Annotated in this window: 53 protein-coding genes and 1 pseudogene (2 of these 54 only partly in view); 24 read left to right on the forward strand and 30 right to left on the reverse strand. The window is 58.2% G+C overall.

The features are described from left to right. Both I9H09_RS09860 and I9H09_RS09865 read right to left on the reverse strand, forming a co-directional pair. Window positions 1–97, reverse strand: the beginning of a protein-coding gene (locus I9H09_RS09860) for an FUSC family protein (RefSeq protein WP_183142483.1). The gene continues 1991 nt to the left of window position 1, outside the view; 97 of the gene's 2088 nt are visible here — the first part of the coding sequence; the start codon lies at window positions 95–97; its stop codon lies off the left edge, out of view. Further along, on the reverse strand, window positions 94–546 hold the full coding sequence (locus I9H09_RS09865) for a MarR family winged helix-turn-helix transcriptional regulator (RefSeq protein ID WP_005890329.1): 453 nt from the start codon (window positions 544–546) through the stop codon (window positions 94–96). The genes I9H09_RS09860 and I9H09_RS09865 overlap by 4 nt, the downstream gene beginning before the upstream one ends. Before the next feature lie 541 nt (window positions 547–1087). On the opposite strand from I9H09_RS09865, the gene I9H09_RS09870 reads away from it, so the two are divergent. Further along, the gene (locus I9H09_RS09870; RefSeq protein WP_005890333.1) at window positions 1088–1756 is read left to right on the forward strand and encodes a polysaccharide lyase family 7 protein; all 669 of its coding nucleotides are present in this window, start codon (window positions 1088–1090) and stop codon (window positions 1754–1756) included. Between the two features lie 16 nt (window positions 1757–1772). Here I9H09_RS09870 and I9H09_RS09875 read toward each other — a convergent pair whose 3' ends face one another. Both I9H09_RS09875 and I9H09_RS09880 read right to left on the reverse strand, forming a co-directional pair. Further along, window positions 1773–3161 (reverse strand): heavy metal sensor histidine kinase, encoded by a 1389-nt coding sequence (locus I9H09_RS09875; protein ID WP_024689598.1) that lies wholly within the window; start codon window positions 3159–3161, stop codon window positions 1773–1775. Beyond that, window positions 3140–3829: a heavy metal response regulator transcription factor gene (locus I9H09_RS09880; RefSeq protein WP_122324704.1), complete on the reverse strand. Its 690-nt coding sequence runs from the start codon at window positions 3827–3829 to the stop codon at window positions 3140–3142. Before I9H09_RS09880 ends, I9H09_RS09875 begins: the two co-directional genes overlap by 22 nt. Before the next feature lie 170 nt (window positions 3830–3999). On the opposite strand from I9H09_RS09880, the gene I9H09_RS09885 reads away from it, so the two are divergent. The 3 genes from I9H09_RS09885 to I9H09_RS09895 all read left to right on the forward strand — a co-directional run bounded on the left by I9H09_RS09885 (window position 4000) and on the right by I9H09_RS09895 (window position 6077). Further along, on the forward strand, window positions 4000–4605 hold the full coding sequence (locus tag I9H09_RS09885) for a hypothetical protein (RefSeq protein WP_007251187.1): 606 nt from the start codon (window positions 4000–4002) through the stop codon (window positions 4603–4605). 84 nt (window positions 4606–4689) lie between these two features. After that, entirely contained in the window at window positions 4690–5310 is a 621-nt protein-coding gene (locus I9H09_RS09890; protein ID WP_024689596.1) for a cytochrome b/b6 domain-containing protein, read from the forward strand. Further along, entirely contained in the window at window positions 5307–6077 is a 771-nt protein-coding gene (locus tag I9H09_RS09895; protein WP_005890341.1) for a molybdopterin-dependent oxidoreductase, read from the forward strand. Before I9H09_RS09890 ends, I9H09_RS09895 begins: the two co-directional genes overlap by 4 nt. A gap of 131 nt (window positions 6078–6208) precedes the next feature. On the opposite strand, the gene efeO (I9H09_RS09900) is transcribed toward I9H09_RS09895, so the two are convergent. The 4 genes from efeO (I9H09_RS09900) to efeU are packed head-to-tail and all read right to left on the reverse strand — an operon-like array spanning window position 6209 to window position 10481. Continuing rightward, a complete protein-coding gene (efeO, locus tag I9H09_RS09900; protein WP_005890343.1) occupies window positions 6209–7033 on the reverse strand; it encodes an iron uptake system protein EfeO in 825 nt (274 codons plus the stop codon). 29 nt (window positions 7034–7062) lie between these two features. Next, window positions 7063–8385 (reverse strand): iron uptake transporter deferrochelatase/peroxidase subunit, encoded by a 1323-nt coding sequence (gene efeB, locus I9H09_RS09905; RefSeq protein WP_122325047.1) that lies wholly within the window; start codon window positions 8383–8385, stop codon window positions 7063–7065. Window positions 8386–8409: 24 nt separating this feature from the next. Beyond that, window positions 8410–9618 carry an iron uptake system protein EfeO gene (efeO, locus tag I9H09_RS09910; RefSeq protein WP_122325048.1) on the reverse strand — a complete coding sequence of 403 codons (1209 nt, stop codon included), beginning with the start codon at window positions 9616–9618 and terminating at the stop codon, window positions 8410–8412. Window positions 9619–9626: 8 nt separating this feature from the next. After that, window positions 9627–10481: an iron uptake transporter permease EfeU gene (gene efeU / locus I9H09_RS09915; protein WP_053479644.1), complete on the reverse strand. Its 855-nt coding sequence runs from the start codon at window positions 10479–10481 to the stop codon at window positions 9627–9629. Window positions 10482–10874: 393 nt separating this feature from the next. Here efeU and I9H09_RS09920 point away from each other — a divergent pair, with 393 nt between their 5' ends. After that, window positions 10875–11447 carry a DNA-3-methyladenine glycosylase family protein gene (locus I9H09_RS09920; protein WP_183142484.1) on the forward strand — a complete coding sequence of 191 codons (573 nt, stop codon included), beginning with the start codon at window positions 10875–10877 and terminating at the stop codon, window positions 11445–11447. Window positions 11448–11529: 82 nt separating this feature from the next. Beyond that, window positions 11530–12636 carry a bifunctional DNA-binding transcriptional regulator/O6-methylguanine-DNA methyltransferase Ada gene (ada, locus tag I9H09_RS09925; RefSeq protein ID WP_122325049.1) on the forward strand — a complete coding sequence of 369 codons (1107 nt, stop codon included), beginning with the start codon at window positions 11530–11532 and terminating at the stop codon, window positions 12634–12636. Here the strand turns inward: ada and ampC are convergent. Further along, window positions 12625–13782 carry a class C beta-lactamase gene (gene ampC, locus I9H09_RS09930; protein WP_122347515.1) on the reverse strand — a complete coding sequence of 386 codons (1158 nt, stop codon included), beginning with the start codon at window positions 13780–13782 and terminating at the stop codon, window positions 12625–12627. The genes ada and ampC overlap by 12 nt on opposite strands. Window positions 13783–13924: 142 nt before the next feature. On the opposite strand from ampC, the gene I9H09_RS09935 reads away from it, so the two are divergent. Further along, on the forward strand, window positions 13925–15370 hold the full coding sequence (locus I9H09_RS09935; RefSeq protein ID WP_122347516.1) for a SulP family inorganic anion transporter: 1446 nt from the start codon (window positions 13925–13927) through the stop codon (window positions 15368–15370). A 66-nt stretch (window positions 15371–15436) separates the two neighbouring features. Next, entirely contained in the window at window positions 15437–16552 is a 1116-nt protein-coding gene (gene zapE, locus I9H09_RS09940) for a cell division protein ZapE (RefSeq protein ID WP_024671081.1), read from the forward strand. A 3-nt stretch (window positions 16553–16555) separates the two neighbouring features. Here the strand turns inward: zapE and rarD are convergent, their stop codons facing one another. Beyond that, on the reverse strand, window positions 16556–17440 hold the full coding sequence (gene rarD, locus I9H09_RS09945) for an EamA family transporter RarD (protein WP_122347057.1): 885 nt from the start codon (window positions 17438–17440) through the stop codon (window positions 16556–16558). Between the two features lie 276 nt (window positions 17441–17716). Here rarD and I9H09_RS09950 point away from each other — a divergent pair, with 276 nt between their 5' ends. After that, window positions 17717–18868: an MFS transporter gene (locus tag I9H09_RS09950; protein WP_024689589.1), complete on the forward strand. Its 1152-nt coding sequence runs from the start codon at window positions 17717–17719 to the stop codon at window positions 18866–18868. A gap of 6 nt (window positions 18869–18874) precedes the next feature. Here the strand turns inward: I9H09_RS09950 and I9H09_RS09955 are convergent, their stop codons facing one another. Both I9H09_RS09955 and I9H09_RS09960 read right to left on the reverse strand, forming a co-directional pair. Beyond that, entirely contained in the window at window positions 18875–19708 is an 834-nt protein-coding gene (locus I9H09_RS09955) for a PhzF family phenazine biosynthesis protein (protein ID WP_122325052.1), read from the reverse strand. Between the two features lie 99 nt (window positions 19709–19807). After that, window positions 19808–20290: a multidrug/biocide efflux PACE transporter gene (locus tag I9H09_RS09960; RefSeq protein WP_122325053.1), complete on the reverse strand. Its 483-nt coding sequence runs from the start codon at window positions 20288–20290 to the stop codon at window positions 19808–19810. A 98-nt stretch (window positions 20291–20388) separates the two neighbouring features. Between I9H09_RS09960 and I9H09_RS09965 the strand changes: the two genes are divergently transcribed. The 3 genes and pseudogenes from I9H09_RS09965 to I9H09_RS09975 all read left to right on the forward strand — a co-directional run bounded on the left by I9H09_RS09965 (window position 20389) and on the right by I9H09_RS09975 (window position 22035). Beyond that, on the forward strand, window positions 20389–21273 hold the full coding sequence (locus I9H09_RS09965; protein WP_024671077.1) for a LysR family transcriptional regulator: 885 nt from the start codon (window positions 20389–20391) through the stop codon (window positions 21271–21273). 141 nt (window positions 21274–21414) lie between these two features. Continuing rightward, a pseudogene (locus I9H09_RS09970) lies at window positions 21415–21751 on the forward strand (PAAR domain-containing protein); the annotation flags it as partial. Between the two features lie 59 nt (window positions 21752–21810). Further along, entirely contained in the window at window positions 21811–22035 is a 225-nt protein-coding gene (locus tag I9H09_RS09975) for a DUF6434 domain-containing protein (protein ID WP_024689586.1), read from the forward strand. A 51-nt stretch (window positions 22036–22086) separates the two neighbouring features. Here I9H09_RS09975 and I9H09_RS09980 read toward each other — a convergent pair whose 3' ends face one another. Next, window positions 22087–22641 carry an ankyrin repeat domain-containing protein gene (locus I9H09_RS09980; RefSeq protein WP_005890369.1) on the reverse strand — a complete coding sequence of 185 codons (555 nt, stop codon included), beginning with the start codon at window positions 22639–22641 and terminating at the stop codon, window positions 22087–22089. A gap of 61 nt (window positions 22642–22702) precedes the next feature. Continuing rightward, complete coding sequence (gene katB, locus I9H09_RS09985) at window positions 22703–24235, reverse strand: catalase KatB (RefSeq protein ID WP_042932283.1); 1533 nt, start codon at window positions 24233–24235, stop codon at window positions 22703–22705. Window positions 24236–24777: 542 nt separating this feature from the next. On the opposite strand from katB, the gene I9H09_RS09990 reads away from it, so the two are divergent. The 3 genes from I9H09_RS09990 (at window position 24778) to I9H09_RS10000 (ending at window position 28345) form a co-directional block, all read left to right on the forward strand. Further along, window positions 24778–25488: a GNAT family N-acetyltransferase gene (locus I9H09_RS09990; RefSeq protein WP_122347058.1), complete on the forward strand. Its 711-nt coding sequence runs from the start codon at window positions 24778–24780 to the stop codon at window positions 25486–25488. Between the two features lie 192 nt (window positions 25489–25680). Further along, entirely contained in the window at window positions 25681–27321 is a 1641-nt protein-coding gene (locus tag I9H09_RS09995; RefSeq protein WP_024671072.1) for a methyl-accepting chemotaxis protein, read from the forward strand. 142 nt (window positions 27322–27463) lie between these two features. Further along, window positions 27464–28345, forward strand: a complete 882-nt coding sequence (locus I9H09_RS10000) for a CAP domain-containing protein (protein WP_122347059.1) — start codon at window positions 27464–27466, stop codon at window positions 28343–28345. Window positions 28346–28373: 28 nt separating this feature from the next. Here the strand turns inward: I9H09_RS10000 and I9H09_RS10005 are convergent, their stop codons facing one another. The 3 genes from I9H09_RS10005 to I9H09_RS10015 all read right to left on the reverse strand — a co-directional run bounded on the left by I9H09_RS10005 (window position 28374) and on the right by I9H09_RS10015 (window position 31414). Continuing rightward, a complete protein-coding gene (locus tag I9H09_RS10005) occupies window positions 28374–28802 on the reverse strand; it encodes a nuclear transport factor 2 family protein (RefSeq protein WP_032618687.1) in 429 nt (142 codons plus the stop codon). A 224-nt stretch (window positions 28803–29026) separates the two neighbouring features. Then, complete coding sequence (locus I9H09_RS10010; protein ID WP_054989316.1) at window positions 29027–30655, reverse strand: methyl-accepting chemotaxis protein; 1629 nt, start codon at window positions 30653–30655, stop codon at window positions 29027–29029. Window positions 30656–30790: 135 nt separating this feature from the next. Next, on the reverse strand, window positions 30791–31414 hold the full coding sequence (locus tag I9H09_RS10015; protein WP_005890378.1) for a TetR/AcrR family transcriptional regulator: 624 nt from the start codon (window positions 31412–31414) through the stop codon (window positions 30791–30793). A gap of 223 nt (window positions 31415–31637) precedes the next feature. Here I9H09_RS10015 and I9H09_RS10020 point away from each other — a divergent pair, with 223 nt between their 5' ends. After that, window positions 31638–32159: a DUF3237 domain-containing protein gene (locus I9H09_RS10020; RefSeq protein ID WP_122312331.1), complete on the forward strand. Its 522-nt coding sequence runs from the start codon at window positions 31638–31640 to the stop codon at window positions 32157–32159. Window positions 32160–32235: 76 nt separating this feature from the next. Here I9H09_RS10020 and I9H09_RS10025 read toward each other — a convergent pair whose 3' ends face one another. The 3 genes from I9H09_RS10025 to I9H09_RS10035 form a co-directional block, all read right to left on the reverse strand. Then, window positions 32236–34356, reverse strand: a complete 2121-nt coding sequence (locus tag I9H09_RS10025) for a TonB-dependent siderophore receptor (protein ID WP_122347060.1) — start codon at window positions 34354–34356, stop codon at window positions 32236–32238. 118 nt (window positions 34357–34474) lie between these two features. Continuing rightward, entirely contained in the window at window positions 34475–34915 is a 441-nt protein-coding gene (locus I9H09_RS10030; protein ID WP_236502278.1) for a GNAT family acetyltransferase, read from the reverse strand. A 53-nt stretch (window positions 34916–34968) separates the two neighbouring features. Further along, complete coding sequence (locus I9H09_RS10035; RefSeq protein ID WP_024671065.1) at window positions 34969–35913, reverse strand: alpha/beta hydrolase; 945 nt, start codon at window positions 35911–35913, stop codon at window positions 34969–34971. A gap of 370 nt (window positions 35914–36283) precedes the next feature. Between I9H09_RS10035 and I9H09_RS10040 the strand changes: the two genes are divergently transcribed. Continuing rightward, window positions 36284–36766: a GNAT family N-acetyltransferase gene (locus I9H09_RS10040; RefSeq protein WP_005890383.1), complete on the forward strand. Its 483-nt coding sequence runs from the start codon at window positions 36284–36286 to the stop codon at window positions 36764–36766. 482 nt (window positions 36767–37248) lie between these two features. Then, on the forward strand, window positions 37249–37518 hold the full coding sequence (locus I9H09_RS10045) for a DUF1652 domain-containing protein (protein WP_005890384.1): 270 nt from the start codon (window positions 37249–37251) through the stop codon (window positions 37516–37518). Window positions 37519–38140: 622 nt separating this feature from the next. Here the strand turns inward: I9H09_RS10045 and csrA are convergent. The 3 genes from csrA to I9H09_RS10060 form a co-directional block, all read right to left on the reverse strand. Beyond that, a complete protein-coding gene (gene csrA / locus I9H09_RS10050) occupies window positions 38141–38329 on the reverse strand; it encodes a carbon storage regulator CsrA (RefSeq protein ID WP_002554157.1) in 189 nt (62 codons plus the stop codon). 535 nt (window positions 38330–38864) lie between these two features. Beyond that, window positions 38865–40217 (reverse strand): GntP family permease, encoded by a 1353-nt coding sequence (locus I9H09_RS10055; RefSeq protein WP_248972605.1) that lies wholly within the window; start codon window positions 40215–40217, stop codon window positions 38865–38867. A gap of 98 nt (window positions 40218–40315) precedes the next feature. Further along, complete coding sequence (locus I9H09_RS10060) at window positions 40316–40804, reverse strand: gluconokinase (RefSeq protein WP_024671061.1); 489 nt, start codon at window positions 40802–40804, stop codon at window positions 40316–40318. 283 nt (window positions 40805–41087) lie between these two features. Here I9H09_RS10060 and gntR point away from each other — a divergent pair, with 283 nt between their 5' ends. Together gntR and I9H09_RS10070 are read left to right on the forward strand one after the other, a co-directional pair. Continuing rightward, window positions 41088–42104, forward strand: a complete 1017-nt coding sequence (gene gntR, locus I9H09_RS10065) for an HTH-type transcriptional regulator GntR (protein WP_005890389.1) — start codon at window positions 41088–41090, stop codon at window positions 42102–42104. A gap of 390 nt (window positions 42105–42494) precedes the next feature. After that, a complete protein-coding gene (locus I9H09_RS10070) occupies window positions 42495–43424 on the forward strand; it encodes a WD40 repeat domain-containing protein (protein WP_183142442.1) in 930 nt (309 codons plus the stop codon). Window positions 43425–43541: 117 nt separating this feature from the next. On the opposite strand, the gene I9H09_RS10075 is transcribed toward I9H09_RS10070, so the two are convergent. From I9H09_RS10075 to glcD, 5 genes are all read right to left on the reverse strand, one after another. Beyond that, on the reverse strand, window positions 43542–45719 hold the full coding sequence (locus tag I9H09_RS10075; protein WP_122347062.1) for a malate synthase G: 2178 nt from the start codon (window positions 45717–45719) through the stop codon (window positions 43542–43544). Between the two features lie 88 nt (window positions 45720–45807). Then, the gene (locus tag I9H09_RS10080; RefSeq protein WP_005890394.1) at window positions 45808–46215 is read right to left on the reverse strand and encodes a heme-binding protein; all 408 of its coding nucleotides are present in this window, start codon (window positions 46213–46215) and stop codon (window positions 45808–45810) included. A 35-nt stretch (window positions 46216–46250) separates the two neighbouring features. Next, the gene (glcF, locus tag I9H09_RS10085) at window positions 46251–47483 is read right to left on the reverse strand and encodes a glycolate oxidase subunit GlcF (RefSeq protein ID WP_054997011.1); all 1233 of its coding nucleotides are present in this window, start codon (window positions 47481–47483) and stop codon (window positions 46251–46253) included. 3 nt (window positions 47484–47486) lie between these two features. Beyond that, on the reverse strand, window positions 47487–48545 hold the full coding sequence (gene glcE / locus I9H09_RS10090) for a glycolate oxidase subunit GlcE (protein WP_054997012.1): 1059 nt from the start codon (window positions 48543–48545) through the stop codon (window positions 47487–47489). Next, window positions 48545–50044: a glycolate oxidase subunit GlcD gene (glcD, locus tag I9H09_RS10095; protein WP_122347063.1), complete on the reverse strand. Its 1500-nt coding sequence runs from the start codon at window positions 50042–50044 to the stop codon at window positions 48545–48547. Before glcD ends, glcE begins: the two co-directional genes overlap by 1 nt. 486 nt (window positions 50045–50530) lie before the next feature. On the opposite strand from glcD, the gene hppD reads away from it, so the two are divergent. Then, a complete protein-coding gene (gene hppD / locus I9H09_RS10100) occupies window positions 50531–51607 on the forward strand; it encodes a 4-hydroxyphenylpyruvate dioxygenase (RefSeq protein ID WP_054997014.1) in 1077 nt (358 codons plus the stop codon). 120 nt (window positions 51608–51727) lie between these two features. Here hppD and I9H09_RS10105 read toward each other — a convergent pair whose 3' ends face one another. Further along, window positions 51728–52522 carry an IclR family transcriptional regulator gene (locus I9H09_RS10105; RefSeq protein ID WP_054997015.1) on the reverse strand — a complete coding sequence of 265 codons (795 nt, stop codon included), beginning with the start codon at window positions 52520–52522 and terminating at the stop codon, window positions 51728–51730. Window positions 52523–52656: 134 nt separating this feature from the next. Between I9H09_RS10105 and hmgA the strand changes: the two genes are divergently transcribed. Together hmgA and fahA are read left to right on the forward strand one after the other, a co-directional pair. Beyond that, window positions 52657–53961, forward strand: a complete 1305-nt coding sequence (hmgA, locus tag I9H09_RS10110) for a homogentisate 1,2-dioxygenase (RefSeq protein WP_054997016.1) — start codon at window positions 52657–52659, stop codon at window positions 53959–53961. Further along, window positions 53961–55256, forward strand: coding sequence for a fumarylacetoacetase (gene fahA, locus I9H09_RS10115; protein WP_054997017.1), 1296 nt, complete (start codon window positions 53961–53963; stop codon window positions 55254–55256). Before hmgA ends, fahA begins: the two co-directional genes overlap by 1 nt. 19 nt (window positions 55257–55275) lie before the next feature. Here fahA and I9H09_RS10120 read toward each other — a convergent pair whose 3' ends face one another. Continuing rightward, window positions 55276–55890 carry a TetR/AcrR family transcriptional regulator gene (locus I9H09_RS10120; RefSeq protein ID WP_054989302.1) on the reverse strand — a complete coding sequence of 205 codons (615 nt, stop codon included), beginning with the start codon at window positions 55888–55890 and terminating at the stop codon, window positions 55276–55278. A gap of 195 nt (window positions 55891–56085) precedes the next feature. Here I9H09_RS10120 and I9H09_RS10125 point away from each other — a divergent pair, with 195 nt between their 5' ends. Then, window positions 56086–56208, forward strand: the start of a protein-coding gene (locus I9H09_RS10125; protein WP_054997018.1) for an MBL fold metallo-hydrolase. Its footprint extends 969 nt past the window's final position; the window shows 123 of its 1092 coding nt (coding positions 1–123); it begins with the start codon at window positions 56086–56088; its stop codon lies off the right edge, out of view.

The following is a 56208-nucleotide window of genomic DNA, read 5'->3' on the forward strand; positions in this document are numbered from 1 at the left end:
GCAGCGCGATGTACAGCGCAAGCATGGAAGCGCCGAACGTGCGCACACCGTAGAACCAGTCGCGAGCCGGTGGCACGCTGGAGAAAAAACCTTTCAAGCCTGGACTCCCTGTTCACGCTGCGCCGCTTCGGCAAATGCCTGCAACACACGCAACGTGGCCTCAAGGTCGGCAGGTTGCAGGCCCTCAAGCACCTCGGCACGTAGCCGTGTCAGCTCTTCTTCAATCGCCCCCGCCAGTGCGCGGCCCTTGTCGGTCAGGCTCAAAGCCTTGGCGCGACGGTCGTGAGGATCTTCGCTGCGGCAGACAATCCCTGCCTTGCACAGTTGATCAAGCAAGCGGACCAGCGTCGGGCTTTCCATTCCTGCGGCCTGCGCGACTTTGACCTGGTGCGCGCCGTCGCCCAGACGCGCGATGGCCAGCAACGGCCCTGCGCACGCTTCGGAAATGCCATAGGTGACCAGCGTGTTCTGGCAGATGCGTCGCCATTGGCGAGATGCGGCTACCAGGCCACTGCTGATTGCCCTGTGCAGGGGATCGACGGACATAAAGACACCGGGAATTTAGTTAGGAGCAATATTGTTAGTGAGGATATTAATAGGATGCTAACTAATATCCCGTAACAACTGCTTACAGTCAACCCGGAGGTGACCCAACGGAAATCTTTGTTGAATTGCTCTGGACGAGAGGACGTTTTGAACAAGCGCAGTGTTCAAAAAAGACGGCTTTGTCAGCTCCAGGCTCTGGAAGTTCATCTTGGTCGAAAATAATCGCTACCGTTCGTCGGTAATTGGCGCCGGCCCACGCATTTTTTGCGGCCATTCATTCAAAAAAATGACGCCACATTCAGTGACCTTTTCTCAGATTTATTAACGTCTGCAGCTGATAGGTGGCAAAGCGCTATAACTTTAATTTTGATATCGGAATATTGGCATTGGCGGTTTTTAGGCATTTTATTGGCGCCAAGACGTTGTCGCTCCTGTTTAAAAATTGAACGACAAGGCCGATAGTCTGTATGAACGCAACGGGCCAGCACGCCCGTTCCAGAGCCATCCTGCTAGTGCGCAACGCGTACCCTGCGAGCAATCCATGATCGACCTTGCCACCTGGAACCTTTCCGTCCCTACCGGAAGTCCTGCAACCATCATCGAAACCCCGAAATTGATGAAAGGCTATCGGGATGGTTACTTTCAGTCCGGAGATACTCTGTTTTTCTGGGCGCCGGTGACCGGTTCGACGACGGAAAACGCCAAGTTCCCGCGTTCTGAGCTGCGTGAGACTACGGCTGACGGCAGGGTCTTCAACTGGGCTTACTCCAGCGCCGACAACTTTCTGCGCGCCACGCTGGAAGTTGACCAGGTGCCTTCCAGTGGCAAGATCGTGATCGGTCAGATCCACTGCTATCAGAGCACCGAGCCGTTGCTGAAAGTGGAGTATCAGTACAAGGAGAAACTGAAGACCGGCAATATCGTCGCCAAGTTTCGACGTACGCCGGACGCGGAAATCGAGGTGGTCATCATTGCCCAGGGTGTGCCGCTCGATCAGCAGTTCAGCTACACCATCAACCTGACGCCAAGCGGTGACCTGACCGTCAATGCCTTCAACGCTGTCTGGTACGCCAAGCTCGATTCAGCCTGGGCCAGCAAGCTGTTCTACTTCAAAGCGGGGGTCTACACCCAAGACAATACGGGCTACACCACCGAGGGTGGCTCGGCCACTTTTTACAAGCTGGCGATTGCCCACGAGAAGAAGAACTGAGCTTTTCGGAGCGGATTCAGGCCGCCGGGAAGATCAGACTGAAGCAGATTCTGCCGGCGGCGGGTTGCGCGACTTCGACCCGGCCGCCGTGCAGTTGCATGATCGCCGTGACGATTGCCAACCCCAGACCATTGGAGTCCGAGCTCTCATGACGCGAGGCGTCGCCACGATAAAAGCGGTCGAACAGCCTGGCGAGCGTCGCGTCCGAGAGCACCGGCCCGTTGTTTTCTACCTCTATCCTCCAGCACCTGTCCACAGCGGCAACCCGCATCAGGATCTCGCTGTTTTCGTCGGCATAGCGAATCGCGTTGGCCACCAGATTGCTCATGGCCCGGCGCAACAGAATAGGGTCGGCCAGCAGTGTGCCGGTTCCGGACGTGATCAGTCGCAGGTTGCGCTCTTCTGCCAGTCCTTCGAAATAGCCCGCCACCCGTTGCAACTCATCGTGCAGGTCGAGTGACTGACGCTCCAGCGCGGCCTGAGCCTCATCGGCACGTGCTAGGAACAGAATGCTTTCCACCAGCCGGGAAATACGCTCGAGTTCTTCCAGGTTGGAAGCCAGCAGTGCCTGATATTCGTCCACGCTGCGGTTCTGGCGCAGGGCGACCTGACAGTGACCCATCAACGAGCCGACCGGTGTGCGTATTTCGTGGGCCAGGTCGGCAGAAAACTGCATCAGACGTCGATAACCGTCGTCCAGTCGGTCAAGCATGGCATTGAAGGCGTCACTCAATTGCTGCAACTCGACGGGCGTGTCCCGGCTGTCGAGGCGCTTGTGCAGGCTGGCCGGGGTTATTGCCGCCGCGTGAGTGGCCATCCGGCGCAACGGCCGCAGACCGCGTCGCAACAAGACATAACCAAGCGCGGCAGTGATCAGGAACGCCAGCGTGACGGCGATGTAAATGCTCTGGCGAAAGCTGGCAAGCATGGCCATTTCTTTGACCATCAAATGCGCGGCCTGCAGGCGCACTTCAACACCATTGGACATCACCTGCGCCGCCGCTGCGCGCAAAGGCACGCCTTGCAGGCTCATCCCGCTGCGCAGATCATCGACCCGCAGTGGCTGGTCCTGCGCAACAGTCGGCAAATCCGGCAAGGGCGCATGTTGCGGGTTGACTGAAATCACTGGTGACTTGCCTGGTTCGCCGATGATGAAAATATCTTCTTCGCTGTCGAGCATGTTTTCGAACAGTTGCGGGCTGCCTTTGAGGTTGTCCATGCTCAGGTCGTAGCGCAGCAGTTTGCGGAAATGGTCGAGTCGCGCCAGCACGGCGTGGTCGCTACGTTGCAACACTGTCTGTTCAATGGACTGATAGAGATAGAACCCCGCGCCGCTGACTGTAAGCATCGCCACCAGTGCGAACGCCAGGGTCGAACGCAGTGTCAGGGAAGGTTGGCGTCGCATGGCCGTACCTCGCACACATAACCGATGCCACGCACCGTATGGATGAGTTTGACCGGGTAGGGCAGGTCGATCTTGCTGCGCAGGCGTTTGATGGCAACGTCCACAACGTTGGTGTCGCTGTCGAAATTCATGTCCCAGACTTCCGAGGCAATCTGCGCGCGGGACATCACGTCACCTTCGCGGCGCAACAACAGGTGTAGCAGGGCGAATTCCTTGTTGGTCAGCACAATGACCTGCTGTTGACGCGTCACGCGGCGGCGCAGCAGATCAAGCTCAAGATCGGCCAGATGAAAATGATCGGCTTCGCGCACCACTCCGCGGCGCAGGATGGTGCGGATGCGCAGCAGCAGTTCGGTGAAAGAGAACGGTTTGACCAGATAGTCGTCGGCGCCCAGCTCAAGACCGCGAATGCGGTCCTGCAACTGATCGCGTGCGGTCAGGAACAGCACCGGCACGTCCTGCCTGGCGCGCAAGACCTCGATGATTTGCCAGCCGTCGATACCGGGCAGCATCACGTCAAGCACGATCAGGTCGTAACGGTTTTCCAGTGCCAGATGCAGGCCGTCGGCCCCGTGCTGGGTCCAGTCGATCCGGTAGCCGGACTCGCCGAGGCCCTTCTTCAGGTACTCGCCTGTTTTGGTATCGTCTTCAATAAGCAGGATATGCATCGTTTTGTCCGCTACGCTTTTGCAGGCGCCCTCGGTGCGCCGATGCCGGAGTCTAACCAGTTGCCGACAAGGTGTCCGGCGAATGACAAAAATGTCATTGCCCGGTCATTCTGCGGTGCCGGTAACGGTGCAAGGATGGCTCTCAGACCTCAACTGCCAAGGAAGTATTGATGAAGACTGCACTCTCCACCACGTTTGGCCTGCTGTTGCTCAGCGCCGCTGTCATGACTCAAGCCGCCGACATGCCGGTGGTCAAGCCGATGCGCGGGACCGTCGACAGCCTGCAGGCCGACACCTTGAATTTCACCACCCGTGCGGGCCAGCACCAAAGCATTCAGTTGACCGACAAGACCGGCATCCGCCTGGTGTCCAAGGCTGACCTGGAATCGATCAAGGCTGACAGTTTTGTCGGTTCGGCAGCCATTCCCCAGGCTGACGGCACATTGAAAGCGCTGGAAGTCACCGTTTTTGAACCAAGCCTGAAAGGCAGTGGTGAAGGCCATTACGGCTGGGAAAATGCCGACGGCACGACCGGCACCATGACCAACGGCACTGTTGGCACACTGTCCAAAGCCAATGGCCGCACCCTGACTGTTCAATACAAGGGGGGCGAGAAGCAGCTGGTTGTGCCGGAAGACGTGCCGATTGCTTATGTCGAGCCAGGTCAGCGCAGCGAGCTGAAAGCCGGTGCCAAGGTTGTGCTGTTCCCGGCTGACGACGGCAAGTCGGCACGCGGTGTCGCAGTTGGCAAGGACGGCTTTACTCCGCCTATGTAATTGCTGCCGACAGCGTCACGGCAGGCGGCTCTGGTCGCCTGCCCGCGCACAGTGCGGCTATGCCTGATTCAGAAGGATCTCGACATGAAAACCCGCCCCATTCATCCGTGGCCGGTACGTTTGACTCATTGGGTCAACGCAGTGGGCATGGTCTGCATGTTCATGAGCGGTTGGGCCATTTACAACGCATCGCCGCTGATGCCGTTCACATTTCCCAAGTTTCTGACTCTCGGCGGCTGGCTGGGCGGCTCCATTGCCTGGCACTTCGCGGTGATGTGGCTGTTGGTCATCAACGGCCTGGTTTATGTGCTGTATAGCGTGTTCAGTCGCCATTTCAAGCGTGATCTGCTGCCGGTCAGTCCTTCGCAGGTAAAGCGTGACATGAGTGATGCGCTGCACTTTCGCCTGGCTCACGTCAAAGGTCAGTACAACGCCGTGCAGCGCTTGATGTACTGGCTAGTGCTGATCATGGGTGTGCTGGTAGTGGTGTCCGGTCTGGCAATCTGGAAGCCGGTGCAATTTCAGGGGCTGGTTGCTCTGCTGGGCGGTTTCGATTTTGCTCGCTGGGTGCATTTTGGCGCCATGACAGCCATTGGCGCGTTCGTAATCGTGCATCTGCTGCTGGTTATGCTGGTGCCCAGCACCTTGTTACCGATGATTACCGGCGGCCGTCAGCCGAACGAAGATGGAGCTGCCAAGCCATGAACGAACCTCGCAAACGCGTCACACAGCGCATCCGTCTGGAACCTGCGCAGCAAAGCCAGCTGATTGATATTCAACGACGTTCTTTTCTGCGTGCCGGGCTGACCGTGGGCGCCATGTCGATGCTAACCGGCTGCAACCTGCAGGACGGTGACCAGGTGGACAAGGTGCTGTGGGCCATGTCGCGCTGGAATGACCGGGTTCAGGCCTGGCTGTTCAACGGTCAGAAACTGGCCCCAACCTACAGCAAGGCGCAATTGACCAATCCGTTTCCGTTCAATGCGTTTTACCCCGAGTACAACGTGCCCGAGCTGGAGCTTGCCGACTATCGGCTGGCGGTGTCCGGACTGGTCCGTGACAAACAACCGTGGACGCTGGATGCGCTGCGCAAACTGCCGCAACGCACCGACATTACCCGATTGATCTGTATCGAAGGCTGGAGCGCGATAGGTCAGTGGGGCGGCGTACCGCTGAAGACGTTCCTGGAATACATCGGCGCTGATACCACGGCACGTTTCGTCGGTTTCAAGTGCGCCGATCGCTATTACTCGAGCCTGGATATGCCCACCGCACTGCACCCGCAGACCTTGCTGGCGCTGGATTTCGGAGAAGTTGCCCTGCCTCCGGACTACGGCTATCCGCTGCGTGTGCGGGTGCCGACCAAACTGGGCTTCAAGAACCCCAAGCACATCGTCGAGATCTTCGTCAGCAACGAAAACCCCGGCGGGTACTGGGAGGATCAGGGCTATAACTGGTTCAGCGGGATCTAGCGGCGGGACGTGGAACTCATTGTTCCTCACCCTAGCGTGGGAATGCCTGCCGTAACGCTCTGCGTCACACTCAGTCGCAGTGACCACGCGCACCGCAAGAGCCGCACCTTGAACAGGCGCGGCGCTTCAGATCAATTCAAACCCAGCTTGCCGCGCAGGGTGGAGAGGTCTTCTGCCAAGGTATTGACCGGGCCGATCAGGGCTTTGCGGTCGTTTTCCTTGACCTTGTCGTAAGTCTCGAACCCACCGTCCTTGGTCTTGTACTTGGCCAGGATCTTGTCAACGGTTGCGAAGTTCTTGTCGACTTTGGCGGAGAAAGCCTTGTCCTGCTGCTCTATCTGCGGACGGAACAGGTCGACGATTTTCTTCGCGCCGTCGATGTTGCCCTGGAAGTCGTACAGGTCAGTGTGGCTGTAACGATCTTCTTCGCCGGAGATCTTGGTCGCTGCGACTTCTTCCAGCAAGGCTGCCGCGCCGCCGACGACTTTTTCAGGCGGGAAAGTCAGGTCGGTAACGCGCTTTTCCAGGTCCTTGACGTCGCTCAACAGCTTGTCGGCAATAGGGCCTTGGTCCTTGGTGGTGTTTTGCGAAAACAGAGCATATTCCAGCCGATGGAAACCGGTGAAATCTTCTGCCGTTACGCCTTTTTCGTGATCATCGACGCGCGAGTCAATGGAGGCGTCCAGGTCGCTGAACAGTTCGGCAATCGGCTCGACCGACTCGTAGTAGACGCGGGTAGGGGCGTAAAGCTTTTTAGCGGTCGCAATGTCGCCTTTCTTCACGGCGTCGGTGAATTTCTGGGTATGGCTGACCAGCTCTTCGATGTTCTCGGTCACGTAAATCTTGTAATCCGAAACCGGGCCTACCAGGTCCAGCGGGGCGGTGGCGGCGAAGGCGGCCAGTGGGGTCTGAAGCAGGCCAAGTGTCAGGAGCAAAGCCAGAGGCGTCTTTTTCATAAGTGTCTTCCGGGTCAGGAGTGAATAAGTCATGCGGTTTGGCTGGACGATGCAGCCGCCAGCAACGAGCGGCCGATGAAATCCTGTTCGCCGGTCACGCCCGGCAGGGTGAAGAAATAGCCGCCGCCGACGGGCTTGAGGTATTCCTCAAGCGGCTCGCCGTTCAGGCGGCTCTGTACCGTGATAAAGCCTTTTTCCAGATCGGCCTGGTAGCAAATGAACAGCAGGCCCATGTCCAGCTGCCCGTTCTTGTTCACCCCGTTGGAGTAATTGAACGGACGGCGCAGGATCAGGTTGCGCTGTGTCTCGGCAGTACGCGGGTTGGCCAGACGGATGTGCGAGTCCAGTCGGGTTTTCTTGCCCTCCGGGTCAGCCGCGTAATTCGGCACGTCGGTCTCGACCTTGCCGTCCATGGGCGCACCGGTATTTTTACTGCGGCCAAAGATCGATTCCTGTTCCTGCAGCGGCGTGCGGTCCCAGCGTTCGACGAAGTTGCGAATGATGCGCACCGCCTGATAACTGCCATTGGCTGCCCAGGCCGGTTCGCCGCTGCCGGGTTGCACCCAGACCAGCTCGTCCATGGTCTTCTGGTTATTGGAGTCCGGGTTCGCCGAGCCGTCCCGGAAGCCCAGAAAGTTGCGCGCGCTTTCAGGAGGCTGGCCAGGTTTTTTCGGTGCCTGAGGCGGCACGGTGCCTTCCTGTTTCCAGCGAACCAGCAGCAGGTCGGGCAGGTTCTTGACGATGTCGCGCAGGGCGTGGATGTTGCTGTCGGCGGTGTTGGCGCAGAACTGAATGCTCAGATCTCCGTGGCAATTGGCCGGGTCCAGCGCATCGTTGGGGAAACCGGTCATGCGGCTCAGGCGCGCGGGTTTGACTGACGCGAGGCCGAAGCGCTCATCGAACAGTGATTCCCCCACCGATACCGTGATGGTCAGGTTATCCGGCGTCACCACCGGGCCTAGTATTCCCGAGTCCAGTGGCGGCAGTTTCGGATCGACTTCCGCTACCGGTCCGCCGGTCATCAGGAACGCGATGCGCTCGTTGAGTGTGCGGAACAGGCGCTCGAGATCTTCCCGGTCGGCGGCCAGCACATCGAACGCCACCAGCATGCCGGATGCCGGGCGCGGGTTTACGATGCCGGTCTGATGAATGCCGTGGAACGTGTTGTGGTCCTGCGTCTTTTCGCTGTTCGGCGCTTCGGTGACTTGCGCTGGTGCAGCGGCCAGTACGTTGCCGCTCAGGCTGCTGCCAGCCAGCGCGGCACCGGCGGCACCAAGCCCCATCAGGACACGGCGACGCTGAATCGATGCAGGGGCGTTATTCGTGTCTGGATTGTTGTCTGGGTTTTTCATCGTGGTGTGCTGTGCTCCAGTGGATCAGAGGTCAGAAAGGCCGAGTGCCGAGTCGATGCCGTTGATTGCGTCGGCCACTGCCGCCGCCTTGGCCGCAATTTGCTGGCGTTGCGCCGTGGTCACCTGCTCGTAAGACCGGTAACCGTCGGCGGTGCGGAGCGCTTTCAGCGAGGTGTCCAGGTCGGCGGTGGCTACGTCGATTTTCTGCAACATGTCGCCAGCGCTACGAATCAGCAGAGGGCGCAGCAGATCGACGATCTTGCGCGTACCTTCCAGGTTGGCGGCGAAACCGTTCAGGTCGCTGTGGCTGTAACGTTCTTCCTCGCCGTTGCTGCGCACGTCTGACAGGCTGCGCATCGTGCGGACGGCAATATCGGCGAGCTGCTCGGGTTGCAGCGACTGCGCCATCAGTTGTTGCTTGAGCTGGGTGACGTCGTTTTGCAGGCGTGATGCCACGGGTGACAGGCCGTCGACAGTGCGTTGTTCGAACAGCGCGTATTCGATGCGGTGGAAGCCGGTGAAGCCGGGATCCTGCTCACGCTTCTCGTAATAATCGGCGCGAGCGTTGATCGCATTGTCCAGCTCCGAAAAGCGCTGCGCGGCAGGAGCAATGCGCTGATACGCGGTGCGAGCCGGCAGATAGGCCGCCTGCGCGGCGCTCAGGTCGCCAGCGTCGATGGCCTGTTGCAAGGCAATGACGGCTTTGATGAGCGCTGATCCCTGCAGGCTCAGGTACACCCGGTACTCGGAAAGCGGCCCGATGAATGCGGTCATTGAAGGGCGCGCTCTGGCTTTGGCATCGGACTCGGCGGTCGGTGTGACATGCAGGGTGCCGCGCGGGTTGCTGAGCAGGCCGCAGGTGATTGCGTAATCGCCCGGTGCCAGGTTGGCATTGATTACCTGGCTCAGGCCCGGTGCAATATTTTCCCGCTCCTCGATCACCAGCACGCCATCGAGAATTTCCCATTCGACGGCCCGTTCAGAGCTGTTGACGATGCGAAAAGCGTTGTTGCCCGCCGCCACGGTCAGGGCGTTTGGCTCGCAGTTGTGCGCATGAATGTTGACCACTGTTTCAGTGCCAGCATTGGCGGCCCGCTTTTTGGCGGCCACCTGCGAGGCGTAATAGAACAATCCGCCTGCGGCAAACATCAGAATCACCGAGCCGGCCACTGCCAATCGCAGGACACGGGGCGGCCGGGCTTTCTCGGAAAGCCCTGAGGGACGGTTAGACATAGGTGCCCTTATTTGTTCGTAACAGAAGATGGGTGCGGCTGTACTGCCCTGGCTGCTTTCGGGCTGTGTGGCATAAAAAACAGTACCAGCGCGCCGATCAGGTAAATCAGATAGACACTCAGCGTGCTGACCGTCGGCGCATCCTGATAACCGAACATGCCTGCGAGTACCGAGCCGGCAGGCCCGTCCATCGGCAGCAGCGCACTGATGTCGAAGACCACGCCTTGCAGGTGATTCCAGACGCCCGCTTCATGCAGCGCCTGCACCGAGTTGGCAAGAATGCCCGCGGCCACCACGAGTATGAACAGCCCGGTCCAGCGGAAAAACAGGCTCAGGTTGAGGCGCATGCTGCCGCTGTAGATCGCTACGCCGAAACCCACCGCCAGCAGCAGGCCGAGCAGGGCACCCAGTGGTGCGCTCGAGCCTTCGCTCTGCTGGAACACAGCTAGCAGAAAGAATACGGTTTCCAGCCCTTCACGGGCCACGGCGAAGAACACCATGGCGATCAGTGCGTAGGTCTGGTTTTTCGAGCCGGTGAGGGCGGCGTCCAGGGATTCATGCAACGCATGCTTGATCGAACGCGCCACTTTACGCATCCAGAAAACCATCGAGCTGAGGATGCCCACGGCGATCAGGCCGACAATGCCCTCGAACAATTCCTGCTGCTTCTGCGGAAACTCGGCGCTCATCAACTCCAGCCCGCCACCGACGAATAGCGAAAGCGCAGCCGCCAGGAACACGCCGATCCACACCGCAGGCATCCACTCGCCACGACCGGTCTGTTTCAGGTAACTGGCGATAATGCCAACAATGAGCGCAGCTTCGATGCCTTCGCGCAGCATGATCAAAAACGGAACGAGCATATCCCACCGGGTTCAGGATTGAAGGGTGCAGGTGTTTCGATGAGCAAACAGCCTGAAACACTGCGTAACATAATGATACTCATTCTTGAATGCGGATAGTTGTTTTTTGTCCGCTTCAGATTTTTGTCAGGCCGTTCAGGCGAGGTTCAGCTGCTCGTTGCTCGAGGTTTGAACTTTTTTCTGGTGCTTTGAACGCTCAGCGATCATGTTGAACACCACGCAAAATGAGGATGGGTTTTTGAATTGCCAGACCCGGCCACTTCAATATTGGAAGTCATGATGTCATCTCAACTCGAGAACTCCGGTCGCGATCTTGTGCCGCAGAATTGCCAGACCGAGGTGCCACACGCCCAGGCTGTTGAGTCGCTCAGCGCTATCGACAGGCGGTGGCAAATGCTGATCGATCACGTCGGTCCCTGTCTGCATCCAGTGACGGCGGCCGAGGATCCGTTTCAGGCGCTGGTCAAGGCAGTAGCCTACCAGCAACTTCACGCCAGGGCGGGCGACGCGATGCTCATGCGGCTGCGCGGGCTGTTTCCGGGTGTCGGCTTTCCGGACGCGCAGGCATTGGTCGATCTGGACGAGCAGGCATTGCGGTCCTGCGGCTTTTCGGCATCCAAATGCCGTGCGATCAAGGCGATTGCAGCTGCGCGATCAGACGACCGTGTGCCTGACGTCAGCGCTGCGCTGGCGATGACTAATGATGAACTCGTCGAGCGGCTCATTCAGTTGCCGGGGGTAGGGCGCTGGACGGTGGAGATGATGCTCATCTATGGGCTTGGTCAGATGGACGTCATGCCTGCCAGCGACTTCGGCGTGTGTGAAGGCTACAGGCGCCTGTACGCACTTGAACTCAAGCCGGGCCATGGGGAAATGCGTCGGCTTGGTGAAGACTTTGCGCCTTACCGTACGATTGCTGCCTGGTATCTGTGGCGCGTACCGATCGGTTTTGGCACAAGCGGCTGATCTCGAATTTGAAAGCAAGCATCGGAGTGTCTGACAGCCCTGACCGGGATAGGCTTGGCGAAACTCTGGGCGAGGTCACAAGATGGACAGCATAAAGTGGACTGACACAGCACATGCCCTGCGCACGGAAGACGATCCACGCTGGGACATTCTGCTCAAGCGGCGCTCTGGCGTCAGTGCGGATTTCGTTTACGGCGTATTGACCACGGGTATCTACTGCAAGCCTGGCAGCCCGACCAGGCTTCCGCGTCCAGAAAACGTGGTGTTTTTTGACACCGCGAGCGAGGCCGAAGTCGCCGGTTTTCGTCCGTCGAGGCGCAGCGGCAGCGATCAGCAAGCGATCGAGCTCAAACGCGCTAATGCCGTTTCCGAAGCCTGCAGATTGCTGGACATCGCCGTAGCAATGCCCAATCTGACCGAGCTTGCCGAACAGGTCGGCATGAGCGCTTTTCATTTTCACAGGGTGTTCAAAAGGCTGACCGGGTTGACACCAAAGGCCTATGGGCAGGCGGCGATGCGCTCGCGTCTGAAGGCCCGGCTGGCCGATGATACGACGATCACCCGTGCGCTCTACGAAGCGGGCTACAACTCCAACAGTCGTTTCTATGATGCTTCGCAGAATATGCTCGGCATGAAACCTTCCGAATACCGTGCAGGCGGCGCCAATGTCGATATCAGGTTCGCCTTGGGTGAGAGCTCGCTGGGTTCGATTCTGGTGGCGACCAGCAGCAAAGGTATCTGCGCCATTTCGCTCGGAGATGATCCCGACGTGCTGATCGAAGGTTTTCAGGACCGGTTCCCAAACGCCAACCTTATCGGTGCAGACCCGGAGTTCGAAGCGCTGGTTGCCAAGGTCGTGGGCTTTGTACAATCGCCGGCCACCGGCCTTGCGCTGCCGCTGGACATTCGTGGCACGGTGTTTCAGGAACGGGTATGGCAGGCACTGAGGGGCATACCTGCCGGATCTACCGTCACTTACACGAAGATCGCCACGCAGATAGGTATGCCCAGCGCTGTTCGTGCTGTGGCCAACGCTTGTGGTGCCAACACGCTTGCCGTGGCCATTCCCTGCCATCGCGTGGTGCGCAGTGACGGATCGTTGTCCGGCTATCGCTGGGGTGTGGAGCGCAAGCGCAAGCTGCTCGAAATCGAGTCTGGCGAAGGGGCAGGGTTGTTTTCAGGGCTTTGAACAGCAGCCCAGTTCATCCAGAATCCGATAAGCCAGCCTTACCCGTTGTTCGTTCGGATAGTTCTTGTTGGCCAGTATCACAAAGCCGAGCTGTTTTTCCGGAATGAACGCCACATAACCGCCAAAACCGTTGGTTGATCCGGTCTTGTTGATCCAGGCGGCTGGCTGCGGTGCCTGTGGAGGTTCGATAGCTTCAGCCTTCAGCGTCGTAAGCATTGCGCTGGCGTTGCCCGTAAGCAGTTGTTCCAGATGGACCGGCATTGAATACTGTTCCCAGATCAGGTCCTGGGTCATGCTTGCGACGCGAAAATAACCGGTCTGTGTGTCGCTCAGGGCACGACGCAAACGGGCGTCGTATTGACCCGTTCCGATATTAGCTTCGACAAAACGGATCATGTCGCGGCTGCTCGATTTCACACCGTAGGCTTCTGCTGCCAGTGGGCCTGGGCTGACCCGGGCCGGTTCGTCGAGTTTGTTGTAGCCCTGCGCATAAAACCCCTGTTTTTCATCAGGCACGTTGACGTAGGTACTGTTCAGGCCCAGCGCCGGGAACAGGCGTTGTTGCAGGGCCTTTTCGTACGGCAGGTGCATGCTCCGCGCCGCGATCATGCCAAGCAGGCCCACGCTGGGGTTGGCATAGGTGCGATGGGTGCCCGGCAGGTATTCAGGCTGCCAGGCCTTGAGCCAGGCCATCAACTGGTCGGTGTCATGCACGTGCTCGGGCACCTGAAGCGGGAAACCTCCTGCGGTGTGTGTAGCCAGGTGGAAGACCGGTATTTTGCCCAGGCGTGTCTCGCCCAACTGCGGTATGTAAGTAGCAATGCTCTGCGTCAGTGACAACTGCCCGTTGGCCTGCGCCCAGCTGGCCAGCGTTGCGGTGAAGGTCTTGCTGATCGAGCCGAGTTCGAACAGTGTATCGCTGGACACCGGCTGGCCAGTGGCTTTCGAGGCCACGCCATAATTGTAGAACTGCTGTTCGCCGTTACGAGTGATGGCGATGGACAGACCCGCAATGTTGTTTTCCTGCATGACGTTGCGCGCTTCTGTCTGCACCAGCGCGTCAAACGCAGCCGGGTCTTGCCCGGCAAAAGCCACCGAGTTGACCAGCAGAAGTCCTGTGCAGAACAGCGTCCCATTCCATTGCATTCGATAGTTCCTTGTTGTTTTGGGGGTATGCCGATCATCAGGCGGGGGGCTGAGGGCCTCTCTGCGGTGGTCGGTCGTCAAAGGTTTGCGTAATATGCCCCCTTTTTTGCGCTTCCTCCACGGAACGCGGCTCAGGTAAATCATGAAAACTATCCGTATGCGCGCCGAAGTTCTGGCCGGGCTCACCACATCGTTCGCTCTGGTGCCCGAGTGCATCGCCTTTGCGCTGGTTGCCCATCTCAATCCACTGATGGGGCTGTATGGCGCGTTCATCATTTGTACGCTGACCGCTTTATTTGGCGGCAGACCGGGAATGGTGTCAGGTGCCGCAGGCTCGATGGCCGTGGTAATCGTGGCGCTGGTGGTGCAGCAGGGCGTGCAGTATCTGTTGGCTACCGTGCTGCTGGGTGGCCTGATCATGATTCTGTTCGGGCTGTTGCGGCTGGGCAAACTGGTGAGGCTGGTGCCTTATCCGGTGATGCTGGGTTTCGTCAACGGTCTGGCCATCGTCATCGCGATGGCGCAACTGGAACACTTCAAGGTCGGTGAATCGTGGCTCAGCGGTACGCCGCTGTACGTAATGCTCGGGCTGGTGGTGCTGACCATGGCAATCGTCTACCTGCTGCCACGCGTGACCCGCGTCGCGCCGCCGGCGCTGGTGGCGATCCTCAGCGTCGGGCTGGCGGTGTACCTGCTTGGCCTGCCAACCCGTACCTTGGGCGACATGGCGCATATCGCTGGTGGCTTGCCTGCATTTGCCTTGCCGGACATCCCGTGGAATCTGGAGACCCTGCGCATCATTGCGCCTTACGCCATCCTGATGGCGCTGGTCGGCCTGCTGGAAACCCTGCTGACCCTGAACCTTACCGACGAAATTACCGAAACCCGGGGTTACCCGGACCGCGAGTGTGTGGCGCTGGGCGCTGCCAACATGGTGTCCGGAGCATTTGGCGGCATGGGTGGCTGCGCGATGATCGGTCAGACCGTCATCAACCTCAGTTCCGGTGGGCGCGGGCGGGTTTCCGGGGTGGTTGCGGGCTTGATGATCCTGATGTTCGTGTTGTTCCTGTCGCCGCTGATCGAGCGTATTCCGCTGGCGGCGCTTGTGGGCGTGATGTTTGTGGTCGCTCAGCAAACCTTCGCTTGGGCGTCGCTGCGCGTGCTGCGCAAGGTGCCGCTCAACGACGTGCTGGCAATTATCGCGGTGACGGTGGTCACAGTACTGACCGATCTGGCCACCGCCGTGGTGTTCGGGATCATCATCGCCGCGATCAACTTCGCCTGGCAGCAGGCCCGCGAGCTTTATGCCGACAGCCATGTCGAGGCAGACGGCAGCAAGGTCTACCACCTGCACGGCACGTTGTTCTTTGCTTCCACCACACCCTTCCTTGACCAGTTCAACCCGGCTGAAGACCCGGCGCAAGTGACGCTGGACTGTCGTCACCTGAGCTTTGTCGATTACTCGGCAATCGCGGCGCTCAAGACCTTGCGTGAACGCTACGCCAAGACCGGCAAGCACTTGCGTGTGGTGCATCTGTCCGAGCGTTGCAAACGATTGCTCAAGCGCGCAGGTGTACAGCACGCTTGATTGATATCGCCAGGCCTTGTCTCGTATAGGCTGAATATCAACCTCTGAACCAAAGGTGTTTGCCTGATGGATGCTGTCTCTCCGCTGGATGCTTACCAACGTGCGGTCCAGCGTGGTTTTCAGTCTGATCAGGCGCAGTTGCGGGCTGTGCAGCAGTTGCAGGCGTGTTATCTGGCGCTGACCGAGTCTCGCGGTAAAGCGCAGGGTGTGTACCTGTGGGGGCCGGTCGGGCGCGGCAAGACCTGGTTGATGGACCGCTTTTTCGAGAGCCTGAGTGTACCGGCAAGGCGTCAGCATTTTCATCACTTCATGCGTTGGGTGCACAAGCGCATGTTTGAACTGATGGGTACGCCTCAGCCGCTGACAGTGGTCGCCAAAGAGCTGGCGCGGGACGTGCGGGTGATGTGCTTCGACGAGCTGTTTGTGACCGACATAGGTGACGCGGTAATCCTTGGCGGGCTGTTGCAGGTGATGTTCGAACAGGGCGTGGTACTGGTCTGTACCTCCAACCAGCCACCGGAGCAGCTTTACAGCCACGGCCATAACCGTGAGCGTTTCCTGCCCGCCGTCGCGGCTATCCAGAAGTACATGAATGTTGTGGCAGTGGACGGTGGCGAAGACCATCGCCTGCACCCCGGCCAGTTGCACCAGCGTTATTGGGTCTTCGAAGCGGGTCGACTGAGTGCTTTGCAGGGGATATTCGAAACCCTGAGCGCCGGCCAGCCGGTGCACGACTCGCAGGTCATGCTCGGTTATCGCAGCATCAACGTGGTTCAGCACTCCGATACGGCGGTGTGGTGCCGCTATCGCGACCTCTGCGAACAACCGCTGGCGGCGATGGATTTCATCGCGCTGTGCGATCGCTTTTCAGTGATTCTGCTCAGTGAGGTGCCGGTACTGGGCGCGGCACAACGCGAGGCGAAGATTGCGCGAGGCACCGAGGATGGCGTGGAGCAGGTGACGGCGGGGGATCGTGAGTTGCCACAATTGTCGCCTAACGACGATGGCGTACGACGCTTCATCGCGCTGGTGGACGAGTGCTACGACCGGCGCATTCCGCTGTATGTCGAAGCGCCGGTGCCGATGGACGAACTGTACACCCAGGGTTATCTGTCATTCGCGTTCCGACGCACCCTGAGCCGGTTGCAGGAAATGCAGCTGGAGCGCTTCACCGAGTCGTGACGGTCAGGATGCATCCCGACGACGCTGGGCCAGCATGTGTTTGGCGCCTTCGATCATCAAAACCACGACCGCCAGCCAGATCGGCAGGTAAGTCAGCCATTCATCGCGCCCGATGCTTTCGCCCAGCAGCAGGGCAACCCCGACCAGCAGGATCGGCTCGACATAGCTGAGCAGCCCGAACAGGCTGAACGGCAGCAGGCGACTGGCGAGAATATAGCTGACCAGTGCCGAGGCGCTGATTACCCCTAGCAGCGGGATCAGCAGATACAACAACGGTGTCTGCTGGATAGCTTGTGGTTGACCATTGCTGATGAACCACAGACCGATGGGCAGCATCAGCAGCATGTCGAACCACAGGCCGCCCAGATGATCGATCTTGAGCTTGCGCCGCAGCACGAAGTACAGCGGATAGCCGCCTGCAACCAGCAGGGTTTCCCAGGAAAAACTGCCCAGCCGCCACAATTCATGGGTAACCCCGACCATTGCGAACACGGCAGCGACCTTCTGCAGGTACGAGAGGTGCTCGCCGTACACCACCCGGCCGGTGAGAATCATGCTCAACGGCAGCAGAAAATAACCCAGCGACACCTCCAGACTGCGCCCATGTAGCGGCGCCCACATGAAGATCAGCAGTTGTGCGCCGAGCAGCAGCGAAGACAGCAGCAGCCCGAAGAACAGCAACGGTTGCTGCCTGAGCCGGACAGCCACATCGCGGACTCGTCGCCAGTCACCGCTGACCAGCATGAACAGGGTCGCGCACGGTACGGTGAGCAGCATGCGCCAGCCGAAAATCTCTTCGCCGTCGAGAGGCTTCATTAACGACGTATAGAAATACATGACCCCGAACAGCACGGAAGCCAGAACCGACAGCACGACACCTTTGTACACAACGTCCTCCGCAACGGCTCATTCAAGCTTTTGCACCTGTCTGGTGCGCGCGTCGACCAGTCTACTGGCCTGATGTGCAAAAAGCTGCACATCAAACTGCGGTGGTTGTACGCTTGCCGGTCTTTATCACGATAAGGCGGATTTTTACGGACCAGGTCGACACAGCGATGGAACGTGCCCCATTCAAGCGCATCAGACGTTTTGGTTAATCGATCAGCTTTGCTAGGCTGTCGCGCTGGCTGGCGCGATTCTGTCCGGTAATCACAAGGAGCATGCATGACCTCATTCAGCACCGCAGCCCAGGACGCCAAGGCTCGGGCGGAACAGTCTTCTACGCGTATCGCGTTTTTCATTGCCGGGTTCAGTGTGGCGTCATGGGCGCCGCTGGTGCCTTACGTCAAACAACGCATGGGCCTTGATGAGGGCACGCTCGGGCTCTTGTTGTTGTGTCTTGGTGTGGGCTCGATCATTTCAATGCCGCTGGCGGGCGCACTGGCAGCGCGGTTCGGCTGTCGACGATTGCTGGTCTGCTCGACGCTACTGATCTGTCTGTGCCTGCCACTGCTGGCGACGATATCCAGCCTGCCGCTGCTGATAGCGACGCTGTTTCTGTTCGGCGCAAGCATGGGCGGGGTCGACTGTACCGCCAACGTTCAGGCGGTGATCGTCGAGCGCAACAGCGGCAAGACCATGATGTCGGGGTTTCATGGGCTGTTCAGCCTTGGCGGTATTGTCGGCGCTGCTGGTGTCGCCGGCTTGCTCAGTCTGGGGATCTCGCCGTTCGCTGCGATGTTGATAGTCGTGCTGCTGACGCTACTTGCGCTGGCGAAAGCAGCTCCGAATCTGTTGCCCTACGGCAGCTCGTCTGACGGACCCGCCTTTGCGATCCCGCGGGGTGTGGTGCTGTTCATCGGGCTGCTGTGTTTCACTGTGTTCCTGGCCGAAGGTGCGATGCTCGACTGGAGCGCGGTGTTCCTGACCTCGTTGCGTGGCGTCGAAGCCTCTTATGCCGGATTGGGTTATGCCGTGTTCGCTGCAACCATGACGCTGGGGCGGCTGTTTGGCGATGCGGTCGTGAAACGGGTGGGTTCAAATCGGGTGATCATTCTGGGCGGCCTTTGCGCAGCGGCGGGGCTGGCCGTCGCTACGTTGATTCCGGTCTGGCAGGCAGCGTTGCTGGGCTATGCGCTGGTTGGCGCCGGCTGCTCGAACATCGTACCAGTGTGCTACAGCGCCGCCGGTCGGCAGAAGACCATGCCTGAAAGCGTGGCGATCCCGGCGATTACAACAGTGGGCTACGCCGGGATTCTGATCGGTCCGGCCGCCATCGGTTTTATCGCCCACATCAGCAGCCTTGAACTGGCGTTCATGGTCGTTGCCGTAATGCTCCTGGGCGTGGCCTTCGGGGGCAGCAAGCTGCGCACCTGAACGCTGCTACAGCCTGCGCGCCATACCCGAGACCCGGATCGAACTGCCGATCTGCTCGGGGATCTCGGCGCGCAGACGCGATGGGCTGCCCATGTCTTCACCTTGCAGGATGTCGATCAGCCCGCCGTGCGGCCAGCCTATATCGCGCAGATAACCACCCAGCGCAGCCGTGGCCGCTCCAGTGGCAGGGTCTTCATACACGCCGCCGAATGCAAATGGGTTGCGGGTATGAAACATCTGATCAGTCTCCGCCCAAGCCAGCAGAATCGTCGCCCAGCCTTCACGCGCCATCAGCTCGCGGCCGGCCTGTTGGTCGTAGTGCATGGCCTTGAGCGCTGCCCGACTGTTCAGTGCCAGGAGTAGATGCCCGGCACCGCCATTTACATGTGCGGGAGGGATGCGCTCATCCAGATCGCTATGCGTATAGCCGAACAGCATCAGCGCTTCTTCCAGCAGCTGCGCGCTGATCGGTTTGCTGGATGTCGCCGGTGATTGCAATGCTGCCGAGGTCAGTGAACCCCGAGCATGACCTTCGACTGTAATCTGCGCCTGATTGAGCGTCAGGTTAAACACACCGTCGCCTTGCTGCGCCGCCAGTGCTGCACCTAGCGCAATGGTGGCATGGCCGCAGAACGGCACTTCGGCCAACGGCGAGAAATAGCGCACCCGCCAGCCGTTTTCGAGCGGGACAGCAAAAACGGTTTCGGAAAAACCGACCTCAGCAGCGATCTGCTGCATGCGCGCCTCATCAGGCAGCGAGGCACCAAGCCATACACCCGCCGGATTACCACCCTGATCGCCATCGCTGAACGCGGCCAGTCTGAGTATTTCGTTTGTCATGGGTTCGGGTCCTTGCCGTGCTCAGGTGTGAACAGTGTGCTACGCAGGTGTGTGGGGAATCCAGTGAGAAAGGCGGGCAGGGTGCGCAAACTCTTCCTGTCAAAGCCCCTCACATCTGGCCATCCGCCGCTCTACCAGGCGCTCGCGCAGTGTGTCGTAGCCCCAGTTGAACAACAGGGTATAAGGCAGAAACATCAGCAGCAGGCCGATATCCAGCCAGAATGCCTGCATCAGGCTGATCGACAGCCACCATGCGGCCAGCGGCACGACAGCCAGAATAAGCCCGGCTTCGAAGCCCGCTGCGTGCAGGATGCGAGTGGTCAGGGTCATGGTGAATCCGTGGGTGCAGCGCAAGCGGTCGAACAGGGCGTTGTAGGTCATGTTCCAGAGCATGGCGATGGTGGAGATCATCACCGTCATGATGCCCATCATTGCCAACGAGTGGTCCATGAGCCAGGCCAGCAGCGGCGCGACCAGAATCACACCACCGACCTCGAACAACGTGGCATGCAGCGCACGCTCACGGATGGATTTACTGGGGCCGGAGGGCTGCTGACCTGTGTGATGTTTGCTGTGACTCATGATCGGGCTTCCCTTGTGTTCGTTCACGGCAGCATTATCATCGGCCTTTGCGTTAATCTGAAAATCATTGCCATCGGGAAAACCGATAAGAGACAGTCATGAGCTATTCACCTGAGGCGCTGGAAGCCTTTGTCCAGATCGCGGCGCTGGGGTCATTCAGCGCTGCCGCCAGGCGTCTGGGCAAGAGTCAATCGACCATCAGTGAAGCGATCGCCCGCCTGGAGATCGATCTGGGGCTGGAGTTGTTCGATCGCTCATCGCGGCAACCGGTGCTTACCGATGCCGGGAGAGTGATGCTTGGTCGTGTCGACGACCTGCTGTGCGCCTCGGACCGGCTGCGACGTGCGGCTGCGCGACTGGCTGCGGGCGTCGAGCCTCGGTTGACGCTGGTGCTGTCCGATGCCAACCAGTTCGCCGATTTCGAGCGACTGATGACCGAGCTTGACGAACGCTTTCCAGAGCTGGAAATGGAGTGTGTGTTTGCCGAACATGGTGATGCGATCAGTCTGGTGCAGTCGGGCAGGGCATCCCTTGGGCTGCTTTCGGCACAAGCCAGCTACCCACCTGAAATCGGTCATGCCACCATCGATGAAAGTGCTGACTTCGGCTTGTTCGTGTCGCATGGACATCCGCTTGCCGCGCTTGAGCGGGTCGACTATCAGCAACTGGCGCGCTATCGCGCATTGCGCCTCAACACGCTGGTCGAGCACAGTATTCCTACCGACGATCTGCCCACCAGCGGCCACCGTCACTGGTCAGCGCCCAATTACCTGCTGCTGATGGACATGGCCGCTTTCGGTTTCGGCTGGTCGGCTTTGCCGCGCTGGCTGGTGTCACGTTATTCGGGCGGGCTGCTGAAGGAACTGAAGGTCTCGGGTTGGCCGCGACGTTCGGCGGTCGACATTATCTGGTCATTCGAGCGCAGCCTGGGGCCGGCCGGGGCGTGGTTGCTAGACTCATTGGTACCGTTTGCGGGGGAGTGAGGCGGGAACACGACTGGCTATATTGGTCTGGTTTCATCGATAAAATTCGGAATGGTCTGACAGACCCTTATAAGTGTCTCCTTTACTGTCGTCACCCCCCGGCTTAAGGCCGGAACTGCGTGATGAACCAAGGATGCCTACATGATTTCCTCTGCAAAACTTGGCGACTTGCATGCCTGCCCGATTCCGGGCCACGGCATCACGCCCATTGTGACGGCTTCAAGCGATGTTCTGATCAACTCACTGACTACAGCGCGGGTCGGCGATATGTGTGCCTGCGGGGCGGTGATCGTTGCGGGTTTTCCATCCATCATGGTCAATGGCCGGCCCATGGCCCACCTCGGCAGTCCGAGCAGCCACGGCGGCATGTTGATCAGCGGCAGCGACGATGTGGGCGGCGGTTCTACGCCCTGACGGTACGCTGGACCCACAGCGGCTCGAGAAAGTGATAAATGATCCGGATCTTGCAGGCAACGCCATGTAATGACATTTTATTACCCTGACGTCTGATCAGACATTTACTGCGGACAGGTGGATATGGCATTCGACTGGCACTCTGACCTTATTACGCGTGACACCCCGGTGGACAATCACTACCGCAATACGCAGAACGTGCGGCGTTTCATGATCGGGCAGTGCGGCGCTTCCTTCAGGTTTGATCGAGCCTTCATGGGCTGGATCAAGGACGATACGCCCAAAAGCATGGGGCAGGTGGCAGACGAGTGGTTGCGGACCCGGCCGTCGGCGTCACAGGCAACCTGAAGTCGCTTTTTTGCGCTGTGCCACTGTGCTTTCCAGGTATCCGGTTGTAGCTCAGCGAGCAGGAAGCGCCTGGAACTCACCTTTCGACAAACCCTGTACGTCGTTGCCCATGCTGTCACGGATGTTCAGGTCGGCGCCCTTGTCGGTGAGGGCTTTGAGTACCTCGGTGCGTTTGAACAGCGCTGCATACATGGCGGCGGTCTGCCCGGCATTGTTGGTCAGGTCGGGACCGCAGTCGGCCTGAACAAGACGCTTGGCGATACTCAGTTCACCTTTGAAAATTGCGCCCATCAGCGCGGTATTGCCGCGATTGTCCTTGGCGCAGGGGTCTGCACCTGCATCGATCAGCCTGGTCACCGAGTCTTCATGGCCGTGATAAGCCGCCAGGATGAGACCGGTATAGCCTTGCTCGTCCCGAACATTGAGGTCGTAATGGGCCTCGATGAATGTGTCGAGCATGGGGTTGTTGCCTTCGCGGGAGGCGTCGAAAAAAAGGCTGCGCAATTGGCTTGCAGTCTGTTCCGCCGTCAATTGCTCAGGGGGTGTCGGTTGTGTCGCGTTCGCAGCTGCCGTAAACAACAGCAAGGCGTAGATGAGATTTTTCACGGGCGTTCTCCTGGCCATGCCCGCCCCGGCGCACCAGGCACCGGAGCGGGATTTCAGCTCATCAGTCTTTCAGGTTGGCAGCCAGCGACTTGACCTTGGCCAGATCGCCTTTGGCCACTTCGGTAACTCGAGTGCCGTAGGTTGGATCTGCCTTGTAGAGGAACGACAGCATGATGTTTTTGCTTTCAGTGTCAGTGTCGGCCAGCGACTCACCGAAGCTCTGCACCAGATCAGTCTGCTCTTTAGCGTTGTAAGAGCGATACAGGTCACCCGCCTGCTTGAAGTTCTGCTCACGCGTGATCTTCGCCTGCTGGGTGGTGCCGCTCAGCGGAAGTTCGCTGTAACGCGCCTTCTCATCCGCTGGACGCGGCTCCAGCCGGCTTGGCTCGTAGTTCACGCCGCTGGTGGTGTGGCCACTGTTCATCTTGCCATCCTGGTTGCCGTTGTTAACCGCCACTTTAGGCTGGTTGACTGGCAGGCTCAGGCCGTTGGCGCCCAGACGATACATTTGCGTGTCGGCGTAGGAAAACACACGACCCTGCAGCAGGCGGTCTTCGGAAGGCTCGATGCCTGGAACCAGATTGGCCGGAGCCATTGCGACCTGCTCGGTTTCCTGGAAGAAGTTGTCTACGTTCTTGTTCAGCACCATCTGACCGATCTTTTTCTCGGGTACATCAGGCCAGATCTTGGTCGCGTCCAGAGGGTCGAATTCGAACTTGGCCAGGTCTTCCGGCTTCAGAACCTGCACGTACAGATCCCATTTCGGGAAGTCGCCTTTCTTGATGGCGCCCACCAGATCGTTGGTCAGGTGGCTGTAGTCCTTGGACTGGACCTGAGCAACTTCTTTCGGGTCAAGGTTCTTGAGACCCTGCAGGCTCTTCCAGTGGAACTTGACGTAGTGCACTTCGCCTTTGGCATTGACCAGCTTGTAGGCATGAACGCCGTTGCCGTCCATGAAGCGATAGCCTGCTGGCGTACCTTCGTTGGAGTACAGCAGGGTCAGCGTGCGGGTCGCTTCCGGTACGTGGGAGAAGAAGTCGAAGCGACGCGAGTCGTTGTCCAGATTGGTACGCGGGTCAGGTTTGAACGCGTGCACCATGTCCGGGAACTTGATGGCGTCACGGATGAAGAAGGTAGGGAAGTTGTTGCCCACCAGGTCCCAGTTGCCATCGGCTGTGTAGAACTTGGTCGCAAAGCCGTGAGGGTCGCGCAGTGTTTCTGGTGAGTGGTTACCGTGAACCACGGAGGAGAAGCGGACAAAAACCGGGGTTTTTTCACCGGATTTAAAAACAGTCGCCTTGCTCAGGTCGCTGATGTCGGCCGATGCCGTGAATTCACCTTTGACGCCTGTACCTCGGGCGTGCACGACGCGCTCCGGAATACGCTCGCGATCAAAGCGCTGCAGCTTTTGCAGCAGTTGCACGTCTTGCAGCAGGACCGGCCCTTGGGCGCCTGCGGTCTGGGAGTTCTGGTTGTCGCCGACTTCGGCACCATTGTCGCGAGTCAGCGTGTCGGCTGCATAAGCCGCCGGAATACTGATAAGACCGGCTGCAGTCAAATGAACCACGTGTCTGGACCAGTTTAATAACGGCATTTTGAATCCCTCATATTTTTAGTAGGCGAGATAAGCTTAGGCGCGCGAAGGTGAAAGGGTGATTATAAAAATGCATCGGGTTGATTAAAATAAATGCGAGCGAAAGTGTTGGATATTAGTCTTGTTTTTGTGCGTGGCTGAAATAGCAGTCGATAAATAATACTGGCAAAAAGCCTTTTTCTGGAGGGTGATAGTTTTATAAGTAATTGAAATTAAGGTATTTTTTATTATATTTCGATTGAAATAATAAAGTTCTCATACCGTGCGTCAGTGACAGGTTGATGAAGGAAGCAGTAGGGGTGCCGAGTGTTTTATTTGCAAATCAGGCACCTTGATTTAATAGGGAGCTAACGTTCGGTAATATAATAGTGGGTCACGGAATAATATTCGGTAGTGGCTATTTGATAGTTAATATCGCGAATGAGTATCAACTAACGTTTATATTTATCAGCCTCTGACGATTCGGTGTTGCGTGCCCGGAAGCGTTATCATGCCTCTACAGCTCGTGCAGACAACCCACACATTCCGGAATCCGCCGCTTTATGCCAACCGTCATGCTGCTCCAGACCCCGCCCCCCGAATTCATCCGCAGCCAGATTCAGCAAATGGTCGTTGATTACGTCACCGACATCAGCCTGGTTGCCATCGACCCGAGCAACCCGCTGTACAACCTTTATCAGTATGGCGTGGGCTACGAGGTACATCTTTACCTCAATGCCATGGACGGTTCACAACATTTGGCCGTCGAACTGATTGTTGCGCTGGACGATGACGACCCGGAAATCGTATTGGGTTTTTTGTTGTATCTGCCGGTCAACGGCGACCCACAAGCCTGCGCGGTGGCCTACATGGCGGTTCTCGAAAGCCATCGTCAGCAAGGCATTGGTCGTTCAATGCTGGAGAAAATGATCGATCGATACCCGCATGCCGAACTGTACTGCGCAGTTGACAAGGTGCCTTGCTTTGAATCACTGGGCTTTCAGGTATTGGGCGCGCGGGGCCCCCAGGTCATCATGAACACCCGCGAACACGGCACTGATGGCTTGCTGGCGGTGATGGACATTGCCCCGATCTACAGCTCGGTAGAAGTACGGCAGATTCATGCCTATCTACTCAAACAGCATGGTAGCCAGGCAATGGTCGATGCCGAGAAGCAGCGCGATCTCCACCTTGACGAGAAGACCCGCCAAGCCAGGGAGTTTGTCGAACAACGGCCTGGCAGTAATACGTTTGGGGCTTTCAAACTGCATTAACGTGCATTATTCATGAAACGTAGTGCACTTCATTCTCATTGCATTTACGTATTTTTACATTTGTCAAACTTTTTCACGTAAATCTCTCGGGGGATATGAACCATTCATTTGAGGTGAGGTCATTATGATATCACTGCTGCCTGATCATTTATCTCAGCGCCCCATCAGCTTCATCTCCCTCGGATACGTCTCATGAATTTCCTGCGTCAGTTAAAGTTTTCGACCAAGCTTATTTCGGCATTCATCGTTTGCGCACTGATCACGCTGGCTGTCGGCGGTCTGGGCATGGCAGGTGTTACCCGTCTGGGCAATGCGCTTGAGCTTACTTTTTCCAACAACCTGGTCTCTGTCGGCAATACCAATGAAACGCTTACCAGCCTGACAGCGCATAACCGTGGCCTTTACCGGTTGCTGGATGCGCAGGATGGCGGTGTGCCCGAGGCTGACATGGAGCGTGTTCGTCAGGCGCTGGGCGATGACCTTGCTCGTGCGCAGAAAGTTTTCGCAACCTACCGGGCCACTCCTCTGGAAGATGACGAGCGCGTCGCTGGCGACCAGTTGGAGCAAATGCTGCCTGCTTATATAGCGGGCTCTCAGCAAGTGGTCGAATTGATGAAGGCTGGCAATCTCGATAGCGCCCGCACTCGTTTGAACACATTATCCGCAGACGGATTTGCCAAGGCGCGTGGTTACTTGCGGACAATGATCGAGTCCAACAATCGCCAGATCAAGGAAGGGGCGGTGGCGGCGTCCGAGCTCAAGTCCAGATCGGTGCTGATGCTTGAGGTGGGCGTGGTGATTGCCTTTCTGGTAGCGATCATGCTGGGTGTATTCATCACTCGCATGATCACCCGACCACTGGCCGTGGCAGTAACAAGCGCCCAGCGCATTGCCGGCGGTGACCTGACTCAGCCTATCGTTTCCACCAGCGGTGATGAGGCTGGTCAGTTGCTCGATGCGCTGTCGGGGATGCAGACCGGTCTGAAACACACGATTCAGCAGATCGCCAGCGCCGCCGACCAGCTCGCTTCGGCAGCCGAGGAGCTGAGCGCGGTCACTGACGAGAGTACTCGCGGGCTGACTCGCCAAAACGATGAAATTCAGCAGGCGGCGACTGCGGTCAACGAGATGACCGCTGCAGTAGAGGAAGTGGCGCGCAATGCGGTGTCGACATCCGAAGCGTCGAAGACCGCGACGGATGACGCAATCGATGGTCGGGGTCAGGTCGATCACACTGTCAAAGGCATCACCACCATGGTCCATGAAATTACCGCATCCACGGGTGCCGTTTCTGAACTGGCCGGGCATGTCCGGGAAATCAGTAAAGTGCTCGACGTGATTCGCAGCATTGCCGAGCAGACCAATCTGCTGGCGCTCAACGCCGCCATCGAAGCAGCGCGTGCAGGTGAACAGGGTCGCGGCTTTGCGGTAGTGGCCGATGAGGTCCGTGCTTTGGCGCACCGTACTCAGGCATCGACAGTGGAAATCGAAGGGATGATCAGCACAGTGCAGTCAGGTGCCGATGGTGCCGTTGCTGCAATGGGTAAAAGCCTGACGCTGGCGACCAATACTCAGGAACTGGCGCTGCGGGCCGGTTCGGCGCTGGAAAAAATCACTATGGGTGTAGCGACCATCAACGAACGTAACATGGTCATTGCCTCCGCTTCCGAGGAGCAGGCCCAAGTGGCTCGCGAGGTTGACCGTAACCTGATCAACATTCAGGACCTTTCGACGCAGAGCGCTGCTGGTGCGAACCAGACCAGCGCTTCGAGTCAGGAACTGTCGCGTCTTGCTACCTCGTTCAACTTGCTGGTTGCCAACTTCAAGCTTTAATAGCCTCTTCCAACAGGCATTTGTCTGGCGCACGTCTTCAGCCTTCCGGCCATGAAATTCCGGTCAGGTATGAAAAAGGCGTTGCGCCCGACCGGGTGGTATCGCGCATCATAGGCGTACTCAGCCCGAGAGAGACATTTTCATGCCTGTCATTGTTTACGCCCTGCGCCTGTCGCTCCTGAGAGTTTCGCTGTCACTTCTTGGCGCGCTGTCCCTTGGAATCTTTGCCAGTCATGCGTTGGCCAGCGACGAGACACAACTGGTCGAATCCCTGAACGCCTATCGGGGTCAGACGCAACGTTGTGGCGAGCAGGTGTCCATGGAACTGCCGCCGCTTGCCAGTGATCCGCGTCTGGTATTGCCTGCCAACGGCAATCTCGACCTGCAGCAGGCGCTGACTCGTGCCGCCTACCCGATGGTCACCGTGCAAGCGATCAGCCTGTCCGGACCGCGTGATGCGGCTTCGGCGCTCAAGGCCGTGCAAGAGAGTTTCTGTCGTGTGGTGCTGGACCCGCAGTTCGTCGACATCGGCGTCAGTCGTGAGGGCCGGGACTGGCGCATCGTGCTGGCCCGTTCGCTGGTTGCGTCGCGTCTCGGTGATTGGCAGGCAGAGGGGCAGAAAATCCTCGAGATGGTCAATGTCGCCCGCACCCAACCACGTCAGTGCGGTCCGCAGTCCTTTGCCGCGACCACGCCGTTGTCCTGGAACCTGATGCTGGGTACCGCCGCTCAGGCGCATTCACAGGCAATGGCCAATCAGAACTTTTTTGATCATAAGGATCACGACGGTCGCACGCCCGGAGATCGCGCCGAGCTGGCCGGGTATGTGGGCCAGCAGGTCGGCGAGAACATTGCCGCGGGTCAGGATACTGCTTGCAAGGTGGTGGACGGCTGGCTGGCCAGCCCCGGTCATTGCGCCAATCTGATGAGCCCCGCTTATCGCGAGTTGGGTGCTGCCTACGCGATGGACCCCAAGAGTAATGCAGGCATCTACTGGACGGCGATGTTCGGCACGCAGCAGTGAGGTTTTCCGGTTTGCAGTGGTCGCCAGCCTAGAAACGAAACGCCTGGCGACCGATCAGCAGCCACTGGCCGTTTTGTTTCTGCCAGATCTGGAAGTTTTCTATCTCGGTCGGCACGACCTTGCCGCTGTTTACCGCCTGCGCCGAGAAGTGATTGCGCACCAGAGCCACGTCGCCGGAGAGCGTTATTTTCTGATTGAGCATCTTCAGTTCGTTGAAGCCGCTTCTGCCGGTTTCGATGTCCGCGATGAACGCTTGCTTGTCCTGAATAGCTCCGCTGGAGTGCCCGTAGGTGAGGTTGTCGGCAGTCAGTGCGTTCAGTTGCGCAATGTCCTTGTGCCACATGGCTTGCGTCAGTTTGTCTACGGCATTGGCCACGTCAGCTTCGTCGGAGGTCGCGGCGGTGACATATCCGCTAAACAGGCACAGAAAACCTATAAGCAATGTCAGCTTCTTCATGGGTATACCTTTTTTGTCATTGTCGGGTTGGGGGAACCGGGACAGGCGATCAATTCATCTGTCGCCGTGCAACTTAGATCAGCGCGAGCGTCTCGACAAGTGCGATTGCGAATTCTTCAGGCCTGCAGAAGCGCAGTCTCGATAACAACCACAAAGCGCCCTGACATGGCTGTCAGGGCGCTTGGGGGGTGCTGCGCAATGTCAGGTTCCGGTTACCTTGTCACTCAGACCCGGAACTGCTTGGTCAGTCGATTCAGGCCTGAGGCCAGGCTCGACAGTTCTGCCGTGGCAATTGCAGTCTGGTTGGAGCCTTCAGAAGTCTGACTGGACAGATCGCGGATGCTGACCAGGCTTCGGTCAACCTCGCGCGCTACCTGGGCCTGTTCTTCGGCTGCGGTGGCGATCATCAGGTTGCGCTCATTGATCTGGCTGATGGACTCGGTGATTTCGAGCAACGCCTTGCCGGCGCCGTTGGCCATTTCGAGTGTCTTTTGCGCCTGAACGCTGGTCTGTTCCATTGCCGTCACCGCATTGCCGGTACCGGTCTGAATCGAACTGACCATCTGTTCTATTTCACGGGTCGACTGCTGAGTACGGTGGGCCAGCGCCCGAACCTCGTCCGCGACCACAGCAAAGCCTCGTCCGGCCTCACCGGCGCGGGCGGCCTCGATGGCTGCGTTGAGGGCCAGCAGGTTGGTCTGTTCCGCGATGGCGCGGATTACGTCCAGCACTTTACTGATGTCGGTTGCCATGGCTGCCAGGCCTTGCACTTCGGTGGAGGTGAGTTGCACCTTGGACACCATAAGGTTGATGGCAGTGACGGTTTCATCGACTTGCGCGCGTCCGGCGATGGCCGCTGTACTGGACTGCGAGGTAACTTCCGATGCCGAGGCTGCGTTGCTGGCAACCTCTTCGACCGCAGCGCTCATCTGGTTGACGGCAGTGGCGGCCATTTCAATTTCATTGCTCTGACGCTGAATAGTGCGCGAAGCGTCTTCGGTTACCGCGTGCATCTCTTCGGAGGTGGCCGCGAGCTGGGTGGAAGAGTCGCCAATCAGGGTCAAGGCACTGCGCAGGTTGGTCTGCATGGCGGCCAGTGCCGCGATCAGTCTGGCAGCTTCGTCGGTGCCCTCCAGCGGGATGTCCTTGGTCAGGTCGTTGTCGGCGATGCGTTGCGCAATGTTCAGCGACTCGCCAATGGGGCCGGTCAGGCTGCGGGTGTACATCCAGGCCAGGAGCAGCGTGGTCAGAACACCTGCGGCGATGAAAATGCCCACCATCCACAAGGTTTGCTGATAAGCAGTGTCTGCCGTGGCGCCGGCCTTCTGGGCCTTGCTATCGTTGATGCCGGTGAGCTTCTTGAGGGTGGCTTCGACCTGATCGGCCGCGCTTTTCATTTCGCCATTGGAGGTCGCAACGGCCGCTTCGAGATTTCCCGCAGCGACTGACGCCAGGTAGCGATCCTGGGCCGCTTGATAATCGGTATTGGCCTTGGTGAGCTCATCAAATGCCTGGCGCCCTTGTGGGGTGACGATCAACTTGTTGAGGGCATCGGCATAACCAGCAATCAGCGAGCGTGATTGTTGAATATCACCCAGCGCCTTGGTCTTTCGTTCTTGCGGTTCGATCGGGTTACGGACGCGGGCATTGTTGCCCCTGATGCCTACAAACTCGCGATCCAGAGAACCAAGTAATTTGACGCTGGGCAGTACGTTGGTTTCGATGAATTTTTCGGCGGCGTTGAGTTCCGCGGCCTGACGCAGAGCCAGCAGGCCCAAGGCAACGATCATCAGGCAGAAGATGCCGAAACACAGTGCAGAACGGGGAGCGAGGTTAAGCTTTCGCAACATCATGAGTGTTTCTCCGGAGTGGGCAAAAAGGCTATCGCCCGCACGCGGTTTAACTTTGTAACAAAATAGTAAGCAAATATTTCAAAGCTTTTGAGCGCTGAAACGGCAGGTCAGGACCTGCCAGCTTCAGCCCCCAGGTCAGCGCTTTTCCATGCCCAGAAGAAACGTATCGACTGCCCGCTCGACCATGCCGCGAATCTGCTCGATGCTCAACGGCATGGGCGCCTGCTGGTAAAGGCGAATTTCTGTTTCTGCAGTCAGCAGTGCAGTGAGTTGCAGCGCCGCGATGTCCGGATCAGTCGATCGCAACTGCCCGCGCTGCATGGCTATGCGCATTGTCGATGCTATTGTCTGCAGGCACTCTCGAGGGCCCGATTCATAAAACATCATGCCGATGTCGGACTGTCCGGACTCGGCCACCACCATTCGGTACACCGCCAAGGCGCTGTCATCATTGATCAACATCATCAACATGCGCTCACCGAAGCGAGTCAGCATGGGGCGTAGTTCTATGTCGGTGCCCATCTCGTTGGTATTGCTCAGTTCCGAAACAGCCTCGGCCAGATGCGCCGTTGCCAGTCTGTTGACGACGGCGATGAACAGTTCTTCCTTGGAATGGAAATAACTGTAGATAGTGGCTTTGGAGCCACCCATGCGCTTGGTCACTTCGTTCATCGAAGCACGTTCGTAGCCCATTTCGAGGAAAACGCTTGCTGCGGCATCAATGATGGCTTCGCGGCGAGCTTCAGTACGCACCTTCATTTATATCCTTAATCCCTTGGTGAACCGCTCGGTACAGTTAGCGCAAAATTCTCTAGACTGGAACTGAACCGTTCGGTACGATTTAAGCCGAATCCGTGGAGCTTACTGGAAATGCAGACTCAGATAAATGCTGAAAGAGGGACGCTTTCTTTATCGGGTCATTCGACAGGCTGCCTTCAGTCATCCATTGCACCTATGTATCAATGATGGAGTGAACAGTTCCATGAACATCATCGATTTCAAGCAACCCGTGAAACGCTTCCATCGCGTCAGTACAGCAACGGTGCCCGTGCTCGAAAAGGTACTGACAGTCATCTTGAAAACCGATGTTCCCGTGCTCATGGGCATCTGCAGCGACGGCCTGCGCAGTAACAGCGCAATTCTCGGTGGCGAGTTCCAGGGCGAATCCTTCAGCGGTTCAGTGCTTTCCGGCGGCAGCAATCTGCTGGTCGAAATGTCATCCGAGCTGGCTGTTCTGGACACCCGTTTCACCTTGCGTACGCAGATGGGCGAGCTGATCAATGTTGAGAACAGGGGCATCATGCTCTTGGACGAGGCGGGCCAGCAGGAGCTTCAGAACGGCATATGGCCAATCAGCGAAGGCCATTACCAGTGTTCCTGCACACCACGTTTTCAGGTTTCTCTCGGTCCTAACGAGTGGCTGGAAAAGAGTGCCTTCATCGGCAAGATCGAATACCTGTACGCTCACGAAATGCTCATCAGCTTTTACCGCATGAAACCCTGACCGCTTAGCTCAGGAGCCTGCCGATTCATTCAGGCAGAAGGAGCAAGCCGGCGCGGGCGTGCTCCTGCGCAAGCATTCAGAACGTGACGCTGGCGCTCAGCCTTGCGGTGCGGGGTTCACCCACATTGACCTGCAACTGGCTGCCGGTGCTGGATGGGTAATACTGCTTGTCGAACAGGTTGTCCACGTTCAATTGCAGACGGGTTTTATAACCCGCCATTGGCACATCCCAGCGCAAGAATGCATCGGCAACGGTGTAGCTGCTCATGTAGAACGTGTTCGCGTCATCACCTGCACGTTCGCCGACGTAGCGCGCACCGCCGCCGGCATGCCAGTCACCCAGCCCGGACGGGATCTGCAGGTGGTGGGTGAGGTACAGGCTGGCCGTGTGTTTCGGCGCCTGACTCAGACGGTTGCCTTCGTTGTCAGGGTCGTCGAGTACTTCGGTGTGGGTATAGGCGTAAGTACCTATCATGTCCCAACGTTCGGCGATGCGTCCGGTCACGTCCAGCTCCACGCCCTGCGAACCTACTTTACCGGCTGCTTGGCTGATGCCAGTCACGCCAGTAGGCGTGACGACGTTTTTCTTCTCGATGTCGAACACGGCGAGGTTGACGTTGAGCTCCGGCGCCAGCGTATATTTGGCACCGACTTCGTAGCTACGGCCTTCTTCAGGATCGAACGTGGTGCCGTCGTCGTTCACTTCTTCGTTGGGCACAAATGAACGGCTGTAATTGCCATACAGCGAAAGGTCTTCATTCACCTTGAACACCAGGCCCGCCATCGGCAGGAACACATCGTCATTTTTGTCCAGGTTGGTGACGCGGTTGGCACCCAGGCCCTGGGCAATGTCCTGCTCATAATGCTGATAGCGACCGCCCAGTACCAGAATCCAGCGGTCATCCAAGTGCCAGTTGTCCTTAATGTACAGGGACGTGGAGGTCAACTGATTGCTGAGATTGCTGGTGGGCGCACTGACTACGCTCGGTTCGGCCAGGCTGCCGTAGGCCGGCGAAAATATATTGAAGCCGTTCTGGGCTGTATTGCGATAGGTCTTGCCGCGATACCTGTCGGAATCCTCATGTTCGGCGCCAACCAGCAGGTCGTGCTGCTGACCGAGAATGTCCTGCTTGCCGATGAAGTCCCAGCTGGCATAACGCGTTTCGTAATCGTAATGGCCGCCATTGGCCTGACGGCGCAGTACGCCGCTGCTGGACAGAGTACTGGGCTGGGCAATCGCAAGGCTGTAGCGATCATTGTTCCAGCCGTACGTCAGACGGGTTTTCCAGTCATCACTGAGCTGGTATTCGAAACGCGCGGTGGCGGTCTCGCTGATGCCCACCGTATTTGCCCACTTTTCGTCCAGCCGCTTGCCGTAGCTGATGTCGGCTGGATGACCGCCCGTGAACACGGTGCCGCGGTCAAACGGGCTGATGTAGTCGTTGTACTCGTAGGCCAGGGTCAGGCTGGAGCGTTCGCCGGTCCACGACAGCGAGGGTGCAATCAGAGTGTGTTGATCAACGCCGTAGTTGCGCCAGTAGTCCTCGCTCTGTCGTTCGGCCACCAGACGATAAGCCAGCCCTGAGTCGCCAAGCGGGCCGGTGGTGTCGACACCAAAGCTGCCGCCGCCTTCGCTGTAGGCCGAGCCACTCAGCGTGGTGCTTTGCACATATTGCGGCTGTTTGCTGATCACGTTGATCACGCCGCCTGGCTCCATTGCTCCATACAACAATGAGGCCGGACCCTTGAGGACCTCGACGCGCTCGGTGGTTGCGCCAAAGTTCTTCGACACCACCGAGCGTACGCCGTCGCGCAGGATCGAACCGTCATCGTTAGTGCCAAAGCCGCGTTTGACCAGCGAGTCCTTGGTGTTACCTAACGTGTTGCCCTGACTGACACCACTGACGAACTTCATGGCGTCGTCCAGCGAGCGCACGTTGTAGTCGGCAATGGTCTGCGGCGTGACAACGTTGACCGATTGCGCTTCTTCCTTGATCGGCACATCACTCTTGCTGGCCGTACTGGTGCTTTTCGCGCTGTAACCTTCCTGGGGCTGCGTCGCGGCAGCGGACACCTGGGTGGCAGGCAGAACAGCGGTTTCCGCAGCCTGCACGGTGCCGCTGGAGCATATCGCCAGAGACAGCGCAGACAACAGAAAAGGGCCAGGACGGCGAGTGCGTTGGGTGGAAGTGCTCAAGGGAGATGCTCTGTCAGGACGTTAATAGCAATAATTGTAATTTGATATTAATTCTCAAGTAAATAAATGAATCGCGGGCCATGGGATTTGATTGATCAATACTCCCGAGGCAAGTTGCTCATGATCGAGGCGTGATGTTGGCATCAAGCCGCTTGCCCATGCTGATGATGGGTTCCGGGGTGTAGCCCAGTGTCTTGTAAAATGCCTGCACACGTTCGTTGAATGTGTGAATCTGCAGATTGATTTTTACACAGCCAAGATCGGTCAATGCCTGTTCGGCGTGCCTTACCAGTGCAGACCCCAGCCTGTTGCCGCGATGTTGTGGATCAACTGCGACTGCGTACAGCCAAACCCGATGACCGTCGTAGCCAGCAAGAATGGTTCCGATCACCTGATCGTTCAGAGTTGCGACGAAAAACAGCCGGTCGTCCACCGCAAGCTTCTTGTCGATTGAAAGATCAGGGCGGTTTTGCGGTGCTTCTTCATTGAAAACTGTTTTCCAGAGCTGGATGACAGCGAGGCGGTGATGCAGGTCGGAATACTCGACAATTGAGGTCATTGCGCAGTCCTTGAGTCGGGTACGCGAGCATACTGTTGCGCCTCGCAGGTTGTCTAACCGGCGTCTCTTGGCTGGCGGCCCTGTCGGGTGGCTTGAGGCAGCGATGCTGGGGTCTTGAGCAGCCTCTGTATCGCCTGGCTGTAAGCCGGTTGCCCCAGTTGCATGCTGTTGTTGTGCGTGCCGCCGGGCACCAGCAGCAGTTGTTTCGGTTGTTTCGCCGCGTCGAACAACTCTTCGCTGAAGCGGGAGGGCACGTACTGGTCGTTGGTGCCATGGACGATCAGTACCGGCATGTGAATGTCTGCGATCTTGTCCAGCGAGTCGAATTTTTGCGACAGCAGCCAGCGCACGGGCAATGACGTGTTAGCAAGCGCGGTGGCCACATCGGCCAGGTTGGTGAAGGTCGATTCGATGATCAACCCCCGAGCCGCAGCCGGACTGTTGTTCTTTTCCGCATCTGTGCCCAGTTCTGCCGCCAGGTCCACCCCGACCGCGCCCCCCAACGAGTGTCCGTAGATCAACCTTCGGGACGGGTCGGGCTGCAATTGCTTGAGGCGTTCCCAAGCGATGCGTGCGTCCTCGTAAACGGACCTCTCGGATGGTAACTGGCCGACACTCTGACCAAAGCCACGGTAATCGATAGCCAGAACCGAGAAGCCTTGTGCGCTGAGCTGGCGGATGCGAAACAATTGCCCGGTCAGGTTCCATCTTGAGCCATGCAGGTACAACACAGCCGGGGCGTTCTTGTCTGGCGCAGGCCACCACCACGCATGAATGTTTTGCGACGTGCCGAAGGCAGGCGTGCGCAATTCGATCTCTTGAACCTCGTCGGGCAGCCCGCTGTACCAGCTGGCCGTGCCGGGTTCGATGCGGAACACCAGCTCTCTTTCCTTGTGCTCGAGTACTGCGCAACCAACCGGCAGCCCGAGAATAATGGCGAGCATCAGCAGCCATCTGACCGGACGAGCCCTGAAGCGCGCCAGAGGTGAAATCGCCATGAGTGCAGTGTTCCCCGTCAACGAGTTGCGAAAAATGCAGGTTATGCGCTTTGGTTACAAGGCGTACCAGCAAATGTCGGTTACAGCATATTGCACGGTAAGGCTGATGAACCCTGCAAACCTGGACCTTTATCAGGCACAGGCTCTTAAAGTCTGCTCGCACAAAACCCTACGCTTCAACAGGTTGCGGCCAGTGTGCGAAGGCGGTGCCGGTTGGCACGATTGGTTATTGAGGTAGCTCTTTATGACAGCCCGGGATTATGCTGTAGCCGCGCGGGCGCTATGTTTCTGCCGCTTGCCCGCCCTGATCGCCGATTTGCTCACCGCGTCAATCGCGCTTTCTTCAATTTCTTCGAGAGGTTATCGCCTAATGTTCCTTCACCGTCCCTTGGAAGAAAAAGATATCCCGATTATCTGCGAAATGCCGCAGAACGCCGACGAACTGTTCTACATGTTCCCCAGAGCAACCTATCCACTGACACCTTCACAGCTCAGCGACGCCTTGGCAACACGTCATGATTCGACCGTCATCGAGATGGATGGCGAGGTGGTCGGTTTTGCCAATTTCTCTCAGTGTGAATTTCGCGGTCGCTGCTCGCTCGGTAACGTCATCATCGCACCGAAGGCCCGTTCGAAAGGGGTAGGGCGCTTCATGATCACCAGCATGATGGGGATCGCCTTCGACAAGCATGAAGCCAAGGAACTGATCGCGTCCTGCTATAACCACAACGTACCGGGGCTGCTGTTCTATCCGCGGATGGGATTCCGTCCGTACTCCATTGAAGAGAAGCGGGACAAGCAGGGCGCCCGGGTCGCTCTTCTCCATCTTCGTCTTTCCGGTTCCGAGCAGTAATCGCCTGACCGGAACCCGGCACGGCCGACACTTGCTCGGCCCGTGCGCTTCCGGTTTCGCAGTCAGTCTTTAAGGGGGGTCTCCCCCACCGCCGGTAACGCCATTATCCCGTTCTAAAACCAACAAACTTTTCGCTGGAAAATGGCTCATTCATATACCGTTCGTCAGTCTGTGCTTTCTTTAGATAAGCCGGTTTTGGATTTATTGATCCGGGTCATAAGTTTTTGCCCTGAAAACCCTGACGATGAATCGTTTTTTCTAACAACCCCGGTATTCAGCAGTGTTAAACGCGCGGTTTAATTTTTTGCGCAGGCGTTGATTGCAGGGGCGTTTGAAGCGTATAAATATCGAAAGCATCAGGTAAGTGACGACGGATAATTGGCGGGCCGGCACGTGCCGTTTTCAAATGTTCTACCAACCATAAAAATTGCCGAGATTTTGTCACTGTCGGGACATGCTTACACCCATAAGGAGATAAAGAGATGATCACCAGTGGATTGTCTGAGTTAGAACTCAGAAACATCGTTGAAGTTGCGTTTCTGCCGTTGCGCTGCACCTGCACAATCGCCAGTAATCAAATGACCGTGAAAATAGAAGACTTGGCCTCCGGGCGCGTGTTTCACAAAACAGGCATATCCATGAACGCTATAAAGACCAGTCGCGATATATCCGGCCTGGTTGCGAAGCTACGCACCGAGCGCGCCGCAGCCACCGCCACAGCGCTGCCGCATGCCCAGTCCAGCTTTGCCTGACCTGTTCTTGCTGCGAGGCGCCTGAAAGGCCCTGGGTCATTGAGACCAGGGCCTTTTCATATGTTTGCAACACCCTATGGTGTCGCTGCTGATTTCTTTACGTCGGTGACTCATTGCCTGGCAAACTGCGGTCAATGCCCCGAAGACTCTTCCTCCCGTTGCCTCTCTCCTGTCGGCGAATAAACAACGCTACTCAAATCATCAGCTTGTGGCGTACAGGTGAACTGTTTTCCCGTTTTCGCTGCCTCTAACTTACCTTGTTTTCAGGATACAAATTGTCACGCTTTTAATTCGGGTCGTGATGTATTTTCCTGAGTTGCATTTAAAGCGTCACAGGGTGATCACACTGATCGGTTATCTTTTAAAATGACGGAACTTCAAAACTTTGCTGCTGTTAGCGTTTATTGAACTGTGTTATTTCAGGCGTAGTAACGCTACATCATTCAGGTAATGACTCGTGTTCGCTGGGCAATGCCTGAGCGCAGTAACAGTTTGGGCTGAACCGTTGAGGGAGGAGAAGCGCTCTGAAAGACAGGCATAAAAAACGGCGTCCTGAGACGCCGTATGGCTGGTCTGCCTGAAAAATCAGCAGGTCAGCATCGAATAGGGGGAGCGTGTGCGATTATTGTGGATCCTGATTTGGAGCCAGCTCTGCCTGTATGCGTTTGTAGATTTCTTCACGATGCACTGAAACGTTTTTAGGTGCATTGATGCCCAGCCGGACTTGAAGCCCTTGAACGCCAAGAATCGTCACGGTGATCTCGTCACCGATGTTTATGCTTTCGCCTACTTTGCGAGTGAGTATCAACATAATCTTTTCCTTGATGGCCTCTTGAAAACGCCTCTCTCAAGAGGCTGGCGTTTGCCTTTGCGTGGTAATTGTTGCCGAGTGCATCCAGATGCATCCGTCTGTATGACGTCGCAGTGGTGAATTTAATTCCCTCGGTTCATTTTCTTGTCATCGAGATTTGCATCCCCGATACGACGAGTGCGCCAATTCTGCCCGTTTTGACGTGAAAATGCCCGTATTTACTGGCGCCACATAAAAAGTAACGTGACAGCAGCGCGCATCGAGGTCGCCGTTGCCTCGCCCGGCAATGGCAGGCGAGGCCATCTTCAGATGAGTGTAAGCGTAGGCGGGACCAGGAAAGATTGCCCGTGCTTTCTGAAATTTTAAAATGAAAGTGGTGGGCGGGGTGTAGGAAGAAGCTGACTGCGAGGGGCGGCAACTGGCTGTAGGTCGTGTTTATGCGCCGGGATGTGCGCTAATGCAGGAAGAAGGAGGGGCTGAGGATGCCAGCCTTCGCGGTTCTGGGTGTCCGCGAAGGCAGAGTATGCCTGTGGCGTTAAACGGCCATAGACAGCAGCATGATGAAAATCAGGCCGACCACCGAGAGGATGGTTTCCATCACCGTCCAGGTCTTGAAGGTTTCAGCCACGGTCATGTTGAAATATTGCTTGACCAGCCAGAAACCGGCGTCACTGACGTGCGACAGGATCAACGAGCCAGCGCCGGTGGCCAGCACCAGCAACTCGCGATTGACACCAGGAATCAGGCCAACCACCGGAGCGACAATCCCTGCACCGGTAATGGTCGCCACGGTGGCCGAACCGGTTGCGATGCGAATCACCGCCGCTACTAGCCACGCCAGCATGATCGGGTTGATCTGTGCCTGTACCGCCATGTGGCCGATCACGTCACCCACGCCGCTGGCGACCAGCATCTGCTTGAAACCACCGCCCGCACCGACGATCAGGACGATTGCGGCCACCGGAGCCAGGCTCTGGTCCAGCAGCTTCATGATTTTGCTGCGATCAAAGCCGCGCGCTGCACCAAAGGTGTAGAAGGCCAGCAACAGTGCCGCCAGCAGTGCGGTGATCGGGTGACCGATCAGGTCCATCCAGATGCGGAACATGTTGTTTTCTGGCAACACCACGTCGGCAAAGGTCTTGAGCAGCATCAGGAACACCGGCAGCAGGATGGTCACCAATGTAATGCCGAAGCCTGGCAGGTTCTCGGTGCTCGACTCCTTGGCGATCTGGTCCATCAGTTCCTTTGACGGGGTGCCCGGGATGCTTTTGGAAATCCAGTTGCCGAAAATCGGGCCAGCGATGATTGCCGTCGGCAGCGCAACGATCAGTCCGTAAAAAATGGTCTTGCCGATATCAGCGCCGAAAATGCCGATTGCCAGCAACGGACCCGGATGCGGTGGCACCAGGCCGTGTACCGCTGAAAGGCCTGCGAGCAGCGGGATGCCGATCTTGACGATGGGCACGCCGGTGCGACGTGCAACGATGAACACCAGCGGAATCAGCAGAACAAAACCGATCTCGAAGAACAACGGGATGCCCACCAGAAACGCGGAAAACATCATTGCCCAATGCACTTTCTGCTTACCGAAGGTGCGGATCAAGGTCTGCGCAATCTGATCAGCGCCCCCCGAGTCGGCCATCAGTTTGCCGAGCATGGTGCCCAGACCAAGGATGATGCCAACGAATCCCAGCACGCCGCCGAAGCCGTCCTGGAACGATTTCATGACTTTTTCCACCGGCATTCCCGATGTCAGGCCAAGAAAGCCCGCTGCCAGGGTCAACGCGACGAAGGGGTGTACCTTGAATGTGGTGATCAACAGTACAAGACCGACGATGGTTACCAACGCATCGACGAGCAAGAACGTCTCATGGGTCATACCGAACATGGGTGTTTCTCCTGTTATTGTTTTAGGCCACTGCAAAGAGCGCCGTCGTTCTATCGTGTGTGCTTAAGACAGCGCTGTCTTTTGCATTCACGCCTTTATCAGGCGTGGGAGCCTTTCCACCATGCGGCAGCTTGGGTGCCAATCACATCGATGGGCAGGGAAGCATCCACGACCAGCGTCAGCGGCTCGCCTTCAGGGGACTCCAGGGTTGCGAACTGACTGTCTACCAGGCTGGCAGGCATGAAATGACCGGGACGGTGCGAGCAACGTTCGGTCGCCAGTTCCTTGCTCAGCTGAAGGAAGACAAACCCAAGGCCCGGCACCGCGTCACGCAGACGCTGACGATAGATGAGCTTGAGGGCAGAGCAAGTCAGGACCGGGTGTTCGCCGTTGGCGAGCGCCGCAGCCATTTCTTCACCCAGGCGGGTCAGCCAGCCGGCGCGGTCTTCATCATTTAGTGGGGTTCCGGCGCTCATCTTGTCGATGTTTGCCTGAGGATGGAACGCATCGCCTTCGATCAGGCGACCGCCGCTGTTGAGTGCGATCTCGGCACCGACGGCGCTTTTTCCGCAGCCCGACACACCCATCACCACAAGGGCAGAAATAGCAGTATTCGCAGTTGTCACAGTAGGCACCTCGTCTGGAGACAGCGCTGTCTTTGTCCGATGGACATCAGGCTCAGCCTATGCTGTTCCAGTTCTTTTCGTTGTTTTGAGTTCATCATTGAGCATCGGAGGCTGTTCTCCGGGGCCACCTTAAAGGGGAGCCCGAATGTGAAACCAGCGATAAAGCATTGTCACGTTCCATGAGACAGCGCTACCTTATTGGGCATACGTCATATTTGGCAACCCTTATGTTAGTTGGCAACGCATGACCCGCATTGGTTCCCGCTCTACCGGTCGTCCGACCCTCGATGAGGTGGCGCGGCTGGCTGCCGTTTCTCCGATCACCGCGTCCCGCGCTCTGCGGGGCGTTTCCACGGTTGCCCCGCAGCTGGTCGAAAAAGTGCGTGCAGCGGCGCAAAGCCTGGGCTACGTCGCCAATTCTGCGGCGAGGGCACTGGCGTCATCCTGCAGCCAGACTGTCGTGGTGCTGGTGCCGTCGCTGTCCAACCAGTTGTTCATCGAAACCCTGGAAGCCATTCAAAATGTGTTGCGCGTGCGTGGCCTGGATGTGGTGATCGGCAACTATCACTACTCGCCTGCAGAAGAGGAAACGCTGCTGCGCAGCCATCTGGTCCATCGTCCCAGAGGGGTTCTGTTGACCGGCTTTGACCACACGCCGGCTTCGCGTCAGATGCTGGAAACCAGCGGCGTGCCCTGCGTCCACATGATGGAGCTGGATACCCGGCTTGGCGCCTATTGCGTAGGCTTCTCCCAGCAGCAGGCGGGTGCCGAAGCGGCTCGCCATCTGCTGGGGCGCGGTCGTAAACGTCTGGCTTATATGGCGGCCCAGCTCGACCCTCGCGTGTTGCAACGTGGGGCAGGGTTTCGTCAGGTGCTGGAGGAGGCCGGGTTATTCGATCCCGATCTGCAGGTCTCGACACGTCAGTCTTCGTCAATCGGCCTGGGCGGTGAGCTGTTCGCTCGTCTGCTCGATGAGCACCCCGATGTCGACGGGGTTTTCTTCTGCAACGACGACCTGGCTCAGGGCGCAGCACTGGAGGCATTGCGTCTGGGGGTGGCGATCCCTGAACGGGTAGCGCTGGTGGGGTTCAACGATTTGCCCGGTTCTGCTCATATGGTTCCGCGCCTGACCTCCATACGCACGCCAAGGCAGGAAGTGGGGCAGCGCGCCGCTCAGTTGCTGCTGGGCCTGCTCGATGGCGTTGCGCAGGCTCCACAGGTGGATCTGGGCTTCGAGCTGGTAGTGCGAGAAAGCTCCTGAGTTGTCTCGCCGGCACTGTACAAGCATTTCTTCCGGTTACCTTCAGCGGTCATCCCTCAAGCCTTGTCTGACCAGTGGTAGCTCCGCTGCAACGGCTTCCTGCTGTCGTCCTGGACTGCCCGACCGCTATGTCCCGCATGCTTTTTTCAGTCTCATCTGGAAGGTTGTGACATGTTTCGACTGTCACTTCTGACAGTACCCATCCCCTCGGGTTGAGTATTCAATGACTCCATGTTCTGGATCGGAGCGGCATCGGTGTCTTGGCCGCATCGTTGGATGACGGGGATATATCTTCTTATCTATTCCCCGTTCTGGCGGTCTAACAAGGCCCATTGACTGGTGATGGAAATGCAAAAAAAGGCATCTCAACATGTTAGAGCTTTGACTCATATGGTCGATCCGGTCAGTTCAGGAGAGCCTCTGGACATCGCATGGTTGACCGGCATCATTCCTCTGGGGTTCGTACCCGCAGAACTCGCGCTCAGCCCCGATGAAACCACTCTTTACGTCGCGCATGAGAGTGGACGCGAAGTCAGCGTGGTCGATATCGCCACTGCAAGCGTGGTCGGCAGTATCAAACGAGCGGGCGCCGGCGCCATCAGCCTGAGCCCCGACGGCAAACGGCTCTACACCATCGGCCAGAAGAGGTGCTATGTGGTCGATACCCGTCTGCGCGAAGTGATCCGGATACTTCCCGCAGCCAACGCCAATCGAGTGCTTTGCAGCGCGGATGGCCGGTTCATCTGCCTGTCCTTTCAGAATGCGCTGGGCGGGCTGATCCGTCTGATCGAGACCGAAAACTATACGGTCGAAAACGAATTCGATCTTGGGGCCTTGACCAATGCATCGCTGGCGCTGGGAATCAGCCCTTTGAATGACCGCTTTTACGCAACGATGCTGGTGGACCGGACTGCGCCTACCGACGTTCTGGCAATAAGCAGGGTTGATTACCAGCAGCACGAAATTATCGGCTTTTCCGATCCGCGATCAATGGCGTTCAGTGCCGATGGCGCTTGGCTGTATGTGGGCGGAATCGATGAGGTCTATATCGTCGATGCAGCGACCAACAAAACCTTTTATCGAGAGAGGGTCGGCAGCCAGGGTTATCCGGTAAGAATAATCGGCGTCACGCCCGACGATCGATACGTCTACGCGATCTACACCTGCAACTATGACGTTTACCGGATCGACACGGTGAAAGGCATCGCCACCTGTATTGCGTACTTTCCTTCCGTGGGGGGCGCCGTGTTGAACCGTAATGGCAATTACATTTATTCCTCGCACCCGGACATGAGCTGGATTTCGATCTACAGGCTCTAGGCGCTGCACATTAAAGGCTGCTTTCGGCCCGAGCCTGGCGTGTCTGACGTCCTGCATGCCTGCAGAGAGAGGGCCATTCGCTCATGCCCGGTGCAGGCGCATGAGCGAAACGGCAGGTCAGTCCTGGTTCTTGAACGCTAGCCTGGCCTCATGCAGCAATGGTTCGGTGTAGCCGGAGGGCTGCTCTGGCCCTTTGAACACCAGCGCGCAGGCGGTCTTGAATGCGGCAGAGTTCTTGAAGTCCCTGGCCATGGGTCGGTAGTGGGAGTCTCCTGCATTCTGCTTGTCGACCACCTTGGCCATACGCTCCAGCACGTTGTTAACGTCTTGCTGATCTACGATGTCATGCAAAAGCCAGTTGGCCATGTGCTGACTGGAGATACGCAACGTTGCGCGGTCTTCCATCAGGCCCACATTGTGAATGTCGGGCACCTTGGAACAGCCGATGCCTTGCTCGACCCAGCGTACGACGTAGCCCAGCAAACCCTGGGCATTGTTCTCCAGTTCTTCGAGAATCTGCTCCCGCGTCCATTCCGGCTTGTCCACTACCGGTATGGTCAGCAAGTCGTCGAGCAACGAGACACTGATGTCCGCCAGCGCCTGCTGCTCTAGTTCTTTTTGAATCTGCCCGACGTCGACCTGATGGTAGTGCAATGCGTGCAAGGTGGCTGCGGTGGGCGAGGGTACCCACGCGGTCGTGGCGCCAGATCGGGGATGAGCGATTTTCTGCTCCAGCATGTCAGCCATGCGATCAGGCATTGCCCACATACCCTTGCCGATCTGTGCTCTCCCGCGCAGGCCGCACGCCAGGCCGACCTGTACATTGTTGCGTTCGTAAGCCTTGATCCACGGAGAATTTTTCATCTCGCCCTTGCGCAGCACCGGTCCGGCCCGCATGGCGCTGTGGATCTCATCGCCGGTCCGGTCAAGAAACCCGGTATTGATGAACGCTACCCTTGCCGATGCCGCACCGATGCAGGCCTTCAGGTTGACGCTGGTGCGTCGCTCTTCGTCCATGATGCCCATCTTCAGGGTATTGCGCGGCAGTTGCAGCACGTCTTCGATACGGCTGAACAACTGATCGGCGAAAGCCACCTCGGCTGCGCCGTGCATTTTCGGCTTGACGATATAAATGCTGCCAGCCCTGGAGTTGCCTCGACGATTCAGATCATGCAAGCCGATCAGGCTGGTGATGACCCCATCGAGAATGCCTTCGGGGATCTCCTGCTCGTCCTCATCGACAATTGCCGGGTTGCTCATCAAATGGCCGACATTGCGAATGAACATCAGCGAGCGCCCGCGCAACGTGAGCTCGCCTCCGCTAGCAGCCATGTAGGTGCGATCCGGGTTGAGACTGCGGATGATTGCCTTGCCGCCCTTGTCCAGCGTCTCGGTAAGATCACCTTTCATCAGGCCAAGCCAGTTGCGATAGACCGTCACCTTGTCTTCGGCGTCCACGGCAGCAACCGAGTCTTCGCAGTCGATGATGGTCGACAGAGCAGATTCCAGCAGCAGGTCCTTGATGCCGGCCGCATCGGTGCTGCCCACCGGGTGCTGCGGGTCGAACTGGATTTCGATATGCAAACCGTGGTTCTTGAGCAGAATTGCTTCCGGTTGATCGGGCTCGCCCCTGAAACCGACATACTTTTCCGAGTGCTGCAGGAGGGTGTGTGAGCCATCCGCCAGGGCGATGCGCAGTTCGCCGTCCTCGATACGGTAGCTTCGAGCATCGCTGTGGCTGCCGTTGACCAGCGGTGCGCTGCTATCGAGCAGTTCGCGGGCGAAGGTGATTACCTTGTTGCCGCGTAACGGGTTGTAACCCGCGCGGATGTCGGCCCCGTTGGCGCTGGAAATTACATCGGTGCCGTACAGGGCGTCGTACAAAGAACCCCAACGGGCATTGGCAGCATTCAACGCATAGCGCGCGTTGCTGGCAGGCACCACCAGTTGCGGACCGGCTTGCTCGCTGATTTCCAGGTCGACATTGGCGGTGGTGGCGGTAACCCGCTCAGGTTCCGGCTGGAGGTAGCCAATCGAATGCAGAAAATCCCGGTAGGCGGGCATGTCGCTGATCGGGCCGGGATGTTTCTTGTGCCATTTGTCCAGCTCGGCCTGCAGGCGTTCGCGTTCGGCGAGCAGTTCGCGGTTGCGCGGTGCAAGTTCGTGTACCAGCGCGTCAAAGCCTTTCCAGAATGTTTCCGGCTCCAGGCCGGTGCCTGGCAGCACTTCTTCATCGACAAAGCGCTGGAGATTGACAGCCACTTTGAGCCGTTGGCATTTGACGAAATCGTTCATCGGATGGGCTCCACATAAAAGTTGCGCTGTGATTTTTTGTTACGGGCACCCCTGATGAGCGGGCTCAGGGCACCAGAATGATGATCGCTCAGTCGGCATTCAATGCGGCAATGCCTGCCTTGGCGATCTGTGCGTCCTGATCGGCTTTGACACCGGAAACGCCCAGCGCACCGATCACCTGACCATCGACAATGACGGGCACACCGCCTTCCAGAGAAGTCAGCAGCGGGGCGCTGAGGAATGCGCTACGACCGCCGTTGACCATGTCTTCGTAGCCCTTGGATTCGCGTTTGCCGAGGGCCGAGGTCCGGGCTTTTTCAATCGAGATATAGCTGCTGATGGGCGAGGCATCGTCCAGTCGCTCGAACGCTAGCAAATGGCCGCCATCATCGACAACCGCGATGGCCACCGCCCAGCCATTGGCCTGCGCTTCATCGCGTGCGGCACCGAGCATCAGGCTGACTTCGGTCTGGGTCAGAACAGCTTTGATTTTCATGGGGTTCTCCAGAGCAGTGGTTATTCAATATGAGTTCAACGGGATTCAAGAGTGCCCAGCGCTTCATCGACCAGTTCGATCCAGTGCCGCACTGGCGTCCGCTCAGCACTCGCCAGGTGCGCCTGGCAGCCGATGTTGGCAGTGGCGATAACCTGTGGCTTGCCGCTTTCCAGCGCACTCATGCGGTTGTCGCGTAGTTGGCGGGCCAGCGCGGGTTGAGTCAGGGAGTAGGTGCCCGCCGAACCACAGCACAAGTGGCCGTCCGGCACGCTGGTCAGGTTGAAACCCAGGCGCAGCAGGACACGCTCCACCTCGCCACCGAGTTTTTGTGCATGCTGCAAGGTACAAGGGCAATGAAACGCCAGCCGGGTGTCGGTATTGATGCCGAGGTTCTCCAGTGGCTCATCGCGCAGGACTTCGACCAGGTCCCGGGTGCGTGCGCTGATCAGGGCGGCCTTGTCTGCATATAGCGGGTCGTCGCGCAATAGATGTGCGTAATCCTTGACGAAGGCACCGCAGCCGCTTGCCGTCTGGATGATGGCCTCGGCACCACCTTCGAGGGCTGGCCACCAGGCATCTATGTTGCGCCGCGCTCGCTCCAGGCCCGCATCCTGCGCATTCAGGTGGTAATCCACCGCGCCACAGCATCCAGCCTTGTTGATCGGGTTGATGCTGATGCCCAGACGGTCCAGCACCCTTGATGTTGCGGCGTTGGTGTTCGGTGAAAGTCCCGGCTGTACGCAACCTTCAAGCATCAGCATGCGCCGCGCATGGCGTGGTGCCGGACGCGCACCTGAGCGCAGGATCGTTGCGGGCAATTTGTTTCTCAGGTGGTCTGGCAGCAATGGGCGAAAGGCAGTACCCAGGCCGGTCAGCGCCTTGAACAACCCGGCATTCGGCACGACCCTGCGCAAGCCTTCGCGCAACAATCGCTGACCCAGTGGCCGGGGCACGGCGGCATCCACCGCAGCGCGTCCTATATCAAGCAGGTTGTGGTAATCCACGCCCGACGGGCATGTGGTTTCACAGTTACGACAGCTCAGGCAGCGGTCCAGATGCAGCTGGGTCTTCTCGGTGACTTCATGGCCTTCAAGCACCTGTTTGATCAGATAGATTCTGCCGCGCGGACCGTCCAGTTCATCACCCAGCAACTGATAGGTCGGGCACGTGGCATTGCAAAAGCCGCAATGCACGCAACTGCGCAGGATGCGCTCGGCTTCTTCGGCGCGGGGCTGTTTTCTGGCGTGTTCACTCAATGTGGTCTGCATGCCTCAAAGCTCCGCGTACAGTCGGCCAGGGTTGAAAATACCCTGCGGGTCGAGCCGGTTCTTGAGCGCCCGATGGTAGCGCAGCAAAGGCTCGGGCAAGGGCTGAAAAGGGCTGTCCACACGCGCCGGGCCATAGCATGTCGCGTGCCCGCCGACGGCTGCCGCCATCGTTCTGATCACGACGCTGTCCGCGTGTGATTTCAGCCAGCGTTGTGCGCCGCCCCAGTCAATCAACTGCTCGCCTGGCAGGTCGAGCACGCCGGTGTGGGCCGGTACGCAAACCCGCCATAGCGGGCGCGAATCCTGAAAAAATGGCAGGCGCTGCTCGTTCAATTGCTGCCAGTAGGCAGTATCGATCACCTCACCGCCAAGCCGCTCGTGCGCGGCTTTCACAGAGCCTTCACCCCCATCGAGGCGCAGACGCAGCACCTGACCATCATGACTGGCAGCACTGATTGGCATGGGTTGCCGTCCCCATTCGGCCAGGCAGGAAAGGGCGTTGGCACTGTCTGTCTGCAACGCGATGCTGATGCACAAACGCGGCTTGGGCAGCACTTTCAGCGACACTTCGGTCAACACCCCAAGGCAGCCAAAACTGCCCGCCATCAGGCGCGAGACGTCATAACCGGCAACATTTTTCATGACTTCTCCGCCGAAGCGCAGGTGTTTACCAAGCCCGGTGATCAGCCGGGTGCCTAGTACGAAATCCCGCACCGATCCGCTCCACGGGCGGCGTGGCCCGGACAGGCCGGTTGCGACCATGCCGCCAAGGGTTGCCGTGCCGAAGTCCGGAGGCTCGCACGGCAGCATCTGGCCAGTGGCGTCCAGTACCTGCACCAGTTCGCTCAGCGGCGTCCCGGCGCGGGCGGTAATCACCAGTTCTGTGGGGTCATAGCTGACGATACCGCGGTGTTCACGGGTGTCGAGAACGTCACCAGCCACCGGGCGACCGAGAAACGCTTTGCTGCCGCCGCCCTGAATACACAGCGGTCTGCCGTCCTCCAGCGCCTGATTGACCTGCTCAAGCAGTGCTTGAATAGCGTCCCTGTCTGGCGTGTTCATCAAAAGCGCTCCAGTTCAGGGAAGGGCAATTGCCCGGCGTGAATATGCATGGCGCCAAACTCTGCGCAGCGCTGCAGGGTGGGGATATTCTTGCCGGGGTTGAGCATGCCGCTCTCGTCGAACGCGGCCTTGATGGCATGGAAGAAGGTCAGTTCGTCGCTGTTGAACTGCGCGCACATCTGATTGATCTTTTCGCGCCCTACACCGTGTTCTCCGGTGATGCTGCCACCCACCGCCACACACAGTTCCAGAATTTTGCCGCCCAGGGTTTCGGCCCGTTCCAGTTCGCCCGGTTGATTGGCATCGAACAGGATCAGCGGGTGCATATTGCCGTCGCCGGCATGAAACACGTTGGCGACGCGCAGGCCGTACTGCTCGGACAACTCTTTGATGCCGCGCAGGACGCCCGGTAGTGCACGGCGCGGGATTGTCCCGTCCATGCAGTAGTAATCCGGCGAAAGGCGTCCGACTGCCGGAAAGGCGTTCTTGCGCCCGGCCCAGAAGCGCACGCGTTCGGCTTCATCGCGCGCCAGACGCACTTGTGTGGCGCCGGCGCGCTGCAGCACCACGCGGACTACCTCGCAGTCGGCCTGCACATCGGTTTCGACCCCGTCGAGCTCGCAGAGCAGAATGGCTTCGGCATCGACCGGGTAGCCAGCGTGAATGAAGTCTTCGGCGGCGCGGATCGCCAGGTTGTCCATCATTTCCAGTCCGCCGGGGATGATGCCGGCAGCGATGATGTCGGCCACCGCACGCCCGGCGTGTTCCACCGAATCGAACGCGGCGAGCAGCACCTTCGCCACCTGCGGCCTGGGCAGCAGTTTGACCGTGACCTCAGTGATGATGCCGAGCATGCCTTCGGAGCCGGTGAACAGCGTAAGCAAATCGAAACCCGGCGAGTCGAGGGTGTCGCTGCCCAGCGTCATGGGCTCGCCTTCGACAGTGAGGATGTCGACGCTGAGCAGATTGTGTACGGTCAGGCCATATTTGAGGCAATGTACGCCGCCTGCGTTTTCTGCCACGTTGCCGCCAATCGAACAGGCGATTTGTGAAGAAGGGTCAGGTGCGTAATACAGGCCGTGCGGTGCCGCAGCCTGAGAAATCGCCAGATTGCGCACACCGGGTTGCACCCGGGCCAGACGCGCATCGGGGTTGATCTCGAGGACCTGACTGAAGCGCGCCATTACCAGCAGCACGCCTTTCTCCAGCGGCAGTGCGCCACCTGAAAGCCCGGTGCCGGCGCCCCTTGCGACCACCGGCACATGGCGCTCATGACAAAGCCGCAGCAGCGTCTGTACCTCTTCGAGGTGGCGCGGCAGCACTACCAGCATCGGCGTGGTGCGATACGCCGACAACCCGTCGCATTCATAGGGACGAAGCTCTTCGTCGCGATGCAGGATGTCCAGGTCGGGCAACAGGTGTCGCAGGTCGCGCAACAGTTGATGTTTATCGACAGCCGGCAGCATGCCGTCAATGCGTTCATCGTAGAGAATATTCATCAAGCCCCCCAGTTTTGTTTTTATCGGGTCAGCCCATTCCGGGCTCTGCACATAAAGTGGCCGCTCTCGACCATGCTGCGTTAAAAACACGCCTGGACGCGAGTTAGATCGTTGCTCGCATGTTTCCGCCCTGCCTGACGTCGCTCGCCGACTTTTCTACAGAGCCTAGCTCATGGCATGGGTGGCGAGGCTTGTGTTGACAGGGCAGGGTGGATCACGCAATTTACGCATTACGTAATGTGTTTACGAAAATAACAACAGGCAGCACCCGTGCGTCAATCAGGCGATCTACCAGGGCCTTTCACCAGACACACCCTGATGCGCAATCGGACAAGCCGGAGTAGGCTGCCCTCATGAAGATTCTTGGTCTGCAACTGATTTTTGGTGATTTCCTTGCTCGCAGTGTGCGAGGGATCCCATGTGCGCCGCCCGCAGGACAGTGATTGCGTCGTTTACTCACCTTCACTCTTCTGCAAGGAGCCAGTCATGGCTGATCTCTACGAAAACCCGATGGGCCTGATGGGTTTTGAATTTATCGAATTTGCGTCGCCGACCCCCAACAGCCTTGAACCCGTGTTCCAGATGATGGGCTTCACCAAGGTCGCGACGCACCGCTCCAAGGACGTGACGCTGTATCGCCAGGGTGCGATCAACCTGATTCTCAACAATGAACCGCACAGCCTGGCGTCCTACTTTGCGGCAGAGCATGGCCCCTCTGTGTGCGGCATGGCGTTTCGCGTCAAGGACGCCCAGCAGGCCTATAACCGGGCGCTGGAACTCGGCGCTCAGCCGCTGGAAATCGCCACCGGTCCCATGGAATTGCGCTTGCCTGCGATCAGGGGCATCGGCGGCGCTCCGCTGTACCTGATCGACCGTTTCGGCGAAGGAACGTCGATCTATGACATCGATTTCAACTTCATCGAAGGCGTGGACCGTCACCCGGTCGGCGCGGGCCTGAAGTTCATCGATCATCTGACCCATAACGTGTACCGCGGTCGCATGGCGTACTGGGCGAATTTCTACGAAAAACTGTTCAATTTCCGCGAACTGCGATATTTCGATATCAAAGGCGAGTACACCGGCCTGACCTCCAAGGCAATGACCGCGCCGGACGGCATGATTCGTATTCCGCTGAACGAAGAGTCGTCGAGAGGCGCAGGGCAGATCGAAGAGTTCCTGATGCAGTTCAACGGCGAAGGCATCCAGCATGTTGCGTTCTTCACTGACGACTTGATCAAGACCTGGGACGAGCTGAAAGCCACCGGCATGCGTTTCATGACCGCGCCGCCAGACACCTACTACGAGATGCTTCAGGGGCGCTTGCCCGATCATGGCGAGCCGGAAGACGAACTCAAGTCACGTGGCATATTACTGGATGGCTCGTCCGAGGGCGGCGAACGCCGACTGCTGTTGCAGATATTCTCTGCCACCTTGATGGGGCCGGTGTTCTTCGAGTTCATTCAGCGCAAAGGCGACGACGGCTTTGGCGAGGGCAACTTCAAGGCACTGTTCGAATCCATCGAGCGCGATCAGATCCAGCGTGGCGTGCTGACACCGGATTGATCCTTGCTGGAGATGTCCGTAAAACTATCGTGCCCATGCTCCAGCGTGGGCATGCCTTTCTGGACGCTCTGCGTCCGATTTTGATGGTGAGGCGAAGGTTATGGGGCGTGTAATGCAGGCTCAGCCTGGCAGCTTGCCACCCATGCGTTCACTGATTGCGTTAGCTGTTTCTGAAAGACGTCGAGCCGCCTGGCTCTGCGCCTCGTCGTTGAGCAGCGACCCCGGCCCGACGACGGTAATCACACCCACCAGTTTGTTGCCCATGGCAAACAATGGGGAGGAAGCCGCATTGACGCCCGGCATCAATATACCTTGCACCTGATGCACGCCGTTGCTGCGGATCTGCTTTAGGTGACGCTCGACCTCGCGCAGACGACCGGCCTGCAGATGAGGTGTTTCCTGATGGCGAAGCAGGGCGGTCTCGTTCTGGGGCAAAAAGCTCTCGAATACCAGCCCGGTAGACGAGCCGAGCAGCGGCAGGACCGAACCGATCTGCGTCACCAGCGTCACTGCGCCCAGCGACGGCTCGACATACACCACGGTCGGACCTTTATTGCCCCACACGGCCAGGAAGCAGGTCTGGTTCAGCTCGTCGCGCAGATTGGCCAGCCAGGGGGCCGACACCTTCAGCACATCCAGCTTGCCCAGCGACGCCAGCCCGACTTGCAAGGCTTCGCGGCCCAGCCCGTAGTGATTATTGACGGCATCCTGCTCGGCAAAACCGCTGGCGATCAGCGCCTGCAAATAACGATGAACCTTGCTGGGCGGCATGCCCAGGTGCTCGGCAAGCCTGGACAGCGACGTCGCGGGCGACAACTCAGCCAGAGCCTTGAGTACGCCCAGGCCCACTTCAGCAGCCTGAACCTTTTGCTGACGTCCGCCTGTCGGGCTTTCGGTTTCTTCGGTCATGGATATGCGTTGCGCCGGTCTGGGAAGGCAGCTTTATAGCTTGACCGGGTTTCAAACTCAAATTACGTTAAGCGTAATCGATTTACGATTTTTGACGATCCACGTACTGCTGTGTGACTGAATAACAACAAGAGGCTCAGATGGCTATTCATTGCAGCTCGGATCCACTGGTCTATCAGTCAGGTTTTGGCAACCAGTTCAGCAGCGAAGCCTTGCCGGGCGCGGTACCGATTGCTCAGAACTCGCCGCAAAGGCACCCGTTGGGTTTGTACGCCGAGCAGTTCTCGGGAACCGCTTTTACCGTCGGTCGTGCCGAAGCTCGTCGTACCTGGATGTACCGGATCCAGCCCTCGGCAGCCCATCCGCGCTATCAGCGTGTCGATCGGCAGATCCTCGGTCAGCAGCAGGGGCCGATAAACCCCAATCGCCTGCGCTGGAACGCCTTTGACATCCCCAGAGAACCCACAGACTTCATCGACGGCCTGATATCACTGGCCAGCACGTCGATACCTGATCAGGCCGAAGGGGTCAGTGTTTACGTGTATGCCACCAATACCTCAATGCAGCGCGCGTTTTTCAATGCCGACGGCGAATGGCTGATTGTGCCGCAGCAGGGAAGATTAAGAATCGTCACCGAGCTGGGCGTGATGGACGTAGAGCCTCTGGAAGTTGCCGTGCTGCCGCGTGGCCTGAAATTCAGCGTGCAGTTGCTCGACTACAGCGCACGTGGCTACATCTGCGAGAATCATGGTTGCGCGTTACGCCTGCCGGAACTCGGGCCGATCGGCAGCAACGGATTGGCCAATGCGCGTGATTTTCTAACCCCGGTGGCCTGGTTTGAAGAACGAAACGAGCCGGTACAACTGGTACAGAAATTCCTTGGCGAACTGTGGGCGACTCAACTGCCGCACTCGCCGTTCGATGTGGTCGGCTGGCACGGCAACAATGTGCCGTACAAGTATGATCTGCGGCGCTTCAATACCATCGGCACCGTCAGTTACGATCACCCGGACCCCTCGATTTTTACCGTGCTGACCTCGCCAGGTCCCGTTCAGGGGCAGGCCAATATCGATTTTGTGATTTTCCCGCCACGCTGGATGGTGGCGGAAAATACTTTTCGTCCGCCGTGGTTTCATCGCAACCTGATGAACGAGTTCATGGGCCTGATCGATGGTGCTTACGACGCCAAGGCCGAAGGTTTCATGCCGGGCGGCTCGTCGCTGCACAACTGCATGAGCGCTCATGGGCCGGACAATGTCACGGCAGAAAAAGCCATCGCTGCCGATTTGAAACCGCACAAGATAGAAAACACCATGGCTTTTATGTTTGAGACCGGCAAGGTGCTGCGCCCCAGTCGCCATGCGCTGGATTGCCCGCAACTGCAAACCGACTACGACGGCTGCTGGAACGGCATGGCCAGAACGTTCAACAAGGAGCCGTTGTAATGAGCATTTCTTCAGGTCGCCGCAGTTGGGTCGCATCGGCCAACGGTCATGGCGACTTTCCACTTCAGAATCTGCCGCTGGGCGTGTTCAGCCATAACGGCTCCGCGCCGCGAGGTGGTATAGCCATCGGTGATCTGATCCTTGATCTCAAGGCTGTGCTAAAGGGTGGTTTCATCAAAGGGCCGGCGGTTGAAGCGGTCGAGGTTGCGAGCCGCGATCAGCTCAATGATTTCTTCGCGCTGGGTGCTGAAGCGCGTCGGGCCTTGCGTGCTGCCCTTGTGCAGTTGCTGGATGAAGACAGCCCACAACGCTCCTACCTGCAGGCCGCATCCGGCCTGTTGCTGCCTATGAACGAATGCACGATGCACATGCCCGCCCGGGTAGGTGACTACAGCGATTTCTACGTCGGCATTCATCATGCGTTGAACGTGGGGAAGATGTTTCGTCCAGACAACCCGCTGTTGCCCAATTACAAGTATGTGCCCATCGGTTATCACGGTCGGGCGTCGACCTTGTGTATCTCTGGCACACCGATCAGACGGCCCAACGGCCAGATGCTCATGGCCGGCCAGCAAGTGCCTGAGTTTGGTCCATGCAAACGGCTGGATTACGAACTGGAAATGGGCGTATGGATCGGCCCGGGCAATGCGCAGGGCGAGGCCATCGGGATCGACCGCGCGGCCGAGCATATCGCTGGGTTCTGCCTGCTCAACGACTGGTCCGCGCGCGACATACAAGCGTGGGAATACCAGCCGCTTGGACCGTTTTTATCCAAGAGTTTTGCGACCACCCTATCGCCCTGGGTGATCACTGCCGAAGCCCTTGAACCGTTTCGCAGCCCCCAGCCGGCGAGACCCGAGGGCGATCCGCAGCCGCTGCCTTATCTGCTCGACAGGAGCGATCAGCAGAGTGGCGCGCTGGATATCGAGCTGGAAGTCCTGCTGCTCACCGAACAGATGAAAACCCAGGGGCTTGCACCTCACCGGCTGGGTTTGAGCAACTCACTGAACATGTACTGGACCGCTGCGCAGATGGTTGCGCACCACAGCGTGAATGGCTGCAAGCTGCAACCGGGTGACCTGTTCGGCACCGGCACGTTGTCCGGGCCTGATGCGGGCCAGTTCGGCAGCCTGCTGGAGATGACTGAAGGGGGCAAAGATGTCATAACGTTGCCAGGTGGCGAACAGCGAAAGTTTCTGGAAAGTGGCGATGAGGTGATCCTGCGCGCTCGCTGTCATCGAGAAGGGCAGGTGTCGATCGGTTTTGGCGAGTGCCGCGGCACAGTGCTGGGGTGAGCGAAGACACCCGGCGGTGTCAGCGGGGCATTTCATACCAGCCCAGAAACATGTTCAGTGCCGATTCCACGACATTGCTTTGCTCATCGGGCGTGAGCAATGGCGCGTTGAAAGTCACTTGTGGCCAAAAGGCAAACGACTTGAGCAGGGCATGCATTTGCGTGGCGGCAAAGCCCGGGTCGACGTGTTTGAGGCGACCATCCTTCTGTGCGGCGCGGATCCATGCGCTGAAGGTTTCTTCGCGTTCATTGATGCGCGCCATCCACACCTGCGCCCGCTCTGGCGAGTGAATGGTTGCACCGACCACCACTCGCGCCAGATCAATGAAGCTGCTGTTGGTAAGGTTGCGCATCTTGCCCCACAGCAAGTCTCTCAATTGCTCACGCAGGCTGCTGTCAGCATGGTAGAGCACCTCCGACTGCGGCGGGGCGCAGCTCCACAGACGCTGGAGCATTTCGGCGAACAACTCCTCCTTGCTGGGGAAATGGTTATAGACCGTCCGTTTTGACACCTCGGCTCGCGCCGCAATGCGGTCCATGCTGGTGACCTCGAAGCCACGGTCGCCAAACTCGGCAATGGCTGCCAGAACAATGGCTTCGCGTTTCTGATCGGTAAGGCGCATGGGTGCGGTCATAGGTTCGCTTCAAACGTGCGTTTAGAGAAAAGTACACTTGGCAGTTTACTTGTCGCCCAGAATCATGCAAGCTTAAAACTACACCGTGTAGTGTAAAACACTGTTACATATTTTCCATCGGACATCCTGCAACGGGATTCACGTACAAAGTATGCACGGCTGGAGCCTCAACCTGTCCTCAGGAGTCAGCAAATCATGGCCTCGACCCACCAGAAAAAGGATGTTACTTCACTGCCTGTCCTGTCTCGGCACGAGGGGCGCTATCGCAATCATGCGCCCGTGAAGCCGCTCGGTTTTTTCCGGACGCTTGGTATCTTC

The organism is Pseudomonas tremae (assembly GCF_023278125.1).
GTDB lineage: Bacteria > Pseudomonadota > Gammaproteobacteria > Pseudomonadales > Pseudomonadaceae > Aquipseudomonas > Aquipseudomonas tremae.

Coding starts and splice junctions, on each gene's coding strand:
- hmgA (WP_054997016.1), top strand. CDS start 52,657: ATGGCTATTCATTGCAGCTCGGATCCACTGGTCTATCAGTCAGGTTTT.
- I9H09_RS09935 (WP_122347516.1), top strand. CDS start 13,925: ATGAAAACTATCCGTATGCGCGCCGAAGTTCTGGCCGGGCTCACCACA.
- I9H09_RS10015 (WP_005890378.1), bottom strand. CDS start 31,414: ATGAAGGTGCGTACTGAAGCTCGCCGCGAAGCCATCATTGATGCCGCA.
- I9H09_RS10040 (WP_005890383.1), top strand. CDS start 36,284: ATGTTCCTTCACCGTCCCTTGGAAGAAAAAGATATCCCGATTATCTGC.
- I9H09_RS09885 (WP_007251187.1), top strand. CDS start 4,000: ATGAAGACTGCACTCTCCACCACGTTTGGCCTGCTGTTGCTCAGCGCC.
- glcF (WP_054997011.1), bottom strand. CDS start 47,483: ATGCAGACCACATTGAGTGAACACGCCAGAAAACAGCCCCGCGCCGAA.
- I9H09_RS09990 (WP_122347058.1), top strand. CDS start 24,778: ATGCCAACCGTCATGCTGCTCCAGACCCCGCCCCCCGAATTCATCCGC.
- ampC (WP_122347515.1), bottom strand. CDS start 13,782: ATGCAATGGAATGGGACGCTGTTCTGCACAGGACTTCTGCTGGTCAAC.
- I9H09_RS09975 (WP_024689586.1), top strand. CDS start 21,811: ATGGCATTCGACTGGCACTCTGACCTTATTACGCGTGACACCCCGGTG.
- efeB (WP_122325047.1), bottom strand. CDS start 8,385: ATGAAAAACCCAGACAACAATCCAGACACGAATAACGCCCCTGCATCG.
- I9H09_RS10030 (WP_236502278.1), bottom strand. CDS start 34,915: ATGACCTCAATTGTCGAGTATTCCGACCTGCATCACCGCCTCGCTGTC.
- glcD (WP_122347063.1), bottom strand. CDS start 50,044: ATGAATATTCTCTACGATGAACGCATTGACGGCATGCTGCCGGCTGTC.
- I9H09_RS09890 (WP_024689596.1), top strand. CDS start 4,690: ATGAAAACCCGCCCCATTCATCCGTGGCCGGTACGTTTGACTCATTGG.
- I9H09_RS10060 (WP_024671061.1), bottom strand. CDS start 40,804: ATGGGTGTGTCGGGCTGCGGAAAAAGCGCCGTCGGTGCCGAGATCGCA.
- I9H09_RS10035 (WP_024671065.1), bottom strand. CDS start 35,913: ATGGCGATTTCACCTCTGGCGCGCTTCAGGGCTCGTCCGGTCAGATGG.
- glcE (WP_054997012.1), bottom strand. CDS start 48,545: ATGAACACGCCAGACAGGGACGCTATTCAAGCACTGCTTGAGCAGGTC.
- zapE (WP_024671081.1), top strand. CDS start 15,437: ATGGATGCTGTCTCTCCGCTGGATGCTTACCAACGTGCGGTCCAGCGT.
- I9H09_RS09880 (WP_122324704.1), bottom strand. CDS start 3,829: ATGCATATCCTGCTTATTGAAGACGATACCAAAACAGGCGAGTACCTG.
- I9H09_RS09875 (WP_024689598.1), bottom strand. CDS start 3,161: ATGCGACGCCAACCTTCCCTGACACTGCGTTCGACCCTGGCGTTCGCA.
- I9H09_RS10080 (WP_005890394.1), bottom strand. CDS start 46,215: ATGAAAATCAAAGCTGTTCTGACCCAGACCGAAGTCAGCCTGATGCTC.
- I9H09_RS10020 (WP_122312331.1), top strand. CDS start 31,638: ATGAACATCATCGATTTCAAGCAACCCGTGAAACGCTTCCATCGCGTC.
- I9H09_RS09865 (WP_005890329.1), bottom strand. CDS start 546: ATGTCCGTCGATCCCCTGCACAGGGCAATCAGCAGTGGCCTGGTAGCC.
- I9H09_RS09960 (WP_122325053.1), bottom strand. CDS start 20,290: ATGAGTCACAGCAAACATCACACAGGTCAGCAGCCCTCCGGCCCCAGT.
- I9H09_RS09895 (WP_005890341.1), top strand. CDS start 5,307: ATGAACGAACCTCGCAAACGCGTCACACAGCGCATCCGTCTGGAACCT.
- I9H09_RS09950 (WP_024689589.1), top strand. CDS start 17,717: ATGACCTCATTCAGCACCGCAGCCCAGGACGCCAAGGCTCGGGCGGAA.
- I9H09_RS09955 (WP_122325052.1), bottom strand. CDS start 19,708: ATGACAAACGAAATACTCAGACTGGCCGCGTTCAGCGATGGCGATCAG.
- gntR (WP_005890389.1), top strand. CDS start 41,088: ATGACCCGCATTGGTTCCCGCTCTACCGGTCGTCCGACCCTCGATGAG.
- I9H09_RS10055 (WP_248972605.1), bottom strand. CDS start 40,217: ATGTTCGGTATGACCCATGAGACGTTCTTGCTCGTCGATGCGTTGGTA.
- ada (WP_122325049.1), top strand. CDS start 11,530: ATGGACAGCATAAAGTGGACTGACACAGCACATGCCCTGCGCACGGAA.
- fahA (WP_054997017.1), top strand. CDS start 53,961: ATGAGCATTTCTTCAGGTCGCCGCAGTTGGGTCGCATCGGCCAACGGT.
- I9H09_RS10120 (WP_054989302.1), bottom strand. CDS start 55,890: ATGACCGCACCCATGCGCCTTACCGATCAGAAACGCGAAGCCATTGTT.
- I9H09_RS10005 (WP_032618687.1), bottom strand. CDS start 28,802: ATGAAGAAGCTGACATTGCTTATAGGTTTTCTGTGCCTGTTTAGCGGA.
- I9H09_RS09995 (WP_024671072.1), top strand. CDS start 25,681: ATGAATTTCCTGCGTCAGTTAAAGTTTTCGACCAAGCTTATTTCGGCA.
- I9H09_RS10075 (WP_122347062.1), bottom strand. CDS start 45,719: ATGAACGATTTCGTCAAATGCCAACGGCTCAAAGTGGCTGTCAATCTC.
- I9H09_RS10045 (WP_005890384.1), top strand. CDS start 37,249: ATGATCACCAGTGGATTGTCTGAGTTAGAACTCAGAAACATCGTTGAA.
- I9H09_RS09870 (WP_005890333.1), top strand. CDS start 1,088: ATGATCGACCTTGCCACCTGGAACCTTTCCGTCCCTACCGGAAGTCCT.
- I9H09_RS10000 (WP_122347059.1), top strand. CDS start 27,464: ATGCCTGTCATTGTTTACGCCCTGCGCCTGTCGCTCCTGAGAGTTTCG.
- I9H09_RS09965 (WP_024671077.1), top strand. CDS start 20,389: ATGAGCTATTCACCTGAGGCGCTGGAAGCCTTTGTCCAGATCGCGGCG.
- efeU (WP_053479644.1), bottom strand. CDS start 10,481: ATGCTCGTTCCGTTTTTGATCATGCTGCGCGAAGGCATCGAAGCTGCG.
- katB (WP_042932283.1), bottom strand. CDS start 24,235: ATGCCGTTATTAAACTGGTCCAGACACGTGGTTCATTTGACTGCAGCC.
- hppD (WP_054997014.1), top strand. CDS start 50,531: ATGGCTGATCTCTACGAAAACCCGATGGGCCTGATGGGTTTTGAATTT.
- I9H09_RS10010 (WP_054989316.1), bottom strand. CDS start 30,655: ATGATGTTGCGAAAGCTTAACCTCGCTCCCCGTTCTGCACTGTGTTTC.
- csrA (WP_002554157.1), bottom strand. CDS start 38,329: ATGTTGATACTCACTCGCAAAGTAGGCGAAAGCATAAACATCGGTGAC.
- efeO (WP_005890343.1), bottom strand. CDS start 7,033: ATGAAAAAGACGCCTCTGGCTTTGCTCCTGACACTTGGCCTGCTTCAG.
- I9H09_RS09920 (WP_183142484.1), top strand. CDS start 10,875: ATGCTGATCGATCACGTCGGTCCCTGTCTGCATCCAGTGACGGCGGCC.
- I9H09_RS10070 (WP_183142442.1), top strand. CDS start 42,495: ATGGTCGATCCGGTCAGTTCAGGAGAGCCTCTGGACATCGCATGGTTG.
- efeO (WP_122325048.1), bottom strand. CDS start 9,618: ATGTCTAACCGTCCCTCAGGGCTTTCCGAGAAAGCCCGGCCGCCCCGT.